The sequence below is a fragment of the Treponema sp. C6A8 genome (assembly GCF_000619925.1).
Classification (GTDB): Bacteria; Spirochaetota; Spirochaetia; order Treponematales; family Treponemataceae; genus Treponema_D.
Map to the genome: position 1 here is coordinate 113500 of NZ_JHVB01000005.1, position 56765 is coordinate 170264.

A 56765-nucleotide genomic window follows, 5' to 3' on the forward strand; every position below is an offset into this window, starting at 1 on the left:
CTTTGCATACTTCTACACTCAGGTAACACTGAACCCTACAGAAATTGCAAAAAATATTCGAGAAAATGGCGGATCTATTCCGGGTGTTCGTACCGACAAAACCGAAGAATATCTTACAAAAATATTGAATAGACTTGTATTGCCAGGTTCATTGTTCCTTGCATTGATTGCTATTATCCCAACAGTGATTCAGCACTTGTTTGGATTCCCACAGTCAATTTCAATGCTTATGGGTGGAACTTCATTAATCATTATGGTTGGTGTAGATCTTGATACAATGAGTCAGGTTGAAGCTCTTTTGAAGATGCATCATCACGAAGGTCTTACTAAAAAGGGCAAAATCAGATCACGAAGTCTCTAAAAGATTTATAGTAAACTTTTAAAAATTTCGTGAATTCCTAGTAGAACAGAAATGGGAATATGTGATATATTATCTTTTACCGAATTGCTCTCATTGCGAGGTGCTTAAGATTCGGTAAAAATATTCTCATGGGGGCTTTTATATGAAAGTACGAACCAGTGTAAAACCTATCTGTGATAAATGTAAGGTTATCAAAAGAAACGGTATCATCCGTATCATTTGTGATAATCCAAAACATAAGCAGAGACAGGGCTAAGGAGTAACAGATGGCTCGAATCGCGGGTGTAGATATCCCTAACAAACATTTAGGTACCGCATTGACTTACATTTACGGTATCGGCCGTTCAGCGGCAGCAAAAATTTGCGAAGAAGCTAAACTTGATCCAATGAAGATGGCAAATGACCTGACTCAGGAAGAGATTGGTAAAATTCGTGAAGTAATTGATAGAGACTATAAGGTAGAAGGTCGTCTTCGTTCTGAAATCGGTCTTAATTTGAAGCGTCTTATGGATATTGGATGCTATCGTGGTCTTCGTCATAAGAGAGGCTTGCCAGTACGTGGTCAGCGCACTAGAACTAACGCTCGTACTCGTAAGGGTAAGAAGAAGACTGTTGCTAATAAGAAGAAAGCATAGGAACGAGGATAAATAATGGCTACCGTTAAAAAGCGAAAGGAAAAGAAGAGCGTATTCGAAGGAAATATTTATATCCAGGCTACGTTCAATAACACTATCGTAACTGTAACTGACTTGAAGGGAAATGCTCTTTCTTGGGCATCTTCAGGCGGACTTGGTTTCCGTGGAGCTAAAAAATCAACTCCATTTGCCGCTCAGTCTGTTTGTGAAACTGCAGTACAGAAAGCAGCAAGTTATGGTTTGCGTGAAGTTCACGTATATGTAAAGGGTCCAGGAATGGGTCGTGAAAACGCTATCCGTTGCCTTGGTGCCTTGGGATTAAAAGTAAAATCAATCTCGGATGTTACTCCAATTCCTCATAACGGATGTCGTCCAAGAAAGACACGCCGTATGTAGGTTTATTTGCAATTTTTCTTATGAAAGATTGCAAATATTGAGTAATTATTCACTTAGGTAAGGAGTTCGGATGGCTCGCAAAAATTTGCTTAAAGGTTTTAAAAAGCCTAAAGGCATTTCATTTGAACACATCAGTACAAATCCAAATTACGGTAAGTTTACCGCATATCCTTTTGAGACAGGGTTTGGTACAACAGTAGGTAATACACTTCGCCGTGTATTGCTTTCGTCAATTCAGGGTTATGCTATTACTTCTATTCGTATTACAACTTATGATGAGAATGGAATTTCTCACGTAATTTCAAGCGAATTCGAAGCAATTCCACACGTTTCTGAGGATACTCTCGAAATTATCAATACCTTGAAAATGATTCGTCTTCGTTTGCCAAATGATGTTGAACAAGACACAATCAACTACGAATTCAAAGGACCTGGCGTTGTAAAGAGTGAAGATTTTGCAAAAGAAGGTCAGCTCGAAATCATGACTGAAGGCACAACTGTTTTCACAATGATGGAAGGTGCTCACTTGGATCTTGAAATTCAGGTTGATTTGGGAAGAGGATATGTTCCAGCCGAGACAAATGAACATTACATCGAAATTGTTGGTACAATCCCGATGGATGCAATTTTTACTCCGGTTCCAAAAGTAAAGTATTCTATTGAACCATGCCGCGTTGGTCAGCGTAATGACTACGATAAACTGGTTCTTGAAATCTGGACTGACGGAACTATCAATCCTGAGGATGCTTTGGCTGAAGCTGCTAAGATTGCTAAAGATCACTTTGCAATTTTCGTAAACTTCAACGATAAAGACGTAATCGGATCTGATGAGGGTGACGAAGGTGATGAAAGCATTCAGAAACTTTTGAACACTCCGGTTGAGGAACTTGAACTTTCCGTACGTTCATCAAATTGTTTGAGAAAAGAAAATATCCGTACAATTGGTGAATTGACTCGTAAGACAGAAGATGACATTGCCAAGACAAGAAACTTTGGTAAGAAATCACTCCAGGAAATTATTGAAAAACTCCAGGAATGGAATTTGACTCTTGGAATGACAGATTACAGTCATCTTAAGAATGCTGCTAATGTAAAGAAGCAGAAGGAAGAAAACGATGAATCATAGAAATGGTTTTAATCCGCTTTCACGAACAACAGCACACCGCCGTGCTATGTCAAGAAATATGGTAACTTCTCTCTTCAGATATGAGAGAATTACTACAACTAAATCTAAGGCTCTTGAAGTAAGAAAATCAGCTGAGAAACTCATCACAAGAGCAAAAGTAGATTCAGTTCATAATCGTCGTGAAGTAGCAAAGTTCATTCAGGATGAAAAAATCTTGAATAAACTTTTTACAGAAATTGGTCCACGCATGAAAGAGCGCAACGGTGGTTATACACGTGTTCTTAAACTCGGTTTCCGCCAGGGTGACGCTGCTGATGTTGTAATTCTTGAATTAGTTGACTACAAGCTCGATACAGAAGCTAAAGAAACTAAAGAAGAGAAGAAAGCTAAAAAAGCTGCTGATTCAGATGCTTCTAAAGCTAAAAAATCAGCTAAGGCAAAATCTGAAGCTGACGGTGAAGCAAAGGCAAAAAAAGCTCCTGCTAAAAAAGCTGCAGCTAAAAAAGAAGAGCCAAAAGCTGAGTAAGCTGAAGCTCATTAATTTAGGAGTTAGATATGTCAAAGAACCACCGCGGAGCAGGTATTCGATCATTGCCAGCTAAAGGAAAAGGAACTTGTGCAATCTGTGGAAAATCAGATATTAAAGTTCTTTACGAAAAAGACATTGATGGCAAAACAGTGAAAATCTGTAAATTCTGTAACGCTAATTTGAAGAATAAAGCTAAAGTAGAAGCTCGCAAAGCTAAACCAGCTGAAGAGACTCCTGCTGAAGCACCTGCTGAATCGGCAGAGTAATTATTCCTAGGGTTACGCAAATCCGTCCTTTATGATGGGGACGGATTTTTTTATTTTAAAATATAACTGTAAAATAGGCAGCAAAATACTCGCAAAATCACGATTTTATAGTTATAATATAAATAAGTTATAATTTAAAAGTCAGGGGTGCGGTTTTGTTACATTTACAGGTTAACAGATTCCAGGCAGGGGCATACATAATTGTTGAAGGAAAGGAAAATTCCGACCATTTTTATATTATTCAGAGTGGTACTGTAAGTTGCCAGAAAGGTGCTAATGGAATAAAAACTCGTCTTGGTGCCGGAGACTTTTTGGGTGTCGTTTCATGTTTTGCAAACCGTCCTCAGATTGAAACTATTATTGCAGAAACAGAAGTAATCGCTATTTCAGTTCAGAGAAGTCAGTATTCAGATTTGATTGTAAATAATACTCCGGTAGCTCTTAAAATCATTAAAACTTTTGCTGCACGAATGCGTCAGATGAATGAGCAGCTTACAAAGAAAACCTTAAACAAAATTGAAAATGATGATAATGAACATATTTTTCATATCGCGCAGTATTATGAAAAAATGCTCAAATATGATGTAGCTGTATTTGGCTATTATCAGTATCTTAAAACTCGTCCTACAGGTCCTAATCTGATTTCAGCTCAGAATAAATTCAAGGCCTTGAAACCTAAATCTCATGCAGTTTATTTTGAACCTACATCTGATATGACAAGAAATTACCCTGCGGACACTATGATTTTCTCTGAATCTGCGCCGGGTGCCGAAATGTTTATTATTCAGGGCGGCCAGGTTTCAATCACAAAAATCGTAAACGGTAACGAAGTAGTTCTTGCTGTTCTTGATAAGGGAGATATGTTTGGTGAGATGGCGCTTCTGGAAAATAAACCACGTTCTGCCAGTGCCATTGCAAAAACTGACTGTACTCTTATGGTTGTAAACCGCCAGAACTTTAATACAATGGTAAGTTCTCAGCCACAGCTGATTTCACGCCTTACAACAACATTGGGCGAGCGTTTGTGGTCTATGTACCGCCAGCTTGATAACGCTAATATTCAAAATCCTCTTGAGAAGATGATTGATATCCTCAGTCTTCAGCTTGAAAAACAGAGAACTGATTTTAATACTCTTGGTTCTAAACAGAAGCAGACTGATTTTACTGTAAAAGAACTTGCCACAATGTGCGGTATGGATGAAAGAAAAACATCTATCGGAATTTCAGAATTCCTTAACGACAAGCGCTTTAAAATTAACGAAGGAAAAATCTTTATTAAAGATATAACCGAAGTATACAAGGCTTCTTTGTATGCAAGAAAGCATATTAAAACTGCCGGAGCGCAGTCTTAAATTCTTCATAAACTTCTTGCTTGAAAGCTAAGCATAGGTTAAAATTAATTTATATATGGGCATTGAGAATACTAACAAGATTTCTAGATATTATGATTATTTTCGCGACAAGGAAGTTGTTTTTACAAAAGCAAATTTAAACTTTTTGCGAATGGATCCTCGCCAGATTTATCTTAAATGTAATGGCGGACAATGGCCTTGTATTATAAATTCAACATCACTCCAGATGGCAAAAGTTATTGTAGGTACATCGAGTGGTGCTTATGTAGAAATCAACAAGAAAAAAGAAACTCCAGTCAGCCTTAGATTTTGTTTTATTGATGAAGACGGCTCACCGATTTTCTTTTTTGTTAACTGTACTGTAACTGAAGTAAAACCATATCAGGGTTCTAATGAACTTGCAATTGTAACTCTTACATTCACTCAGCGTCCGCCTGATGACTTGATTGTCCGTGTAGGTGAATTTGTTGAAGTAAATGAAAATTTTAATATCCGCAAGGAAGAGCGTATCGGAATCAATAAAAATTCTATGCGCGAACTTGGTATTTTAAAAGAAGAGTCAGTTATTTTCATTGCAAACGTTCCTCGCCGCTGTATCTTAAAGGATGTTTCTTTTGGCGGCGCCCGTGTTATGCTTCTTGGTATTCCAAAATTCCTTCAGGATAAGATTGTTCAGTTAAGACTTCTCTTTTCTGATACTAACGAACAGGTTGCCCTTAACGGTTCTGTTGTAAACGCTGTCTTTATGGAAGGCCGCAAGGATATTTCAATTGTAAACATTCAGTTTAATGCAAATGAAATTCCGATGAGCTATAAATTCCATATCAACCGCTACATTACTTCTTACCAGAAGAAGATTATCGAAAATCAGATGAAGAATGCAGAGGCTGCTGCTAAGGCTGCTCAGGAAGAAGCTAAGAAGGCGGAGGAAGCAAAAGCTGCCCGTGAAAAGAAGATTGCAGAAAACATGGCAGCTGAAAAAGAGGAAGAAAAGAACGCAATTCTTGCTAAGGTTGCCGCTGCCAAAGCCGCTCAGAATGGTACAGAAGGCGCTGAAGGTCAGACAGAAGGAGAAAAGCCTGTTGAGGCCCAGACAGAAGCTACAGCAGCAGGAAATACAGCAGGTGAAAGCGCAAATGCAGAAGCCTCATCAGAAAATAAAGAAGCTTCGGCTGATTCTTCTGAGCCAAAAGCATCGGAAGGTTCTGATGAAATTATAGATACTGAAGGTCACGAGTTTATAAAGAGCGCAGCTGAAGAGAAGGCTGAAAGTTTTAAGAATAATCTTGATGATCAGCTTGAATCTGCAATTGAAAATGCAACAGATATTTCGAAATAAATTTGACCTTTCTCTTTAAAATAAGTATTTTTATTAGATAAATCTATCTAGTAAGGAAAATTTATGAATCCCTCAAATCCTTTGGAATCAGTATTTTATATCAGTATTCCAGAAAATTTTGTAGCTTCGGACGAAGCTTTTAAGATTGATACTAAAATTCAGCTTCCTGTTCAGAAAAAGCCTGACGAGGCTCCGGGAAGTTTTAATCCTTCAGAAATTACAACAGAGCAGATTCTTGCCGGTATTCTTACAGTTCTTGCATATGACAAAAAGAACGAGCACCTGGATTATTACCGCAGTATTATTAAAAAGGTAAAGCCAAATATTAAGAAGGAACTTTGCGAGGCAGCAATTCTTAAGACAAAGAATGAAGATTTTGACCTGGCAGAAGAAATCTTTCTGGCGTTGAATGGTCTTGATCCTGAAGATCCTGCAATCATCCTTAATCTGGCGCTTTTCCTTGACCAGCGTGCAGATTCTTACCGTAATTCAGGCTTGAATGACGACGCTGATGCTTATGATAATGATGCGGGTGAATATTACGCAAACGCAATGAATGCAGAGCCACCTCTGCCTGATGCTTTCTTTAATGCAGGCTTTTATTATATGAAGCAGCACAAATACCGCGAAGCTAAGGATGCCTTTGAAACATATCTGGCGCTCACTTGTGACGTAAAAGATGAGGAGCTTGGCGAAAACGGAATTTACAAAAAGGAACGCGCTCAGGAAATCCTTGATAATATCAAAAATCAGAATATGGATGATGAAGCCTTCCGCGCAGCCTACGATTTTATTTCTAAGGGACAGGAAGAAAAAGGTCTTGAAGAAATAAGACGCTTTTTGCAGAACAATCCTAAGGTTTGGAATGCATGGTTTATGCTGGGATGGGGACTTCGCCGTCTTGAGCGTTACAGCGACGCTAAAATGGCCTTCCTTGAAGCCCTTAAGTGCGGAGGGGACGCTAATTCCGACACTTACAATGAACTTTCCCTCTGCTATGTTCAGGAAAAAGATTTTGATGCTGCAAAGGATGCCCTTTTTAAGGCAATGGCAATTGAACCTGAAAGTACAAAGATTATTTCTAACTTAGGCTACCTTGCACTTGCACAGGGAAATAAGGAAGAAGCCCGCAAATATTTTACGACTGTTCTTGAATATGATTCAAATGACAGAATTGCGGCTGCTGAACTTATGAAACTTGAGCAGGAGTAAATCTAAGCCTAGAAATCAAGCGTGATAGTGTCCCCGGGGCGGATATTGTTTTTGGCAAACCAGCCCTGAGGAACTTCCAGCGCATAGCGGCATGAAACTGTACTTTCTACAGAAGAAAGGCTGAATGGCTTCATGTCGTAAATGTTACGGATTTTACCACGTGAGTCGATAAAGGCTATTGAAAGAGGATGAGGAGTATTCTTCATCCAGAAAGATAAAAGCTGTTCATGCTCAAAGATAAAAAGCATTCCTGTTCCATCGGGAATGTTTTTTCTGTTCATAAAGCCGTAGCTGCGTTCTTCAGGTTTTACGGCAAGTTCACAGTTACAGATTATGCTTGTGCCGTCCTGGCGGTTAATTGTAATGTCAGATTTTTTAAGGGCTTTTGAAAGGGCTGGCAGGCTGAAGGCACAGAAAAATACTATAGCGCCTGTAATTTTTCTAATCAAACTTTTTTTAATCATAATTTATCCAGAAACATCTGCTGTGAAATTTCACTTCCAGAAGGCAGAATATTAGAATTTGACTGAAGGCTTTTAAAAACTTCATTGTCAATATATTTAAGAGTTAGAGGTTTTTCAAGGGTCATTGTAACTGCATCACTTTTCCAGGTTGCCATCTGAGGAGTGATGTTGTCAGGCTCGCCGTATTTTTCTTTTAATGTTGTAAAAATGCTGTAATAATCGATGCGTTCGCGGTTCATATTGATTGTTATGATATAAAGCGAATCTTTTGAAAACTGGAACCAACAGCGGGTAAGGAAGTTGGAGCCAAGTCCACGTTCGGCATCTGTTTCAATTAATACGCGGTTTTCTCCGGGAAGCAGGGAAACGTCACGCTCTCCGTGATAGCCGAAGTCTGTATCTTTCATAAGGGCGTCTTTAGTTTCATCCACAGTCATGCCAAGGAGGATGTCTTTAAAACCGTTTGGCACCTTGTTCTGGGCAAAAAGGGGAAAAATACAAATTAAAACTGCAAGAAATCCTGTAGATTTTTTCATATTTTGATTATCGGAGGATAAAAAATATTTTTTACAGGAAAATGATTTCTGTTTCCAGCTGGAAGCCGAACTTTTCTTTTACTTTTTTCTGTGCAAGCTCTACCAGGGCTTTTACGTCTGAGGCGCGGGCATTTTCAACATTGATGATAAAGTTTCCGTGGAAAGGTGCAATCTGTGCTCCACCAATCTGAGTGCCTTTTAATCCGCATTGGTCAATCAGCTTGCCGCTAGGGGCTCCAAAGTCGTGATTGTTTTTAAATACTGAGCCGGCACTTGGATATTTAAAGTGGCCTTTTTCCAGGCGTTCCAAAGTGTATTTGCGGCTGTTTTTTGCAATCTGCATTTTGGCGTCGCCGTGAAGGCGTTTTAAGAGAAATGTTACTGTTGTTACAAAGCGGTTATTGTTCTGAAATGGTGATTTTTTATAATCCCAGTCAGCAGGATTTATTCGTTCATGATGAAGGGGAATGTCCGGGTCAGAGTAATCCATCCAGGTGTAGTAAAAAATAATGTCGGAAAGGGATTTTTCAAAACAGCGGGCATTCATAAAAGCAGCTCCGCCTACGGTTCCGGGAAGTCCTGCAAATTCTTCTGCACCGGTCAAATCATTTTTAATGCAGAAGTCTACAAGCTGAGCCATTGGAGTTCCTGCAAAGCAGGTAACGAGCACGTCATCCTTCTGGAAGTTGTATGCTTCAAAATCTTCAGGCAGGTCGCCTTTTGGAAAAATCATTGCGTCGCTGAAGTTTCTGGAAGAAAGAATTACGCCCTGGAAATCGTCATCCGGGAAAACAAGGTTAGAAGCGCCCCCTACAATGAAAAAGGGCAGCTTCTGAGCAAGAATGCGTCGTAGTGTAAGCTGGAAGGAATAATAATCTTCTGGGGCAACAAAAACGCGGGCATTAGCACCAATCTTAAAAGTAGATTTTTGGGCCAGAGCTTCGTTTTCTGTAATTGTACCCTTAAAATTGTCATGATTTTTTATGTAAGTGACAAAGCTTGAAAAATCTTCCATATAGTGAAGTTTAATGTAAAATCTAGTTTAATTGAATAAGATTTTTAAGTATAATAAAGAAAATTTTTATGAGGTTGTTTTATGAGTTTGAAATTGTTTAACACTATGGGACGCAAAATGGAAGAGTTCCACCCTATTACAGAAGGTCATGTAGGGTTTTACGGCTGCGGTCCGACAGTTTACAATTATGCTCACATTGGAAATCTTCGCGCTTACGTTTTTCTTGACGTTCTTGATAAGACTTTAAAGCTTCTTGGCTATGATATTAAGCATGTAATGAATATTACTGACGTTGGACATTTGACCGGTGACGGCGATGACGGCGAAGACAAAATGAAAAAATCTGCTGAAGAGCGCCATCAGTCAGTTCTTGAAGTTGCGCGTTTTTATACAGACGCTTTTATGAAGGATATCGACGCCCTTAATATCCGTCATCCTGACGTAATCTGTAAGGCAACTGAGCATATCCCAGAAATGATTGAACTGATTAAAAAGATTGAAGCAAACGGTCATACCTATATGGCTGGCGGTAACCTTTATTATGATATTTCTACTTACCCGGATTACGGAAAGCTTGCAAATCTTAATCTTGATGAACTTAAGGCTGGTGCCGGTAAACGTAAGGTTGTTGTAGTTGATGAAAATAAACGTAATCCTGGCGACTTTGTACTTTGGTTTACTAACTCAAAATTTGAAGATCAGGCTATGACTTGGGATTCTCCTTGGGGACGCGGATATCCTGGCTGGCATATTGAATGTTCTGCAATGAGCATGAAATATCTTGGAAAGCACATTGATATCCACACTGGTGGAATTGACCACGTGCCTGTTCATCATACTAACGAAATTGCTCAGAGTGAAGGAAGCTTTGACGAGGCTGAGCGTGCAAAAGGTCCCTGGGTAAAATACTGGCTTCATAACGAATTCCTTATTCTTGAAGGCGGAAAGATGAGTAAGTCCAGCGGACATTTTATTACTCTTCAGACTTCTCTTCCTGCTGAAAAGGGATTTTCTTTGAAGGATAAGGGCTATGAGCCTCTTGATTACCGCTTCTTCCTTCTTGGCGGTCATTACAGAAAGCAGCTGGTATTCAGCCTGGATGCCCTTGAAAGTGCTAAGAATGGTCGTGCAGCTTTGAACCAGCGTGTAGCAAAATTGATTGCCCGCGCAAATGATGAAGAAAAGCTTGGACTTACAAAAGAAAACTTTGCAGATATCCTTGGAAAAATTGATTACAAAAGCGAAAACTTTGAAAAATTTAAGCAGGGATTGGAAAACGACCTTGCAACTCCGGTTGCCATGGCTGCAATTCAGAAAGAGGCAGCTGGTAAGGGCGGCGTAAAGGCATCTGATGCTTTGAGCTCAATTCTTAAGATGGACGCTGTTTTGAGCCTTGATGTAATTAAGAATGCCTTTGACGTTCTTGATAAGCAGCAGAAGATTGCGGCTGTTCCTGCAGCTGATGATCACGCTGGTGACCCGGAAGCAGATGAAATTAATGCTCTGGTTGCTGAGAGAACAGCAGCTAAGAAAAATAAGGATTTTGCCCGCGCTGACGAGATTCGAAATCAGCTGGCTGCAAGAGGAATTACTATTGTGGACGGGCCGAACGGGGCAGTTTGGCACCGGTAAGAGAAGTAAATGCGCCGCTCGATGAATCTCGCGAGCGCGGTTTGCAGGTAAATCCTAAACGACAGTCACGACGGACTGTCGTTTTTAACGGATTTGCTATATTGCGCAAGCGATGTGAAGCCCCGAAGTACGAAGCAAGCGTAAGCTTGCGTAGTATGAGCGGTAGCGAAGGGCGTAACGTAGCGACCCGATAGGGATGCGCCCAAATTTGTAACCTTGTGAATGTTTTATTGGTTAATTATAAGCAGCGGTCGATGAATCGACCGAGATGATTTTCTTGATAAAGCTAAAAATTAGTCATCGACTAATTTTTTTAACGCTTTTTCGATTATCATCATGTAACTTTAGGGGATTTCCGTGTTTTATAATGCAGTAGAAAGTCAGACAGATAACATTCCGCTTAATGCCGGAAATCCTGTGGATTTTAAAAAGATTTATGATGCTTCGATGATGATGCTTTTTAAAATCTGCTATCGGATTGTGAATGACGAGGAAGTGGCCGAGGATTTGGCTCATGATTCTTTAATCAAGGCTAATGAAAAGGCAATTGTTTTTCCTTCGATTAATGACGCAAAATACTGGCTCATCAGGGTTTCAAAAAATGCGGCATTAAACTACGTCAAACGCAAGGAGCGCGAACGTAAGGCTTACGAAAAGGCTTTGTATGAAGACCACCGCAAGTCTGATTCTGGTGAAACTGATCTTTTGAAAAAAGAATCTGTTGATAAAGCAAGGGAGGCTTTGAAAAAGCTGCCGGAACACCTTCAGGAAGTTCTGATTTTGCGCGAATACACCGAGCTGAACTACAAGGAAATTGGGCGCGTACTTGGAATTACGGAAGGCAATGTAAAGGTAAGAATTTTCAGGGCCAGGGAGCAACTTATTAAATTAATAGGAGAAGATAATGTCTTTTTGCCCGAGTAAAGATATTCATTCTGTTTATTTAGATAACGAACTGCCTGAAATCTACAAGGCAGAGTATGAGTCTCATATTGCTTCTTGTCCAAAATGCAAGGCGGAGCTGGAAAGACTGCGCGGCTTGCGGGGGCTTTTGACTTCTGATTCGGCCTTTATTACGCCTGATGAAAATTTCCTTGATGAAAGCTATCAGCGGCTCATGATTAAAATGAGTTACGCTAAAAATACAGGCATTAAAGCTGAAAGAAAAATTAACTTCAGAACTATTACTTATGCGGCCAGCGGTATTGCGGCTGCGGCTATTCTTGCCCTTGTACTTCCTGTTCGGGCTGGTAAAGTGCCTGCCGGTGCTGCTGCTTCTGTTGCATCTGCTCAGATTTCAGCTTTGGGCCAGAATGCTTCTACGGCAACTTCCTTTACTCCGGCTGCCAACAATGTGTCTTTTAACAGTGGAAATGAAATGGTGATTTCGGGTAATATTAATGAGTCAGTTTTGTCGTCGCATAATCACGGCGGAAGAAACGCTCAGGCCCAGATTCAGAATGTAAGCGCAAATGCTAATCCTTGTAAGATAATGAAAGGTGTTGAGGTTCTTCGTCCTGATTTTGACGAAAACGAGACAATCACAATAAAAATTACTTTGCCGGGTATGAACTCTGTTCCTGTTACTGCAGAAATCCAGCTGCCTGCCGAAGTAATGTCGGGTAGATTTTAGTGGACTCTTCCAAAAAAACAAGTTATTTTCTGCGCAAATCTCCGCTGCTGCGTGTGCTGGTGGCGGCGCTTTTTATTTCTCTAGTACTTCTTTCGGTTTATTTTATCAGTTTTACAACAAGACGTATTCCTCAGATTGATTCTATTGTGCCGCCGGTTGGCTCTCCGGGTGACGTTATTGTTATCAACGGAAAGAATTTCGGTTCAACCCGTGACATGAGCTATGTTGAGATTGCTGGAACCCGCATTACTTCAAGTTCTTATATTTCCTGGACTGACAGCAGCATTAAGCTTGTGCTTCCTTCCAACGTAAAAGACGGCCTTGTTTATGTAGGAATTAAGGACATGCGTTCCAATCCTTCGCTTTTTGCAAACGAGGTGGATATTCCGGTTCCTGTTACAACTGTAAAGCAGATAAGCCGTCCTGTGATTTTGAAACTTTCGGCTATTAAGGTAAACGTGGGCGATGTGCTTACGATTTACGGAAACAATTTTGGTGACGCCCGCAATAATTCCCGCGTGCTTTTTACAATTGACTATAACCGCCGCCTTCGTGATTCGAGCGTAAAGAATATTTCTTATTTTACGGAAAACATGGTTTGCGCCAACGAAGACGAATTTGATTATATTTCCTGGTCTAATACGGAAATCAGCGTTGTCGTGCCGGACGGGGCTTTCAGCGGCGTTGTGATGGTTGATACTGGAAAGCAGCGTTCGGAGCCTATGGAGCTTACTATAAGCGAATCTGCGGGCTCTAAAACCTTTATCAATAAGAAGATTTATCTTTTGACTTATTCTGCTGATGTGGCTGACGTTGTTTGTGACGGACTTTCAACTTTGACTCTGCGGGCACCAATTCCTTTTGAGACTTCTGCCCAGCCAATGGTTGAAACAATTGAAGTTACGCCAGTTCCATCTTTGATGAAGTACCAGCACGACATCATCCATCAGATAACAAAGACAAAAACAAGCACAATCAAAAATGTGATGAATTATACTTTTGTACTTCCGGTTTATGAAATCAATACAAATGTTCTTGCTGACCGGGTAGGAAATTATTCTAAGCTGGAACCTCGGCCTCTTTATGAGCTGGCAACTTCTGCGGATTCCCTTATTCCTAGCAGAAATGCTGATGTTATTTCCCTTGCTAATCAGATTACGGGAAAAGAAAAGAATGCCTACAAAAAGGCAAAACTGATTTACGATTATATGATTACAAACTTCGCCCTTCTTAAAAAGATGAGAAAGGGTGGGGCAGATCCAAAAGAACTGATTTCCAAGAAACGCGGTGATGCTTATGATTTTGCCGTGATTTATACAGCCCTGCTTCGTGCCAGTGGAATTCCTTGCTTGATGGATGCGGGCATTTTAATCGGGCAGGATTTGTCTACTCAGCCTCACTGGTGGAGTGAATTCTATATAGAAAATTTCGGCTGGATTCCGGTTGATGTTTCGCTTGGGGCAGGGTTAGAATATAAGAGCTGGGGTGACATTGAGATTTTGCCTAAGGAATATTATTTTGGTAATCTTGATTCTCATCGTGTTCTTTTCAGCCGCGGTTTGAATGAGCTCAAGCCTTTCAGTGTGGATAATAAGATTGTTCAGCAGCCTAGAAGCTTTGCTTTGCAGACTATCTGGGAAGAAGCGAGCAGCAATGTAAGTAAATATAGTTCGTATTGGAGCACGCCGGTAGTTAGGGGTGTATACTAGGCGATAATCGAAGAACCGTTAAAAAACAAGCCGAAAGGGTTGTTTTAGGTTCATCGATAGAAAGCCTCAGAGGCAAGCTGTGCTTGCCGACTCATCATAATTATAAAGGAGTATGAAGAAATGACTAAAATTTTAAGTGTTGGTGGTTCTATTATTGTTCCGGATAAGCCGGATACTGAGTTTTTGGGAAAATTTATTTCTATGTGTACAGAATGGCTTAAGGAAGATAAGAGCCGCCGTTTGATTCTTGTTGCTGGTGGCGGAGCTCCTGCCCGTGTATATCAGAACGGCTACAAGGAAGTATGCGAAAAAACAGGTGCTTCTTTTGATGCTAACGCAGCTGACTGGATTGGAATTATGGCAACCCGCATCAATGCCCAGCTTTTGAAGGCAAGCTTTGGCGACTACTGCAAGAACGACGTTGTTTATAATCCTACTGAACCTGATTTGAAGTTTGACGGTCAGGTGCTTGTTGCAAGCGGCTGGAAACCAGGATTTTCTACAGATACTGACGCCGTTTATCTTGGTGAAAAATTTGATGCAAAGACAATCGTAAATCTTTCTAATATTGATAAGGTTTATACAGATGACCCTCGCAAAAATCCTGATGCTAAGCCTCTTGATACTATCAGCTGGGAAGAATTCCGCAAGATGGTAGGTGATGAATGGACTCCTGGAAAGAACTGTCCTTTTGACCCGATTGCATCAAAAAAAGCCAGCGAGCTTGGAATGAAGGTAATCTGTGCTGGCGGTAAAGACATTGAAAATATTAAAAAGATATTGAATGACAATGAATATTTCGGAACTACAATAGGATAAAAATATAGTTTAACAAAATTTGCTCCCGGTCGTGTGACGTGGTTCAAAACCGCGCGATATCGCGCTACACGCTGATTATTGCAAAGAAACTATAGAATTGACCGCTCACGCGGTCGCAATAATCAGAGTGTTTTTGAACCACGTTACACTCCCTTGTGCAAGTTTTGTTTAAAAATATTCTTATTGTCTTTCCAGTTCCTGCAGCAGTCGTTCGATTTTTGCTGCGTAGTTGGGGTCGGTTGCCCAGGTGCCGGTAAGACCGAAAATATCAGTAACGAGCTTGGTTTTGTGAACCCAGTTATAGCGGGGGTCAACAAGCTCGTTTTTTAATTTAACGTCTTCTGTTGTGGAATAGGCCTGAAGGTGCTGGATATGGGCGCGGACTCCAAGCTCCCGGGTGGCAAAGCGTTCGCCTGGCTGTTCAGGACCAAGGGCACCCAGTCCGCAGTAATTATGCCATTCCGGCTGAACGAGATTTCCGAATCGCAGAAATCCTGTTTCAAGGCACATCTGGGAAAAGGCTACATCAGAATTAATTCCTTCCATTGCAGCTTCATCAATGTAAAGCTGGGCAAAATCCTTTATCTGTTCGTAATCAATATCAGGGTTGTGGGCAATAAAAAGACGGGCAAGCTGGTCGGCTGTCATCTGGCCACGGTCATTTAAATTTCTTGAAAGTTCATAGTAAGGTCCCTGGTCAACAGGAATACTTTTACATGAATAAAAAAGAGCGAAAATCAGCGGGAAAGTAAAAAAAAGTAAAAATTTTGCATTTTTCATAATAAATTTTTCGGAATTTTTGTCAAAAACGTTAAATCTTGGAAAGTATATATATATGAAAATGATGGTAAAAAATAATCCTGACGTGCGGGAAAAAGCTTTGGAGCACGGAATGTCTTATCCCTATGATGAGGAACTTCTGATGCTGATTTTGGGAAGCGGCACTAAAGAGATGCCTGTGGAGATTATGGCTCATAAAATTCGGGAGGTTCTTGATGCAAGTAATCCTGACCAGGTGGTGAAAAATCTGATGGCTGTAAAGGGAATTGGCGCGGGGAAGGCACTGGCGGTGGCGGCGGCGCTGGAGCTTGGGAAGAGGCGGAACGGGCACCTTAAAAAGAAGATTGCCTGTCCAAGTGATATTGTGCCCTTTGTAAGAAATTATGCCGTCAGCAATAAAGAGCATTTTCTGATGATTACGCTGGACGGCGGCTATCAGATTATTCAGATTCACGTGGTAAGCGTGGGGACTATGAACCGCTCTTTAATTCATCCGCGGGAGATTTTTTCAGATGCAATAAAGGACAATGCAACGGCAATTATTCTCTGCCACAACCATCCTTCGGGGGATTGCACTCCTTCTGAAGATGACCTAAAGGCAACCCGCAGCCTTTTAAGGGCTTCGGAAATCATGGGAATTGAAATTCTGGATCATATTATTGTCAGCTGCGACAATTACTGTAGTTTTATGGAAGGTGATATCTTGTTTCATAGTGACTAGAGGGGTAAAATTAAAGCATGTTTTTTAAGCTTTTGAAAAAGTCGTATTTATTTCTCTTTGCCATTTTTATTCTTTCGGCTTTTTGCGGAGCAGCTTTGTCTGCTCAGGAGACTGTAGAGCCTGAGCGTATGTATGAAATTGAGGGCCATAAGACGGTTCTTGAGATTTTTGCAAACCAGCCTGATGTAAATGTTTTTCTGAACGGAACTTATCAGGGCCGGACAAATCTTACGATTTATGATTTGACTCCGGGCTTTTACCAACTCAGGCTCGAAAAAGAAGGTTGCGAAGGTCAGGAACATACGATTTTTGTAAAGGCGCATTACGGACAGTACTACTGGTTTGAAATAAAGTAAAAGATATAACTGCATTAGAAAAGATTTAGGAAAACTGGCGCGAGGGAGCGTAGCGTGGTACAAGAACACTCTGATTGTTGCGACCGCGTGAGCGGTCAATTCTATAGTTTCTTTGCAACAATCAGCGTGTAGCGCGATATCGCGCGGTCTTGTATCACGCTATGCGACCGGGAGCCAATTTTTAATTTGTTTTTAATTATAATACGGTTGCTTTATTCATTTCTATTTATTAAATTTATTCTATGAAATTATATTCGGGTTCACAGGTTATAAAATTCTGCGCTTTGACGGCGCTTGTTGTTTTTGGAGTTTCGACTTTTACCGGCAGAAAATCTTTTGCAAAAGATGAGGCAAGGGCTGCAGAAAGGAACGAGGCTGACGCTGTTAATGATAAGATAAATCCCGAAGGCCAGATTTCAAGTGCGAAATATGACGCGCAGGGTAATGAGCTGATTACAGGGCTGGAACAAAATCCGGCGGTAATCATACCTGTTTCTACGGGCAGCTCGAACTATACCCAGGATGAACAGCAGAATATCGGTGTTTACGCTGCATGTAACGAGGCGGTTGTGAACATTAATACAAAGGTGACCAGCTACGACTGGTTCCTTGAGCCTTATGTTCAGGACGGCGGTTCGGGGTCCGGCTCAATTATTGATAAACGCGGCTATATTTTGACCAACGTGCATGTAATTCAGGGGGCGACTAAGATTTATGTTTCGCTTTTTGACGGCACTCAGTATGAGGCGGAGGTGGTTGGTCAGGATCTGGACAGCGACCTTGCCGTTATTAAGTTTGACCCGCCGAGCGGAACGGAATTGAAGACGATTTCTTTTGGTGATTCGTCGGCTCTCAAGGTTGGACAGAAGGTGATTGCGATTGGTAACCCTTTTGGTATGGAAAGAACGATGACTACCGGAATTGTTTCGGGGCTTGGACGACCTATTCAGAATTCTAACAACAGAATTATCCGCAATATGATTCAGACGGATGCTTCGATTAACCCGGGAAACTCGGGTGGACCGCTGCTTGATACAAACGGCCACATGATTGGAATCAACACGATGATTATGTCGTCGTCGGGAAGTTCCAGCGGTGTTGGTTTTGCCGTGCCGTCTGAGACTGCTGTGCGCGTAGTTGCTGACCTTATCAAATACGGAAAGGTAAACCGCGGAACTATTGATGCCCGTCTTGTTCAGAACAGCCGAAGAATTGCTTCTTATGCAGGACTTGATATTGCAACCGGTATGCTGGTTTCGGAAGTTACAAAGGGCGGAAATGCAGAAGCTGCAGGATTGAAAGGGGGCACTGAAGCGGCCTACTACGGAAACCGAAGCAGTGTAATTTACCTGGGCGGCGACATCATCACAAAAATTGATAATATTGAAGTTAAGAGTCTGGCGGATTATTATTCGGCGCTGGAAAGTAAGAGACCAGGTGATATTGTTACAGTGGTTGTTCGCAGAAATAAAAAAGACCTTTCTTTACGAGTTACGTTATAATTAACAGGTTATAGGTTCAAGGTTTTAGGTGTTAGGATTTAAGCAGGCGTTGCGGGCGGCGATTGAGCCCGCAGGGTGGGTAGCGAGCAACGAAGTGCGAGCGTAGGGCGGGGCTCCGCCCTCCTGTCCTATAACCTGAAACCTTATTTGGAGGAAAAATGCGTCCATTTGAAGTTGTTTCTCCCTTTCAGCCAAGCGGCGACCAGGGGCAGGCGATTGAAAAGCTTGCTGAGGGATTTTTGCGGGGCGATAAGTATCAGACTCTTAAGGGGGTAACCGGTTCGGGAAAAACTTTTACCATGGCAAAAATTATTGAAAAGGTTCAGCGACCTACTTTGATTTTGAGCCACAATAAAACCTTGAGCGCCCAGCTTTACCGCGAGTTCAAATCATTTTTTCCTAATAACGCAGTTGAATATTTTGTTTCTTACTACGACTACTACCAGCCGGAAGCTTATGTAGCTGCCCGCGACCTTTATATCGAAAAAGACTGCGACATCAACAAGGAAATTGACCAGCTTCGTCTTAGTGCCACCTACAGCCTTATGGAGCGCCGGGATGTAATTGTAGTTGCAACCGTTTCCTGTATTTACGGTCTTGGTATGCCTGACTTGTACAAGGAAATGCGGGTTCATGTGGAAAAGGGGCAGGTGCTGAACGTAAAGAAATTTGCCGAGCAGCTGATTGCTCTGCAGTATTCGCGCAATGATGATGTGCTGGACAGGGGGAACTTCCGCATTAAAGGGGACGTTATAGAAGTCTTTCCGCCTTACATGGAAACTGAAGCCGCTTACCGTATTGAGCTTGACTGGGACGAAGTTGCAAAAATCCGCCGCTTTGATGTTCTCAACCGCAGCCTTCTTGAAGAACTTGATGAAACTGTTTTTTACCCGGCAAAGCACTTCGTTGTGCCTCATGATAAACTTCTTGAATCCTGCGACCGAATCCAGAAGGAAATGGAAGAGCGTGTTGAAGAGTTCCGTGCCGCCGGTAAAATGCTTGAAGCTGAGCGTCTTAAAACCCGCACGACTTACGATATTGAAATGCTTAAGGAAATGGGAACCTGCCCGGGAATTGAAAATTATTCGGGCCCGATTTCGGGGCGTAGCCGGGGACAGCCGCCTGCAACACTTTTGCATTACTTTCCGGATGATTTTTTGTGCATGATTGATGAGGCCCACGTTTCTGTTCCTCAGATTGGAGCAATGTACGAAGGCGACCGCAGCCGCAAGCAGAATCTTATTGATTTTGGTTTCCGTCTGCCGAGTGCCCTTGATAACCGCCCGCTTAAAAAAGAGGAGTTTGACGCAAAAATCAATCAGGTGATTTACGTTACGGCAACTCCCCGTCCTGATGAAATCAAGCAGAGTACCCAGGTTGTTGAGCAGCTTATCCGTCCGACTGGTCTTCTTGACCCGGAAATTGAAGTGCGCCCTAGCGAAGGTCAGATGGAAGACATTTACCGCGAAATTAAAGACCGTATTGCCCGCCAGGAGCGCAGTCTTGTCCTTACTTTGACTAAAAAGATGGCGGAGGATTTGACGGATTATCTTACCGAGCTGGACTTAAAGGTAAAATATATTCATTCGGAAATTGACACTTTTGAGCGCGTGGAGATTTTGAAATCCTTGCGCGAGGGCGAAATTGACGTTCTGATTGGAATTAACCTTTTGCGAGAGGGAATTGACCTTCCGGAAGTCAGCTTTATTGCCATCCTTGATGCAGATAAAATCGGATTTTTGCGCTCGGAAACTTCGCTGATTCAGATAATTGGGCGTGCGGCGCGAAATGCGGAAGGCAAGGTTGTGATGTATGCCGACCACAAAAGCCCTGCAATGGAAGCCGCAATCAAGGAGACTGCCCACCGCCGCGAAGTTCAGATGGCTTACAACAAGGAACACGGAATTACGCCTAAGACAATCAAAAAGGCCGTTCAGGATATTCTTGTTCACGAAAAAACTGATGCCGACGAAGATGCCCGTATGAATGTGGAGGTACTCAAAAAATCTGCCAACCTCTTTAATCCGGGCGAACGCAAAAAGCTGATTAAGGCCCTTACAAAGCAGATGAGCGACTGTGCCGACCGCATGGAATACGAGCAGGCAGCGGCTATACGCGACCAGATTAGAGAAATTGAAAATCAATATGGAAAATAGATATAAAAAGAGAGGAAAAAATGAAAAAAACTATTATCTTGCCCTTATTGGGGTTGTGGCGCTTCTTTTTACAGCTTGTGGAAATAAGGGTGAGTCTGAGGTTGTAAAAAGTAAAGAATCAAAAGAAGTGAATCCTGAGTATTTATATCAGCTGGAGCAGCTTGAAATTAAATTATGTGATGAAGAACACGAGCAGCTTGAGTATAAAAAAGAGTATGATATCAATGATCCGGAAAGCCTTCCTTGTATTACAGAATTTCTGTATTCAGAAATTCTGCCGCTTGGAGCAATTGTTACGGTAAAGGAAGAAATGGATTTTTATATCACTCCAAATGAATATTTTGATAAATATGACTTTAATCTTTTACCAGGCGACAAACTTTATGTTACATACTTTGGTATGAATAATGATTGTGAATTTCTTTATGGCCAAACAGCTGGGAAATATAGACCGGAAAACCTCTGGGTAAAAGTTTGTAATGAAAACGGAACAGAAGGCTGGACTCTTGCTAAAAATCTTTTTGTCGTGAAGACGCCGGAAGCAAAACCGTCTTTTCAAAAGCGTTTTTCAGTTTATGGTTATGATTCTGTTGCCTTTAGCCCGGACGGTAAAAGGGTTGGTATAAAAGAATGGGCGGCTCACAGTTTTGGTGACCTTTATGTTATTGATGTTGAGTCTGCAAAAGCAATAGGTACTGTTCTATATGAGCATGCCGATTCAAGTGACGATATCTGCTGTTTTTCTGCTGACGGTAATTCAGTTTTTTTTGTAAGTGACTTGAGTTTGAAAGCTTTGAATATAGAAAAAAGAACAGTAAAAGAGTATGGACGTCCATTCCCTGAGTATGCAACTTTAAGTGACTTGAGGCTTAGTAAAGACGGGAAAAAAATCTGCTATAGATTTGCAGCAAATAACAGATGGGATGTAGATGCTGTTGTTTATATTCTGGATTCAAGCTGGTGTAACAGGCTCACAAAATCAGAATGGCTGTATCATAAAAGGGATTTTTATAGCGAACTCGAAGAAGACATTATGAATAAACAAGGCGTCTGGCAAGTTTCAGCTGCCGATCATTATCACGGTTATGCAATTATTCCTGAAAAAGATTTAGTTTTATATTGTGTTTCAAGAGATGATAATATTCTTTCGGGTATTTATTTCTTCAGACTGTCAACAATGGAATTATTAAAAATTGAAAATCCGTTTTATTATAGCTGGGATAAAGAAGAGAAAATTTATAATGACGTCTTTAACTTCAGAGACATTGTTATAAGTGATGATAGAAGCAAGGCTGGAATTATTGCATATTCATATGACTCAAAGGTAACTTCCGCCACCGTATTTGTCTGTGATCTGAACATTGATGATGTGGCTGCATTACCGGGAAAAAGTTCAATATACGCAGAAGGTATTGATACTTACGAAAAAACAGCAGAAGAGAAGGCAAAACTTTATGTTAACTGTGAAGTTTTTTCAAGTTTAGATGTTTATTCTCTTAGTTTTTCTAATGATAATTATTATAGTGCAAGCCCTGGACGTCATGATGGCTCTTACCGTGGAACTTATTATATTACCTATAGTCCGGAAGGCTGCGTTCTTCATCTTTCAGATATTTTTACAAATGATCAGATGAATTATTATGAACGTGAATTTAATGACAGAATTTATCCAAAGATCTGTACAATTAAACCGGAAGAAGCGAATTTTAATAATATAGGCTTGCTTTATAACGAAAGATGTGATGATTATGATTATATGGGCTATTGGTCAAGAAAACCTAGTCCTGCCGGCCAGGTGTATACTTATGAGGGAGAGGATGTAATAAAATATCCTAAAGATCCTGATGACCTTGATGCTGAGTATTATACAACAGCAAATGTCAGAATGAGGTATTATCCTGATGTTGAAGCAGCTGAAGTAGCCATTTCTTTTTTGGATGATGATTTTCAGTCTTCAACAGAGCGTACTATAATTTACGAAGATACCAGAATCAATGCCTTTGCGGAAACTGTAAAGCAGGATACGATTGACGGCATAACTGCTCCATGGATTTTGACAGAGGTTCATGATCCTAGGGATGACTGGGGAGAGTGCTATATGGTATGGATTTTTGGCGGCTATTGCGAGAAGCGTTAGGAAAGGTATAAAATATTTATACAAAAAATTAGGAGAAAATTAGATGACACCTTTATTTAGTTTATGTATGGTTCTTGTTTTTCTAGTTCTTGTAATCTTTTTTATTTCATATAAGAAGGTTCCAAAGAATAGAATCGGTATCAGAGTTGGACCTTTTGGCTCAAAAACTGTAACTGGTAAGGCAATTTTTGTAGTTCCTTTCCTTCAGAGAATTGACTACATGACACTTGAAAATATTCAGGTTGATTTTGTTTCTAAGGATTCAATTCCGACTCAGGATGCCATCAACATTAAGGTTGATGCCGTAGCAAATATCGCGGTTTCTCAGGATCCTGAAACAATGAAAAAGGCTGCCGCTAAGTTTATCGGTTATTCGACAGCTGATATTGCTATGGTAGTAACTCCTGTTCTGGAAGGTAATATCCGTGAAATCATTTCTCAGATTAAGCTTAAGGATTTGATTCAGGGTGATAAAAAGGTTCTTTCTGAAAAGGTTGTTGAAAACGTTAAGCCAAATCTTTTTGACCTTGGTCTTGAACTTACAACTTTCAACATTCAGAACTTTAAGGATGATAACGGCGTAATCAATAATCTTGGTATTGAAAATACTGTTGCCATTTCTAAGGATGCCGCTAAGGCAAAGGCCGCTGCAGAAGCTGAAGTAAAAATTGCCCAGGCTCAGGCTGATAAGGATGCAAATGATGCCCGCGTTGCTGCTGAACTTGAAATTGCCCAGAAGCAGACTGACCTTGCTATTAAACGCGCTTCTTTACAGCTGCAGGCAGATACTGAAGCTGCAAAGGCTGAAGCTGCTAAAGGAATTGAAACTGAAAATCAGCGTAAGGTGCTTGAAATCAAAGCCGCTGATGCAAATATTGCCCGCCAGGAAAAGCAGATTGAAATTCAGGAGAAGGAAGTTTCCATTAAGGAAAAGGCTCTTGATGCTGAGGTAAAGAAAACTGCCGAGGCTGAAAAGTTTGCGGCACAGCAGAAGGCTGATGCTGAGCTTTATTCTCGCCAGAAAAAGGCTGAGGCTGAAGCATTTGAAATTCAGCGTCAGGCAGAAGCTGAAGCATTTACCCGCCAGAAAAAAGCAGAAGCTGAAAAAATCGCCATGGAAAACGAAGCTGCCGGTAAGAAGGCTCTTGCAGAGGCAATTCAGGCTCAGGGTGAAGCAGAGGCCGCCGCTGTAAAGGCAAAGCTTGTTGCTGAGGCTGACGGTATGCGCGAAAAGGCCGAGGCGCTTAAAGAGTACGGTGACGCCGCTAAGCAGCAGATGCAGCTGGATGCCCTTAAAGTTTACTTTGAGCAGCTTCCAAAGATTGCTGAGGCTTCCGGCATGGCTTATCAGAATGTTGATAAGATTTATATGTACGGCGGCGATTCGTCAAAGCTGACAAAAGATATTATGACAAATGTAACTCAGATTTCTGAAAGTCTTGGAGAAACTCTTGGAATTGATTTGAAGAATCTTCTGGGAAAATTTGTTGAAGGAAAGATTGAAAAGGGTAAGAAAAGCTCAAAAGATGAGGAGTAGAACCGGTCTTTTTGATAATAAAGATTTGGTCTATTGACTATATTTTTTAATTTCTATATAGTTTTTAAACTACTTTTTAATCTGAATTTCATTGTAAGGAAGGAAATAGATTATGTCTAGAATGTGTGATGTTTGCGGAAAAGGCGTTATGTCTGGAAATAAAGTAAGTAAATCTTATAACCATACACGCAGAACTTGGAGACCAAATCTTCATACTATCAGAGCTGACCTTGGAAACGGAACTGTGCGCACAATCAAAATCTGCATGAACTGCTTGAATGCTGGTTTTGTTACAAAGAAAGTAAGAGTTCCAAAAGAAGCTCAGGTAGAAAACAAATAGTTTGAATTTGTGTCTATTAAACGCTTGAAAGCCGTCCTGAATTAAGGGCGGTTTTTTTTATTTAACGGAGTGTCGTGGCTAAATCTCAATTTCCAGCCTGTCGTAAGCGGGAAGAACGGATTTGCAGTTTTTTAAGCCCGGCACGTTCGGAAGCTGTTCTTTTATATATTCAATAATTTCTTCGTGGCTGTTTTCGTGGGTAATATGGGTCATCCAGACGTGTTCAGCAGGGATTTTTGCAGCGCACTGCATGGCCTCTAAAATCGTAAAGTGGGTTGAATGCTCTTTTACTCGAAGTCCGTCTATTACAAGGTGAACGAGCTTTCCGCACTTTTCATTTATCAATTTAATGGAAGAATCTGAAATATAATTCAAATCTGTAAGATAGGCTATGGATTTTTTGCTGCCGTCGTTCTGGCTTTCTGAAAGCAGCCAGCCTGTAACGGGAAGGGAACCATGCATCATAGGAATTGGAGTGATTTGGGTATCTCCAATATTAAAGCTTGATTCCGGGGCAAAAAGTTGGATTTTTGCGACTCCGCCTCCCTGTTTGTGGGTACGGAAAACATAATCAAAGCGGACTTTCACATCCTTAAGCGTGTTCTGATTTGTGTAAATTGGAATAGGCGGCTTTTTCATCTGCTCGATGGCTTTTGGATTTGTGACTTTGTGTGAAAAAGCAGTTGAGAAAATGCGGAGGTCGTCGAGCCCGTGAAGATGGTCGGCGTGAGAGTGTGTCAGAAGAACAGCGTCAACTTCGCGGATATTATTTTCCAGGGCCTGCAGACGGAATTCCGGGCCACAGTCAATCAGAATGTGCTTGCTGTCGTTAGTTGTAACGTAAGCTGAGCATCTATAACGCCTGTCGTGCGGATCACTTGATTTGCAAACCTTGCAGTCGCAGCCGATAACCGGAATTCCATGACTTGTGCCTGTACCTAGGAAAATAAACTTCATATGTTAATTATAGGACTAAAAGTTTGAAAATGAAAGTGTCGCCTTCATATCTTCCAATAATATTTAAAAATACTTAATTACTTAATTGACACGAAAAACTGAATTTTATAAACTAAAATTATGAGCGGAAGGCGATGGTGTCCGATTTTGAACCAGGCATTCCGCATTTTTTTTGTAAAATCGTTTTTTTTAATGGAGGATAACGTTGGACGGAGCTAGTATGTTTTTACAGCAATTAATCAACGGATTATCACTTGGAAGTATTTATGCCCTGATTGCTTTGGGCTACACAATGGTTTATGGTATTGTAAAGCTTATCAACTTTGCACATGGTGATGTTATGATGCTTGGCGCTTATGCCGGCTATTTTGTTTTGCGTGCAATGGGAGCTAACGTGGCTGGTATGACCTGCGCATTCCTTGCGGCCATGATTTTCTGCGGACTTTTTTCTCTTGTTATTGAACGTTTTGCCTATCGTCCGCTTCGTAATGCGCCTCGCCTGAACTCACTTATTACTGCGATTGCGGTTGAACTTATTTTGCAGAACGTAATGCGAGTTCTTCCTTTTGTTGGACCTAACCCTCGCCAGTATCCTACAATGCCTCTTTTGAACTATTCACTTGGCGTGGTTTCTATTTCTAACCTTCAGCTGATTGTAATTATTTCTTCTGCCCTGCTGATGGTTGCCCTTAATATTCTTGTAAACTACACAAAAACCGGTAAGGCTATGCGCGCCGTTTCTTTTGATATGGGTGCTTCAAGCCTTATGGGTATCAGCGTTAATAAAACTATTGCGATTACTTTTGTTATCGGTTCGGTTCTGGCTGGTGCCGGCGGTGTTTTGTATGCAACTGCCTATCCTCAGATTGACCCTATGATGGGTTATATGCCTGGTCTTAAGGCCTTTGTTGCGGCTGTTCTTGGCGGTATCGGTTCTATTCCTGGTGCCATGGTCGGCGGTGTAATTCTGGGAATTGCAGAAACTTTGACTAAGGGATTTATTTCTTCTCAGTATGCTGATGCAATTTCTTTTGCAATTCTGATTGTTATTCTTCTTGTAAAACCAACCGGTTTGTTTGGTTCTAAGAGAACTGTAAAGGTGTAAGGGGGCGGGATATGAAAAATAAGTTTGTTAGAAGTACTATAATTCTTGCCTGCTTTGCACTTGCGGCGCTTTTTATTCCCTCTCTTTTGATTAAGTTTGAGATTATTGACGCTTATAAGGCTCAGATTATCAACCTTGCCGGCATTAATGCAATTATGGCTTTGAGCGTAAATATCATCTGCGGTATTACCGGTCAGCTTTCGCTTGGTCAGGCTGGTTTTATGGCTATCGGATGTTATTCTACTATTTTATTGAACGAAACTGCAGGGCTTCCCCTCAGCGTAAGCATTATCATTGCGGCTTTAATTACAGCCTTCTTTGGCTTCCTGATTGGTTTCCCTACTTTGAAGCTGGACGGCGACTATCTTGCAATTGTAACTCTGGGCTTTGGCGAGATTATCCGCGTAGTTTTAGTAAACCTTAAGGTTCTTACAGGCGGTCCAAACGGTAAGCAGTTTACAACTATGATGGCTTTTGATGCTAATCTTGCCTTTTTCTGCATTATTGGAACGCTGATTTTACTGATTGTTTTGATTCAGAACTTTATCCGTTCTACCTACGGCCGTGCAATTCTTGCTGTCCGTGATGATGAAATTGCGGCAAACAGCTCTGGTATTCCAATTTTCAAATATAAGATGATTGGATTTGTAATTGCTTCTTTTGTAGCAGGAATTGGCGGCGGCCTTTACGTTTCGCTCATTGGCTTTGTAAAACCTGAACAGGCTTCTTTTAACAACTCCATCAACTATCTGATTTACGTTGTTCTTGGCGGTATGGGGTCTACTACCGGTTCTGTTCTTGCAGCCTTTGTTTTGACTTACCTGCAGGAATTCCTCCGCTTCTTAAAGAACTTCAGGCTTTTGATTTATCCTGTAATTCTGATTATCGTAATGCTTTTCCGCCCTCAGGGCTTGCTCGGATTCAAAGAGTTCTCTTTTGTAGGCTTCTTTGACTGGCTTAAGGCTGGCGGACTTAAAAAAGTATTTTCAAAGCGTGCTGAGAAAGCTGCTGTAGAGGGAGGCAAATAATGAGTGAAGAAAGAAAATCGGTTCTCCAGGCGGCAGACATTTCTATTGTTTTTGGCGGACTTACTGCGGTTGCTAATTTTTCCTGCGACCTTAAAGAAGGAGAATTAATTGGTTTGATTGGTCCTAACGGAGCCGGTAAAACTACTGTATTTAATATGCTGAGCGGAGTTTATACTCCAACCAGCGGACAGATTACTTTCTGGGACAGAAACAATAAGGTTCGTGTTACAAATAAAAAATCTCCGGCTCAGTTGAATAAGCTGGGAGTTGCCCGAACTTTCCAGAACATCCGTCTCTTTAATTCTCAGACTGTTGCTGATAATGTTCGCATTGCCCTTCATAATCAGAGAATTGTAAATCCTATTGATGTTCTGCTTCGCCTGCCTAAGTTCCGCCGTGATGAGCAGCTTATGGACCAGAAGGTTGATCAGCTGCTTGCAATTTTGAAGCTTTCTTCTAAGAAAAATGAGCTTGCAAAGAACCTGCCTTACGGTGAGCAGAGAAAGCTTGAAATTGCCCGTGCCCTTGCTTCAAATCCTAAACTTCTTTTGCTGGATGAGCCTGCTGCTGGAATGAACCCTCAGGAAACTGAAGAGCTCCGCCAGATGATTGAGCTTATCCGCAGGGAATTTAATCTGACTGTTCTTTTGATTGAGCACGACATGAAGTTTGTAATGAATATCTGCGAGCGAATTATGGTTTTGAACTACGGCCGTATTATTGCGGAAGGTACTCCGGATGAGATTAAGAAAAATCCTGATGTAATTAAAGCTTATTTGGGAAGTGAGGCTGGAGCATGTTAAAAGTAGAAAACTTAAGTGTAAATTACGGTTCAATTCGAGCCCTGAAAAATATTTCTTTTAATGTAGAAAAGGGCGAAATCATCACCCTGATTGGAAGTAACGGTGCCGGTAAAACTACAACCCTTCATTCTATTTCCAACCTGATTAAAAAGCAGAGTGGAACAATTACTTTTAACGGCGAAGACATTACAAATCTTGCTGCCGATAAAATCGTAACCCGTAATCTTATTCAGGTGCCAGAGGGACGCCGCATTTTCTTAAATCTTTCTGTAAAAGAAAACCTTGAACTTGGCGCTTTTTTGCGTAACGACAAAGAGCAGATTGTCCGCGATCAGGAAATGGTTTTTGAATACTTCCCTCGTCTTAAGGAACGTATCCGCCAGAGCGCAGGTACTTTGTCCGGTGGTGAACTTCAGATGCTGGCAATGGGACGCGCCCTTATGGCTCAGCCTCAGCTTTTGCTTCTGGACGAGCCTAGTATGGGGCTTGCTCCGATTTTTGTTGATGAAATCTTTAATATTGTGCAGAAAATCAATCAGGCTGGCACAACTATTCTTTTAGTTGAACAGAATGCATTTAAAGCTTTGTCAATTGCGAATAGAGGGTATATACTAGAAACAGGAGAAATTACAAAAAGCGGTAATGCTCAGGATTTGATTTCTGACCCTGCCGTTAAGTCTGCATACCTGGGCGGATAGCCCCTGCGTCAATTAGGAGGCCTGATATGATTATCAAAGACGTGATGACAAAAAATCCTGTTTATGTTGAAGAAAGTACACCGATTACTGAAGCAAAACAGCTGATGGTGAAACACAACTTTGGAAAACTTCCTGTTCTGAACAGTTCAAAACGACTGGTTGGAATTATCACTAAAAATGATATTGCAAAGGCTTCCCCTTCGGATGCTACAACTCTTGATATGTACGAAATCAGCTATCTGCTTTCTAAATTGACTTGCGGAAAGTGCATGACTAAAAAAGTACTTACCGTAAGCGAAAATGAAGTTGTAGAAGAAGCTGCAAGGCTGATGATTGATAACGAAATCGGTTGTGTGCCCGTTGTTGAAAATGATGTAGTCGTTGGAATTGTTACTGAAAGTGACCTCTTCCAGCTCTTTACAAATATGTTCGGCGCCCGCTACAAGGGTGTCCGCGCCAATTTCTATATGCAGGATAAACCTGGCGAGCTTGCATGTTTTGCGGCAAAGGTTGCAGAAGCAAAAGGAAACGTAATCGCAATCGTTACCCGCGAATCAGAAAAGCAGGGAACCCGACGTGTAACTGTAAAGGCTACTGATATTTCTATCGATGCCATGAAATCTATTCTGGCTGAATCAAACGCAGAACTGATTGACGTTCGCGTAATTTAGTCAGCAAATTTTTTGTGTGTAATTGTTATAAATCCGTTTGCCTTGTATAATACTCCGCGACAATGATTGATTTTAATTACACACAAGTTATAAATTCTTATCTCTGTTCTCAGTGTGATGTTTTTACTGTTGACGATTTTTATCATTATTTAAAATCAAATGGCATAAAGGCGACAAAAACAGAAATTCATACACTGCTTCATTCTTCAGATTTAGTTTTTCCTCTTATAAACAATCAGTATGTAACCCGCGCAGGCGTTTTTGAAGGCCGCTGGTTCAGTTTTAAGCCAAGTAAAGAAGAAATCGAAAAGGGACAGATTATTCTGGGCCACCGCTGCATGCCTTTTGTAAATCCTGAAATTCCGCCGGATGAAATTCAGGTTTATGTAAACTCAAAAATTATCGAAAAGGGAAGCGCCACTTTTACAATGAACTTTGCACTTGATACCTTTGCCCTTTATGGTGAAGGCTACGTAATTCCATACGTTGTGAATGACAAGGCAAATAAGGAAGTTTCACTTTCTTCTGTTCAGTTTTCCCTGCCGACTGAAGTTACCCTTACTTCCTGGCCGCTTGAAAAAATTGCGGGCGAAAAAGGGATAAAATTCGGTGACAGAATTCTTTGCCGCGTAATAGACTGGGCAGAATGCATTGTTGAAATGTCGGTTTTGCCGGGCTCTCAGGATGAAATGATTATTTCCAGCGCTTCAATAGAGCGTGAAAACTGGTACACTGATTTTGAAAACGGACTTTTGCAGAGTTTTGATAAAAACGGCCCTGCAGGTTCAATAGAAGAACAGCTTGCTTTCTTGTATCTGGAGCATCAGGAAGAGCTTTGCATTAAAAACTGCGGTTCCTCTGAAGAATTTTTGAAGCATACTACAAAAATCGGATTTTCACCTTACGGGGTGGAAACCCGAATCTGGCGTACGGGAGAGGATGTTCCTTACATCGGTAAATGGAATCAGTCTTTTTCCAGCGACCTTCTGCTTTCTGAGATGAGCATAACTTTTACTCCTCAGGTAATAGATGCCTATCTGGAAGATTTTATCTGGGATAACCTTAAGGCAAAGAAAAAACGGGAACTTTCGGAACTTGTTTCTGTGGTTTTCCCGGGCAGTCTTCATCTCAATTCTGAAGAGAGAAATCTGCTCATGTTGAACATGGAAAAACGCCATGATATAATAGAAAAAGATTATAACCAGTTTTCGGATTTTGGAATTGCGCCAATCCGAAAGCGGATGCTTAAGCTTTTTTCAAACGTAAATGAGCTTGTCTGTGATATTGCAGGTTCAAATGTTTCTGTATCGGATTTCCCCCAGCAGGAACTTGTAATTTTATCGCAGCTTTTCAGTCATGTGGTTCATTTATTAGAAGATGTTGAAAATCTTGTCTTGCGCGAACAATTTCCAATTGATGATGTTGCACTTTCTCTTAGCGGTATGGAAGAAACGTTTGAGGATATTGTATATACGCTGAAGGCGGCGCTGGAAAGTAATAAATATAAAGGATTCGGATTAGTAGAGTAGGAGAAAAGTATGGGTGCAGCTGTTGATATTGCAGACATGATTCACCGTGGTGGAGTTTTTGAGCTTGAAGGTAAAAATCCACAGGAAGTTTATTCAAAGGTTACTAAGCTTGTAAAACTTCCGGCGGGAACTGACCCTGAAGTAGTTTATAAGTCGCTTTGTGAACGTGAACAGGTTTTAACTACTGCTGTAGGAAACGGAATTGCACTTCCTCACACAAGAACCCCTGTTTTGAATTCTGAAGATTCCGAAGCAATCTGTGTTGTTTATCTTAAAAATCCTATTGATATGAAGGCTATTGACGGAAGACCTGTTTCTGTAATGTTTGTTCTGCTTGCATCAAGTACACAGACTCATCTTTCTGTGCTTTCAAAACTTGCAGGGCTTTTTAATAATTCTAAATTTAAGCTTGCGCTGGAAAGAAAAACCGGCGAAGAAAGACTTGCGGCAATTATCCGCGGAGTGGCTTAGGCAATAATTTTAATCGGCATTTTTTTAGAGGTGATATATGGACAAAAAAACTATTGAAGCTGTGGCAACATCAATCCGCAGCTTGTCTATGGACGCAATTCAGAAGGCTAATTCTGGACATCCAGGACTTCCACTTGGAGCTGCAGAACTTGCAGCTGTATTGTATGGCGAAGTTTTGAAGCACAACCCTGCTGATTCAAAATGGGCTGACCGCGACCGCTTTGTATTGTCAGCTGGTCATGGTTCTATGCTTCTTTACAGCATTCTTCATCTTGCAGGCTACAAGGTAAGCATGGATGATATCAAGAACTTCCGTCAGGTTGGTTCTAAATGTCCTGGACACCCTGAATTTGGTGATACAGACGGTGTTGAGTGTACTGGTGGTCCTCTTGGACAGGGCGTTTCTATGGCTGTTGGTATGGCAGTTGCAGAAAGCATGCTGGCTGCTAAGTTCAACACAGCAAAGCACACAATCGTTGACCACTACACATACTCACTGGTAGGTGAAGGCTGTCTGCAGGAAGGTGTTGCATCTGAAGCATGTTCACTTGCCGGAAACCTTAAACTTGGTAAACTCATCGTATTCTACGATCAGAATAAGATTTCTATTGACGGTAATACAGACATTACTTTTACTGATGATATTGCAAAACGCTACGAAGCTTACGGCTGGCAGGTTTTGAAAGGCGACATGTATGATGTAGAAGGCATTGCAAAGCTTGTTGCTGAAGCTAAAAAATGCTCAGACAAGCCTTCTTTGATTATGCTTAAGTCTGTAATCGGAAAGAGTGCTCCAAAACAGGGAACAGCTGATGTTCACGGAGCACCTCTTGGAGCTGAAGGAATTATTGAAGCAAAGAAAACTCTTGGTCTTCCAACAGACAAAGACTTCTACGTTCTTCCTGAAGCTTATAAATATTTTGAAGATAAAAAAGCAGCATTTGCTAAGGCTGAAGCTGACTGGAATGCTGAATTTGATGCATGGGCAAAAGAAAATCCTGAACTTAAAAAGCTCTGGGATGCTTACCATTCAGACAGCGTAACAGATGCATCTGTAAAAGATGTTGAATATAAGGTTGGAGACGCATGCGCTACTCGCGATGCTTCTGGAAAAGCATTGAACGTAATTGCTGCACGTTTTGCAAACCTTGTTGGTGGTTCTGCTGACCTTATGGGACCAAACAAGACTGCATTCAAGGCAACTGACAATGGTACATTCAGCCCTGCTAACCGCGCCGGCCGCACAATTGAATACGGTATCCGCGAGTTTGCAATGTCTGCTGTTTGTGCTGGTATTTCTCTGCACGGTGGTCTTCGCCCATTCTGTGCTACATTCCTTGTATTCGCAGATTACCTCCGCCCGTCACTCCGTGTTGTTTCTTTGATGAAGCAGCCTGTAATTTACGTATTTACACACGATTCAATTTACGTTGGAGAAGACGGTCCTACACATCAGCCAATCGAAACAATGACTTCTCTGCGCGCTATTCCTGGTGTTCAGGCAATCCGCCCTGGTGACCCTGAAGAATCTATGGAAGCATGGAAGATTGCTTACGCTTCTAAAGATCATCCGGTTTGTATGGCATTTACCCGCCAGGCTCTTGCAGTTTACGAAAAAGCTGATAAGGACTGGAAGAAGAACATGGCAGAAAAGGGTGCTTACGTTGTACAGGAAGGTTCAGCTAGTCCTGACATCACAATCCTTGCAAGCGGTTCTGAAGTAAATATGGCTCTGGATGCTGCAAAGCTTGTAAGCGGAAAGGCTATCCGTGTAGTTTCTGTTCCAGACTTGAAGAAGTTCGAAGGTCTTTCTAAGGCTGAACAGGACAAGATTATGGGAAATCCAAAACGCGTTGTTTGTACAGAAGCCGGCATTTCTATGGAATGGCTCCAGTTCACTTCTAAAGAAAACTGCTTCTGTCTTGATAACTTTGGTACTTCTGGTCCTGCCAAGAAAGTTGCTGAATATTTCCACTTTACAGCAGAAGATCTGGCTAAATTACTGAATAAATAGATAATTTTGTAAGATGAATAATGAGGCTGTTCTCCAGCTTGGGAGGGCAGCCTTTTTAATTTTAAATGGCATAACGCCCGAGCGTAGAGGGTGGCGAAGCCAGTCTTGTAGACAATGGTATTATAAAGTTGAAGGTGAAATTTGCGCAAGGGAGCGAAGCGTGGTTCAAAAACACTCTGATTGTTGTGACCGCGAAAGCGGTCAGTATTATAGTTTCTTTGCAACAATCAGCGTGTAGCGCGATATCGCGCGGTTTTGAACCATGCTTCGTGACCGGGAGCAATTTTTAATTAATATATTTATAATACCATTGTTTGTAAGACCGAACGTAGTGGAGCCCGGAAGGCGAGTAGGTGTTAGGACTGGCGTAAATGTTGTAAAAAACCGCAAGATTTGGTATAGTTTTCCTATCTAAATATAAAAGGGGTCTTGAAATGCCTTATTCGGAACCAACAAGTCTTGCGATTGTTGCCTGTCCTGGTGGCGAAGCTTTCGCCGATGAAGTCATAACGCACCTCAAACACATGTATAAACACCGCTTCACTTTGAAGAACGATGTTATATCTAAGCGTTATGAGCTAACTAAAGAAGAGCTTGTGAGCAATATCAACCTGCATAACGATGTGCAGACAAGTGATTTGTGCATAAGAGGAGCTACAGATAAGTACCGTCCGCCTGTATTCAAGGTAAATGCTCGGTTTACTTATTTTGCAAATGGTGAGTTCAAGACTGAACTTCTTGAAACTATCCGTGGTAAAGATGTATTTATCTTCCAGGATGTTGAAAATCATGAAGTTCTGACACTCAATGGCGGTAAAAACAAGGTTTCACTTTCTGTGAATGACCATGTAATGTCTCTCCTTGTTACAATTGACGCAGTACGTCAGGCAGGAGCTGAAAAAATCACTCTTGTTGTACCTTCTTATCCTTACAGCCGTCAGCATAAGAAGAAGGGCCGCGAAGGTCTTACTGCATCTATGCTTGGTCACATGTATGAGCTTCTGGGTGTTTCCCGCATTATTACTCTCGACATTCACTCTCGCGAAATTGTAAACGCATTCTCAAAAATCAATCTTGAAAACCTTCATGCAAGTTATCAGATTATCCGCGAACTTGGAAAAATCGTTGACTTGAGCGGTAAAAAAGATGATCTGGTTATCGTTTCGCCTGATACCGGTGCTATTGACCGAAATAAATTCTACGCTTCTGGATTGAAATTGCCTCTGGCTATGATTTACAAGGAGCGCGATTATTCTATCGTAACTCAGAACGCTAACGAAACAAACATCAAGTCTGTTAAGCTTTTGGGTGACGTAAAAGGTAAGGTTGCCTTCCTTGCTGATGATATGCTTGGAACTGGTGGTACTTTGCTTAAAGCTATGGGATTCTTGAAAGAGCAGGGAGCTACAAAGGTTATCTGTGCAATTTCTCTTCCATTCTTTACTGGTGATGCAATTCACCTCTTTGATGAAGCTTATGAAAAGGGACTTTTCTACAGAATCATCGGTACAAACGCTGTTTACCACGAAGAGCTTTTGAAACGTGAATGGTTCATCAACACAAATGTAAGCGGACTTTTTGCAAACGTAATTACACGCGTTCACTACAATCAGTCGCTCAGCGATTTGCTTGATAACCGCAATATTATAGAAAAACTCGTAAAGCTGCAGAATACTCCTGCGTCAGAAAAAGCTGACAAAAAGGATGAAAAGAAGGATGACGCTAAGGCTGAGTAATCTGCCCTTAAATCCATGAAAACTGTACTTTGCGCAGACATCGGAACGACTTCGCTTAAAGCAGGACTTTTTACTGCGGACGGCGAAGCCGTTTTTTTATGCCGTAAGAGCTTTGCAGAGCCGGATGACAGATATGTTGCGCTGGCTTGGATGGGAGCGCTTGCGGCGACTGTGGGAAAACTGAGTGAGGAAGAAAAGGCTTCTGTTGCTGGACTTTGTATTTCCGGCGCGGGCCCTACTGTCGTGCTTGATGACGGGCTGACTTTCCGCTGGAATGAGAAATTGGGAGGGGAGTCTGGCGAAGTAAAAGTGCCGTCTGCCGCCGCCCGCTCTCTCTTCCTGCCCCGCATTCTGGAACTTAAAAATCGCTTTCCCAAAGAATACGCTTCTTCTTCCCGCGTTTTTTCCGGCCCTGAATATTTTATTTACCAGCTGACGGGAACTGCCCTTACGATTTTGCCGGAAGCTCGTTTTGAGCAGGCTTACTGGAATGATGAAGCCGCACTTGCGTGCGGAATAGATTCAGGAAAACTCCCAGGTTTTGCTGCCCCTGGAGAGCGGGCAGGGGAACTTTCCCAGGCTGCAGCCACTGCCCTGGGACTTGCAGCAGGTCTTCCCGTTTTCTGCGGTGCCCCTGACTTTGTAGTTGCCCTTATCGGGACAAACACCCTGCAGGCTGGCCGTCTTTGTGACCGAGCAGGCTCCAGCGAAGGCTTTAATTTCTGTACTGACCGCCAGGTTTTCACGCCTGCTACCCGTACTTTACCTTCTGTAATTCCGGGTCTCTGGAACATTTCTGTTTTGAGTACGGAAAGCGGCCGTATTTTTGTAGAATATAAACACCGGCTTGAAAAAGAGCGCGGTTCAACAATAGATTATCCCCAGCTTGTGGATGCTGCCTTAAAAAATTCCCGGAGCGAGGGCGGAAAAATTATCCGCCAGATTATAGAGCAGGTTAAGGCTTCGGTAGGGCAGCTGAAAAATGCCCTGGCTGAAAACGGAATTGAATTTCCAGCCAGCATGACGGTTACCGGCGGACAGGCTAAGAACGACAGCTGGATGCAGATGAAGGCTGACGCCCTTGGAATGGCGCTTGAAATCTGCAACTGCCCGGACAGCGAGCTTACGGGAGACGCATGCGCGGCCTGGTTTGGTTTGGGTGTTTACGGGGGGCTGCATGACGCGGCTAATCACATTGTAAAAGTTACTAAGAGGTTTAGTCCCAATGAAAATTTATAAAATCCCGGAAGATTTAAAGACAATCATCTTTGACATAGATTCAACTCTTTATACAAATGCTGCCTACGCTTTTGAACAGGTGGACTGTCAGGTACGTGAGTACGCCCGCATTACCGGAATGACAGCCGATGAAGCCCGCGAAAAAGTTTTGAATTATAGAAAAGATTTTGCCGCAAAAAACGATGGAAAAAAAGTCAGCCTGGGAAACACCCTTTTATCTTTTGGAATTCCAATCGAACAGAGCGTAGAATGGCGAAAAACTTTGCTTGAGCCTAAGAACTTTCTTTCCCGCGATAAAAAACTGATAGAAACGATGAAACAGCTTGAAAAAAAATACAAGCTTATTTGCGTTACAAATAATCCTGTTCTGCCGGCAAGAAAAACTCTTGATGCTCTTGGAGTCAGTTCTTTCTTCCCGGAAATCGTGGGACTTGATACCTGCTTTAAGTCTAAACCGGCGCTTGAACCTTTTCAGAGGGCCTGCGAAATCACAAAAACTCAGCCTTCAAAGTGTCTTGCAATCGGCGACCGCTACGATATGGATATTGCCCTTCCTCTGGAAATGGGTATGGGCGGAATCCTGGTAACAGGGGTTGAAGAGGTTTACAGTCTGCCTGTCTAAGGAAATTATTTTTATATAACATCCTTTTTTTTCTTGTGTCTTTAGTTATCCGTGATAAAATAATAATTGGATATTTGTCTAAGGATGATATGGCTGGAAAAAGCATAACTTATTACGGATACGACAAGGAAACTTACAAAGAATGTCTTGGAATGATTAAGACCTCAAATCGTAATCATATTATGGTTATGAATTTGTGTTTTCTTGGCGTTGTTTCTCTGTATTTTATTGCTTCATTTTTAAATTTTTTTAATTTAAGCCGTGAAAATATTTTTATTTACGGAGGCTATGTTTTATCTTCTATAACAATGGCTCTTGTAATCGGTCTTTGCCCTAAATTTTCTGTAAAGCATAGTTTTAAATTCCTTGTAATAAACGTTATCATGATGTATTCCTACGGAATTTGTGTGTCGGCATTCCGTCCTTACATCCCGGGAACTTTCTATCTTATTGTTTTGATTCTTACGACACTGAGTTATACAGACAATATTCTGCGAATGGTTCTGGTAACCGGAGCTTTGAGTGCCATTTACCTATGGTCTAGTTATAGTTTTAAGACTTTTTCAATTGCTCACATTGATACTTTTAATCTTCTTCTGGTTCAGGCGCTGGCAATAGGAATGCACTTTATGTTCCACAGAATGAGAATCCAGCAGTATCTGCTTTATATGAAAAATATTCAGATTACGAAGGAGCTGGAAGTAAAATCCTCTTTTGATACTTTGACTGGTCTTTTGAACCGCGGACGATTTTTCTCTGTTGCAGATCAGATTTTAAAGCTTAATGACGGCTCTCATATCTGGATTGCCCTTTTTGACCTTGATGAATTTAAGGAAATTAATGACAGCATGGGCCATCAGATGGGTGATAAGGTTATTCAGATTGTCGGACGTACTATAATCGATGTTCTGGGAATTGAGGAACATTATAAAAAATCTATTTCTGAATGGAATTTGAATAATGTTGAAGGTTTAGCCGGTCGTCTTGGCGGTGATGAATTTATAGTTTTGTACAGAACTAAGGCTGATGATAAGACTTCAAATGCAGTTCTTTCTGAAATTTTGAAGAAACTTAATATTGCAAATTATGATGGCTCTGGCAAGGGAATAAAGAGTTCAATTGGTTATACAGAGCTTAACGTAAATGATGATGATCTTGATCTTGCTTATAAACATGCTGACGACGCTTTGTACGAGGCAAAAAAGGCCGGCAAAAATCAGATTCGTTTTTACGCCACTGAAGAAATAAACGAAAAGAGAGGTTAATAATGTTTAATCTTTCTATCTATCTTATAATTCTTGAATTCTGTCTGATGTTTGCAAATGTGATGCTCTGCATTTATTTTTTGATCTGGAAAAGGACAGTTTTTCTTAAAAACGACTGTTTAAGATTCCTAATTATATTTTTTGTCATCTTTCTGATGATTGGAATCGTGATAATGCATTATCTAATTTTTTCACGAATTATTCCTGAGTCAAAAATTGCAATCCTTCTTTATTGCGGTGAACTTGTTTTCAGTTTTACACTTTTCCTTTTTTTCATTCAGTTTATGAGGGCAGAAGAGTATGGAACTCAGATTCTTGAAACTGTAATTGGTTTTGTAGAAGCCTGGGATCCTAATCTTGAAGGCCATACAATAAATGTTAGAAATCTGACCCTCCTGCTTTATGATGAACTGCCACTGCGGTATAGAATCCGCCTGAACCCTAAACGGCTTGCCTGTGCGGCTCTTCTTCTTGATTTTGGAAAGCTTGGCGTTCCTTACGATATCATTATAAAAAGAGGAAAACTGGAGGATGGTGAAAAGGCTATTTTAAGACAGCATCCGGAAATTGCCGCAAGAATTTTAAACCAGATTCCTTCGTTTGAAAAAATTGCAGAATGGATAAAATATCATCACGAGCGGGTAGATGGAAAAGGATACTATCACTTTGAAGGTTCTGAAATCCCGCTTGAATCGCGCATTCTTGCTGTTGCTGATACTTTTTCTGCTTTGACAATGGAAAGAAATTACAAATCATCTTTGACCTACACAGAGGCAATTGCAGAGTTGAAACTTGTTTCAGGTAAGCAGCTTGATGCTGAAATAGTTGAATATTTTTGTCAGATTCCGCTGAGGAAAATTGAAGAAAGCCTTGGTGCTGTAAAAAAGACCATGAAATTCTACCTGACTGAAAATCGAGAGGTTATTTATGAAGAAGAAACTAAGAATTAACCTGATAATTTGCCTTTTAGCTGGATTATTGACATCCTGCGGAAATAAAAAATCTAAGGTTGCTGATGTAAATGCCAGCCTGACTCTTGCCTTGCGTTCTGGTGTTTATGCAGATGTTATAAAGGCACAGGTAAAAGATTTTGAAAACGAAAATAATGTTTCCTGTACAATTCTTGAACTTGGTGAAGATGAACTGCACCAGAGGATTGCTTCTGATGCGGGAATTGTTGCAGGTTCCTATGATTTGTGTATGGTTGACGGCTCCTGGGTCGCAGAATATGCCTCAAAGGGACTTCTTGCAGACCTTACGCAGATGGGCTATGACCTTGATAATGATGTAATTCCTGCAACTAAGACAATCTGTTATCAGAATGGAAAGCTTTATCTTGTTCCTTATTATGGAAACGTAACTGTCCTTTTGTATAACAGACTTTTTGTAAAGGAAGCAGGCTACACTCCGGATCAGATTGATTCTCTTGATGATATTATGAAGATTTGTGAAATTACAAAAAAACGCCACAATCTGGGATTTATGTTCCGCGGCGATACAGCGAATAATATTGTTGTCGATTTTCTTCCTATACTGCGTTCATTTGGTGGCTGGGTGGTTAATGAAAATAATCAGCCTACAGTGAATACTCCGGTTTTTAAGCAGGCAATGAAATTTTATCTTGATTTGATTGAAACCGGACGTGGTGCTAAAAAGAATGATTTGATAGCGGCTATTGCAAATAAATCTGCTGCCATAGGAATCGGCTGGCCTGGCTGGTACACACCTACAAACAATTCTTCTATGGATTATATAGCCTTGAGCGGAAAAAAAGATGCTGATAGTCCTGCATATAATGCGAATGTTTACGGAATATGGACTCTTGGAATTCCTTCAAACAGTCAGAATAAGGAGTATGCAATAAAACTGCTTTCTTATTTAATGGAGCCTGAGAGACAGAAGGATTCTGTAAATATTGGAGGCGTTCCCTGTCGTTATTCCAGCTTGCGTGACAGCGGTGTTCTTGCAAAATTTCCTCAGTATGAAGCAGTAGGTCGTGCTCTGGAAAGCGGAGTTTATCGTCCTGTTATGACACAGTGGACAAGTTTTTACACTGTTCTGGGAAAAGAAATGGATTTGATAATTAAAGGCGAAAAATCAATTGATGAAGGTCTGGATGATGCCCAGATTCAGATTAAGAGCATGCTTTCTGTTTCGTCTGAAAGATGATGTAGAAAATAATAAATTAATATAAAATAGCAGTCTGTGTAAGACTTTTACAGGGAAGCACAGACTGCTTTTTTTTATGATTTTTGTTTCAGATTTTTATAAGAAGATTTTTTCTCAGAAAGTTTACAAAATTGCCCTTGATGCAGGCTGCACTTGTCCCAACCGTGACGGAACCTTGGGGCGGGGCGGCTGTATTTTTTGCAGTCAGAATGGCAGTGGCGATTTTATTCCGGGGCGGAATCTTGCGATTGAAGAACAGATAGAAAAGGCAAAGGCTCTTGTAGAGAGTAAGTTTTCCCGTGCGGCAGCTCGCGGAGAAAAGGTTTCTAAAAAATTTATAGTTTACTTTCAGAATTTTACCAATACTTACGCCGGTGCGGACGGTGATGAAGGGCGGCTCTTTGCTTTGTTTGAAAAGGCAGTGTCTGCGCCGGATGTTGTGGGAATTGCAATTGGAACACGGCCTGACTGTTTGAGCGAGGGGATGCTGGCCTTTTTAGGGGAACTTAGTGAGCGGACTTTTGTTCAGATTGAACTTGGTTTACAGACTGCAAATGAAAAGACGGCAGACTATTGCAGACGGGGATTTAAGAATGAAGTTTATACGAACGCTGTTGACAGACTGCATAAGGCTGCTGAGAATGCGGGCGGTAGAATTCATGTAGTTACGCACGTGATATTCGGGCTGCCGGGAGATGGTACTGACGATATGATGGAGACGGTGAAGCTGGCGGTGGCTGGCGGCACTGATGGAATAAAAATCACGGTCTTGTACGTGGTAGAAGGCACTGACCTTGCCAAAGAATATCGCGCCGGAAAATTCAAGGCGCTGGAAAAAGAAGAATATTATGACTTACTGCGAAAGGCTCTTCCTTTATTGCCGAAAGATATGGTTGTTCACCGTCTTACCGGTGACCCGCCAAAACGTATCTTAATTGCCCCGGAGTGGACTGCAGATAAAAAGCGGGTTATGAATGAGATTCGCGGGATATCAGGATTAATGTGATGTCGTGTAGTAAGCCAAAAAAGCAATAAGAATAGCTGTAAAAATGGCAAAGAACCATTTTATGGTGTAGCTGAAAGTATCAAAAAATGGATCTAAAATTAAGACTTTAATAATGCCAAAGATAGCAGGAAAGCCAAATACGACAAGAAAAGCCATAAGGACATCACCTTTTCTAACTTTTATCTTTATTCCAAATAAAATATCCAGCAAAAGATAAATACACCAGACAAATATAATTCCAACATAAAAATGAAAGGCTTTAATTCTTCCCGCCATATAGGCATTAGAATTGTTTTCGAAATCATGTTTCAGGTCATTCTTAAATTTGCCGTAAGTATCTTTTTTAGGAGAGATTTTCCCAAAAAGGCCTTTCTTATAAATCATAGCTAAGCGAATTATAACGAAAGAGAGTTTTTACGCCAATATTTCCGAATTTTCCTGCTTCTTGCAAAATCTTCTTCAGAATTCTATTATATATCAGCGAACTTAGACTTTTTCAAAGCTGAGATTCGGATTCTACATTCATATTCTTAAAATAAAGTTGTAAGCGATGTTTGCGAAGCAAACTCGTAACTTTGTAAAACTGAAAGTTTTGCAAAGTGGGCATGATCCAATGGAGGACAGGTACTATGACAACTCTTGATTTCCCAAAGTGGAAAAGTGAAAATCGTAAAATTTCTATGGTCACTTGTTATGATTCGACATTTGCGCGGATTATTAACGATTCGGACATTGACTGCATTTTGATTGGCGACAGTGCTTCTATGGTAATGCACGGCGAAAAAACTACTGTTCCTGCAAAAATGGAATGGATGGTTGAGCATACCCGCAGTGTTCGTAATGGTGCGCCTGATAAATATATTGTTGCTGACATGCCATTTTTGACAACCCGCAAGGGCATTGAGCATGCAACTGACTGTGCAGGTCAGCTTTTAGTGGCGGGCGCTAACTCTGTAAAAATTGAAGGTATGTTCGGGCAGGAAGATATTGTTGCTCATCTTGTTCAGAGCGGAATTCCTGTTATGGCTCATCTTGGATTGACTCCGCAGTTTTATAACGCATTCGGCGGTCACAAGATGCAGGGAAAAACTGACGAAGCCGCTGAAAAAATAATTGAAGAAGCAAAAATCGCAGAAAAGCTTGGTTGTTTTGCAATCGTTCTGGAATGTATTCCGGCGGCACTTGCGACAAAAATCACTAAGGCAGTTTCAATCCCAACTATTGGAATTGGCGCTGGCGTTGAGTGTGACGGTCAGGTTCTTGTTTTGTTTGATATGCTTGGCATGAGCGGATTTAAGATTCGTTTTGTTCGCCAGTATTTGAACGGACTTGAATTGATTAAGGGCGCGCTGAATCAGTACAGTGCGGATGTACACAATGCAGCCTTCCCGGCTGGTAATGAGATAAAATAGAATTGCAGCAACTTCCGCTTGCGGAAGTTAAGCAAAGGTTAGAAGAACTGCAAGATTGTAGATAAAATTACAACCTTTGCAGAAGTAGGAGTAGAAAAATGAAAGTTATAAAGACTGTTGAAGAATTTAAAGAGATTAGAAAAACTTTTGGTGATAAGAGCGTTGGTTTTGTGCCTACTATGGGCGGCCTGCATAACGGTCACCTTTCTTTGATGAAGCGTGCGATTGCAGAAAACGATATCAGCGTGGCAAGTGTTTATCTGAACCCTACTCAGTTTAACGACAAGAAGGATTTGGAAACTTACCCTGCAAATTTTGATGACGACTGCGCTCTTTTGGAAAAGGCTGGCATTGATTATCTTTTTGCACCAACTTACCCGGTTATGTACCCGGATGACTACAAATATATGCTGACAGAAAAGGACTTCAGCAAGGAGCTTTGCGGAGCTAAGAGACCTGGTCACTTTGACGGTGTTCTGACTGTTGTAATGAAGCTTTTGAATATTGTAAAGCCGACACGCGCTTATTTTGGTGAAAAGGACTTCCAGCAGTATAAACTTTTGGACGGAATGGTTAAGGCTTTCTTTATGGATGTTCAGCTTGTGCCATGTCCGATAGTTCGCGAAGAAAACGGTCTTGCAATTTCAAGCCGTAACAGAAAATTGAGCCCTGCTGGACTTGCTCTTGCTCCAAAATTTCACGAGATTATGGCAGCCGGCGGTTCGGAAGAAGAAATTGCGAAGAAGCTGGAAGCTGCAGGATTTAAAGTAGATTACGTTACTAAGAAGGATGGCCGTTTGTATGCGGCAGTGTTCTTAGAGGAAGTTAGATTAATAGATAATATTGCAATTTAAGCTATAAGGCAAAAAAAATGCGCGAGGGAGTGTTGCGTGATTCAAAAACACTCTGGTTGTTGTGACCGCGAAAGCGGTCAGTATTATAGTTTCTTTGCAACAACCAGCGTGTAGCGCCTTATGGCGCGGTTTTGAATCATGCTATACGACCGGGAGCTTTTTTTTTGCCTTGGAAGGTAGATTAATATGGGTAAAAATATATTATTGCATGTAACTGGTTCAATCAGCTGCTACAAAGCCTGCGCGCTTACAAGCCTGCTTACAAAAAACGGCTACAATGTGCGTGTAATTGCCAGCGAAGATGCTCTTAAATTTGTTGGGGCTGCCAGCTTTGAAGGCTTGAGCCACAATAAGCTTGAAACTTCTATGTTTGGTAACGACGACCCTATTCCGCACATTCATCTTGCGCAGAACTGGGCAGATTTGATTATTTCTTACCCTTGCAGCGCAAATACAATCAACCGCCTTGCATGCGGGCTTGCAGACGATCTTTTTGGCGCTGTTTGCCTTGCCAATAATTTTGAAAAGCCGCTTTTGATTGCACCTGCAATGAATACAAATATGTTCCGTCATCCAAGCGTTCAGGAAAGCCTTAAAAAGCTTAAAGGCTGGGGCGCTCAGATTCTTCCTTGCGGGGAAGGCGAACTTGCCTGCGGCACTACCGGTGTGGGAAGACTCTTGGAGCCTGCGGAAGCATTAGAATTTATCGAAAAAGCGCTTTCTTAAAAAGAAGGGGAAAAGTATAAAAAGGCGGGAGGGAGCAGGGCGTTTTGCAAAAACACTCTGGTTGTTGTGACCGCGTGAGCGGTCAGTATTATAGTTTCTTTGCAACAACCAGCGTGTAGCGCCTTATGGCGCGGTTTTGCAAAATGCCCTGTGACCGGAAGCCTTTTTTAGGTGAACTCGTTTATTAATGAGGTTTTATGAAGATTTTAATTACCGGTGGTGGCTCAGAAGAGCCTATTGATAACGTACGTGCAGTCTGCAATTTTTCTACAGGCCGTACTTCTGCTTTTCTTGCGGATTATTTTGCGGGGCAGGGGCACGAGGTTTGTGAAATTGTTTCTGAACGTGCGGTAAAGGCAGAAAAAGCCCGCCTTTTGACATACAAAACTTTTGCCCAGCTGGCTGTCTGTCTTGAAAACGAATGCCGCATAGGTGCTTATGATTTGATAGTTCATGCGGCTGCCGTAAGTGACTACTCGCCTTATGAGCTTGTAGTTGACGGAAAAACTTATGCTTGTGGAGAAGTAAGTAAAGTGCCGGCAGGAGCGGAGCTTTGGGTACGGATGAAGAAGAACCCAAAACTTGTGGACAGTCTGAAACTTTGGGCGGGAGATAAGACCTGTGTGTTTGCATTTAAACTCACAAGTAACGCGAGTCCAGAAGCCAGAAAACTGGCGGTGGAGAAGATACTTTCATCCCATCAGAATAAAAATCTTGTGCCTGACTTTGTTGTTTCAAATGATTTGAGCGAGATAAAGGGTGCCCTTCATAAGTTTAAGATTTTGAACCGTTCTCTGGAAGTTGCAAAAGAAGGCGAAAGTTTGAGCGGGCTTGCCCAGGCAATTTTGGGGCTCGCAAGCGAGGGAAAATGACACTAACAGTTGATGTTGGAAATACACAGATTACGGGCGGACTTTTTGAGGACGGAAAGCTTGTGCTTCAGTTCCGCCAGACAACCAGCGCGCGTACGACTTCTGATGAAATCGGGCTGTTTTTTCGCTCGGTGATTCGCGAAAACGGCTTCCGCTGGCAGAAGGTTGAACAGATTGGCGTGTGCAGCGTTGTGCCTTCAATTAATTATTCGCTTTCCAGCGCATTTGCAAAATATTTTTACCAGAAGGCGCTTTTTATTCAGGCGGGAATTAAGACCGGTCTCAAACTCAAATATGCCAACCCTAAGGAAATCGGTGCCGACCGTATTGCCGCTGCTATTGGAGCTATGTCTCTGCATCCTGGTAAAAATCTGATTGTAATTGATATGGGCACGGCTACCACAATCGACGTTGTTACTGCGGAAAAGGAATATCTTGGCGGTGCAATCATGCCGGGCATGAAAATCAGTGTGGAAGCGCTTGCGAGCGGAACAGCTAAACTTCCGATTGTAGAAATCGCTAAGCCTGACAGAAGCTGCGGAACTTCAACAATTGAAGCGATTCAGTCTGGACTTTACTGGGGAAATCTTGGTGCCGTTAAGGAGCTTACACATCAGTTTGAGCAGACTGTTTTCAAAGGTGAAAAACCTTATATAATTGGAACAGGTGGTTTTTCGCGCATTTTTGGTGATGATGACCTGTTTGACGAAATGTGCCCTGAGCTTGTGCTCCTTGGAATTAAAAAGGCACTGGAATTAAATTTGGAGAAATAAGATGGATATTACAGTTTTAAAAGCAAAACTTCACAGAGCGACTGTTACAGACGCTAATTTGAATTATGAGGGTTCGATAAGTATTGATACAGAATTGTGCAAGGCAGCCGGCATGCACAACTGGGAAAAAGTCGACATTCTCAACGTCAACAATGGCGAACGCTTTTCAACTTACATCATTCCCGGCAAAAAAGGCGAAATCTGCCTGAACGGTGCCGCTGCCCGCAAAGCCTGCGTGGGCGACAAAGTTATTATCGTAACTTATACCACAATCGACGAAGCCAAAGCCGACGACTGGCAGCCAAAGGTTGTTTTGCTTGATGAGGGAAATGCAATTAAGGGAATAAAAGGCTAAATATGAGTGTTGAATCAACAAACAAATACCTGCGTGCAAATGACGCTTACAATGAACTCTTTGATGCTTTTGAAGCCCTGAATGTGGATGCAGAATTGAAAATGCCTCTTAATGCGGCTTTAGTTACCCTGAGCAATATTCTTGATTACTGGAAAGAAAATAACGACGTTCATACTAAGCCGCGAGTAAGCGAAGAAAAGCCAGAGCCTAAAAAGAATGATAATCATGGCTTTTCGCTGGTGGAATAAATTAAACTTCTTATAAACTTATCTTACCACCGTTCTTATGCTTCCCATCTTCATTCGCTTCTCACGGGTGTCTTCCAGAAGAGCCTTGAGAGTTTCGGCGTCTTCGGTCTGGATGGCGGTGCGGAACTCGGTCATCATTTTCTGGAAGTTGTCTATGTGCTGGACTAATTTTTCCTTGTTGCTGATGAAAAGTTCTGTCCAGAGTGGGGCGTTTATCATGGCGATGCGGGTGAGGTCTTCAAAGCTGCCGCCGCCGAATGCGGTGATGCCTTCGTCCTGGGCGCTTTCTACCAGGGCGCTTGCGATTACATGGCAGAGCTGGCTTGTGAAGCCGATTTTGTAGTCGTGGATGTCGCAGGTGGTTTCGGTGATTCTTGTAAAGCCCATCAGGGTGATGAGGTTTCTCATTACATCGAGATTTTCGGGTTTGTTGTAGCTCTGGGGTATCAAAATATAATTATGATTTACGAAAAACTGTGCTGATGAATGGGCGTAGCCTTCTTTTTCGCCGCCTGCCATCGGGTGTCCTATGATGAAATCTACGTCGGGGCGGAGAATTTCAGGCATGGATTTTTCAAAAATGCCTTTTACACCACTGATGTCGGTGATAATTGAACCTGATTTGAAATATTCCTTATTATCGCGGATAAAATCCAGGGTGGCGTGTGGGTAAAGGCAGATGAAAAGCACGTCGCAGAGGGGAAGCATGTCCTGAACTTCATCGGAGGTGTAGATGCCGTCAACAATGCCTTCGGCGGTTGCCTGAGAAAGGCAGGCTGTACTTCGGTTGCAGGCGAGAATCTGGCCTTTTGAGCCGTTCTGCCAGAGTATGTTCTGGCGGATGGCCTTGGCGATTGAACCGCCCATAATACCGAGTCCGACAATTCCGTATGTAAGTGTGTTTAAGTTTTTCATAAGTTCTCCTGGGGGCGTTGCGGGGGTGTCCCCCGCTAGAAGGGGTAGCGAGCAACGAAGTGCGAGCGAGGGGAAGGCTTTCCCCATCCCCTGATTTTATATTGTTCGTCCTTCCACTGCGGCATACTTCTTAAGCTTGTCGCAGAGTTCTTCGAACTGTGGAGGGGTCAGCTGCTGGCTGGCGTCGCTCAGGGCTTTTTCAGGGTTGCAGTGAACTTCGATTTCGAGGCCGTCTGCACCGGCTGCAACTGAAGAGCAGGCGAGGGCTCCTACCATCCAGCGGATTCCACAGGCGTGGCTAGGATCGAGAACAACCGGGAGGTGAGTGTATTTGTGAAGGTATGGAACGGCGCTAACGTCCAGGCAGTTGCGGGTGTAGCCGTCAAAGGTACGGATTCCGCGTTCGCACAAAATTACGTTTTCGTTACCGTTTGCCATGATGTATTCTGCGCTCATCAAAAGCTCCTGGATTGTGCCGGAAAGTCCGCGTTTAAGGAGAACCGGTTTGTGAGTTTTGCCGACTTCCTTAAGAAGGTCAAAGTTCTGGAAGTTGCGGGCACCAATCTGAATCATATCGATGTTTTCAAAGTATTTGAGTTCGCTTGCGCTCATGAGTTCTGTACAGATTGGGAGTCCTGTTTCTGCTTTTGCTTTTTCAAGGAGTTTGATTCCTTCTGCGCCCAGGCCCTGGAAGCTGTAAGGAGAAGTGCGTGGCTTGTAAGCGCCGCCGCGAAGAATGCGTGCCCCTGCTTTTTTTACAGCGCGGGCTGCATCCATAATCTGTTCTTCGCTTTCTACCGAACAGGGACCTGCGATAATCACAACTGATTTTCCGTCGCCGATTGTGCAAGGAGTTACGCCAGCCTGACCGCCGCCTACTTCGATTACGGTGTTATGTGGGTGGAAGGCACGGCTTGCCATTTTATAAGGTGCCGATACGCGTTCAGCTTTTTCTACAATGTCCATGCCCAGAAAGTCGTCAGGATCAACCTTGGAAGTGTCGCCCAGCAAGCCCAGAATGGTCATGCTTTCGCCTTTTGAAACGTGAACACCAAAGCCTTTTTCCTTGAGGTTGGCAATAAGTCCTTCTGTCTGCGCCTGTGTGGCTCCTTTTTTCAATGTAATAATCATTTTTGTTACTCCTTACAGTGCGATAGGCTGCCATGGGGGCGCCCGCGTATATACGCTTGGTCAAGGCACGCTTCGCTTAAAGCCTTGACACAATCGTTTTGCAGGTTGATATAAGATTATCAACCTGCAATAAAAAAAGGGAACTCTTTTTAGAGTTCCCTTGTATTTACCTTAATTTAATGAAGTTTCATTTACATTAACGGCACATACCAAAGAACCCAGAAGAGAAGAAATAATACCAGTAATAGTAAAAGTAAGCCAACTTTGTACCGTATTTCTGAGAAGTTTGAGATGTGAAGTTTAAGTTTGCCTTCATAATTTTAATATAACTTAAGTCTGAAAAATTTGCAAGTGTTTCTATGCATAAAAACAAAAAAAAGTTGCTCCCTCGCGCTAATTTTTTTGATTACTTATTTTTTCCAGATAACCCTGCCATTTTTGTAAATGTTTTTTCTATATATTGAGCCTCGCTTTCTGAAAGAGCGGCGCGGGCTAAAAGACTTCTCCAGAAGCGTTCCATATCGGGGCGGCCAGCCAGTTTGAAAAAGCCGATTTTCTGAAGGTTGTCGGTGATGTTTGTAACAGTTTTGTCCAGGCGTTCCAGGGTGAGCGGGGTGTAGCCTGCGTCGGTTTTACCGCTGGATTTCATATTCTGGCGGAAAAGATGATAGCAGATAATCTGAACGGCGTGGGAAAGATTGAGGGAGCCGAATTCCCTGGAAGAAGGAATTGCAACGCCCAGGGTACACATATCAAGCTGGTCGTCGGTCAGGCCGGTACGCTCGTTGCCGAAGATTACGGCGACCTTGCCGCCGGCAGATGACGCTGACTCCTTGTCAGCTGCATTTTCTCGTCCAGTAATCTCATCAGCTAATTCTGCAAATTCCTCGGGCAGCAAAAGCTTTCCTTTTCGGTTTTTACCACGACGGCGGGTTGTTCCGGCACTCAAAGAACAGTCGGCGGTGGCGGCATTTATATCTTCATAAAAAGTTGCATTATCAAAAATGTAGGCGGCATGAATTGCAAGAACGTGAACTTTTTCAGCATCATAATCTTCGCGTTTTCCGACAATGCGAAGTTCCTTAATATCATTATTTGCCATAGCCCGGCATGCAGAACCGATGTTTCTGGCTTCATCAGGATGATCCAAAATTATTACAATATTTTTCAAATTCATACGATAATTTTATCGTTTTATTTAAAAAATGTGTTAAAATATATTGCCAAAATGTTGTTTAATTTGATAAACCAGGAAAAATTATCTACTCCTCACGGTCGTTCAGAACTGATTGCGTTTTTTACGACTTTTTTTGCCCTTATTTACCATATTGCGGTTCTGATTATTTTTGGAGTTCTTCATGTTTATCCAATGTTTTTCTTCAATATTTTCAGCGTCAGTCTTTTTACTGTTCTTTTGATTCTGATTCCAAAACACCAGTCCTATGTCCTTCTTTATCTGATTGCCTCAGTTGAGGTTACGATTCATCAGATTTTTGCGGAATACTGCCTGGGCTCTTACACAAGTTTTAAATTTTTTATCTTTTTGATAGGAACCCTTCCTTATCTTATTTTTGAGAAAGATTTTAAGATTTCGGCTGTTTTTACTGCGATTACGACTCTTATTTTCTTCACCCTCTGCTTTGTTCACTTTCAGACAAGATATATTCAGCATCCTAATGTTCTGCTTTCCTTCCGCATGGTGAATGTCATTCTAAGTCTTACAATGATCATCGTTGTAATTTTGCTTTATACCTACGTCGTCCATACGGTGGAAGAGGAATTAAAAAAGCACGGCGATAATCTTGAAAAGGAAATTCGTCTTGCGGCTTTTATTCAGCAGAACTTTTACAGGCATGATAATGTAGAAATTGAAGGCTGGGAAATTGCTTATTATAACCGTCCTCTGGCTGGTGTAAGCGGCGACCTTTACGATTTTTATGAAACAAATGACGGCGTAAAAGGCCTTGGTATTTTTGATGTTTCCGGTCACGGAATTTCCAGTGGTCTTGTTACAATGCTTGTAAAAAACATCATTCAGCAGGAATTCAACAATCTGAAGGATCTGGAACTCTGGGAAGTAATGAATACCATCAATGACAGGGTAATTGCAGAAAAGGGAAAGATTCAGAATTATCTGACTGGAATTTTAATCCGCATAAAAGGCAATCAGCTGGAAATTGTAAATGCGGGCCATCCTTATCCTATTGTTTACAGAAAGCAGAACGAAAAAGCCTCCTTTATAGAAAAGGCTGGTGAATATCCTGGCGGCTCAATTGGTATTGCGGGCTTCCCGGTTTATTATTATTCTCAGTTTGTGACTTTTGCAAGGGGCGATGAAATCGTTCTTTATACAGATGGAATTTCTGATTCTGAAAACCATGAGGGCGAGCGTTTTATTACCAGGGCTTTTATGGAACAGATTGATGCAACCGCCCTGCTTCCGGTCAATGAGCAGGTAAAGGCAATCAACCGTTATTTGAAGCAGTTCCGTTCCGGTAAGGAAATCAATGACGACATGACTATGATTATTATGAGGAAGAAATAGATTATCGGGTCAAGCCCGATAATGACAGGGTGTCAGCAGTATGATGACAGGATGTCGGCAGGATTATGACAGGAAGTCAGTTCAATAATGACATCAGTTTTTTCCCAGCAGGGTGAAGTCGTGGGCCTTGCTGCAGAAAATAATTCCGCTGCCAGCCTTCTGCATGCATGGAAGGTCTTTTATAGCCTGGACGATATTGTCGGCGTTTTCTGACGGCACGACAATCATCAATAGGTCTTTTTCCGGCACAATCTCCATTCCAAGGAATTTAGCGTCGCCTTCTTTTGCAGTTCCGCGCGCGCTCAAAATCGTGCCGCCACCAGCGCCAGCCTTTCTTGCTGCTGCCATTGCGTCGTCTGCATAGCCTTTATTTACGATTACGTTTACAACAGTGTATTTCATTTCTTCACCTTCCTTGTCCTTGCTGACAGCCTTTTCTGCCCCGGTAAAATCCCCGGTACTTCCTGCCTTGATAAAATCGCCTATATTTATGCTGAACAATACGCCGAAGCTTTTTTTCTTATTTTCCGTGCCCGCAATTATTTCCTTGCGGACATCTTCATAAATTGAGTCGTCTACAATTACGTAAGCAATATCTTTAGAAGTATCACCAAGTCCCAGAAGCTGAATGATATTGCTCTGCGCCGTGCCGCGGGCCATCATAATCGTGCCGCCGCCAGCTCCTTTTGCCGCCGCCGCGCTGGTAATCAGCTCGCCGCAGTCATGGGGAACAATGCTTACAATCAGTTTAAACATTCTGAACCACTCCTTCTGTACGTTTTTGCTTCATTTTAAATACAATTCCCATAATCTGAATTGCAATCAAAGGCATCATGGCAACCAGGGCAATCACCCCGAAAGATTCACTTTCGCCCGAACCGCCGTTGGCCGCTCCAATCGTAAAGGAAAGCACAAAAGTGGAAGTAAGCGGTCCCGACGCAACTCCACCCGAGTCAAAGGCAATGCCGGAAAACATAGTCGGGCAGAAAATCATCAAAAGCATGGCAAGGGCGTAACCCGGAATAAGCACCGTCTTCAAACTGAATCCGTTTACGGCCCGCCAGAGGGCAATTCCAATCGCAATCGCAGTTCCCACCGAAAGAAAAACAAGCAGCATCTTTCGTTTAATTGTACCGCCCGAAACCTGCTCAACCTGCTCGCTTAAAACCCAGACTGCCGGCTCAGCGCAAACGATAATTGCCCCAAGAATAAGGCCCGTTACAATCAAAAGTACGTACCAGCCGCCGCCAAAGTTCATCGCGTTCTGTCCCAAAATCCTGCCAAGTTCCGCCCCAGCCTGTGAGAATCCGCCGTGGACACCATGCAGAAAAATTATCAGCCCGGCAAAAGAGTAAATAAAACCAATCACGATTCTTGTCACCTGCCGCGCCGTCATTTTCAAAAGCCAGAGCTGGAAAATTACAAAAAGCGCAAATATCGGCAGAATAGAAAGCAGGGCCTCGTGAAAGATTTCTCTAAACAAAGATGAAACGGTGGCGGCCGCAAACTGAGCTGCCACGCCGTCCCCCACAATCTCCCCGCCGCTTTCTGCAAGGTAAGCAGCCGCCCCCGCTGCAGTCTCCCAGCCTGAGGAAGAATTTAAGCTTATAATTCCATAAATCAAAACGGCCAGTACAGGTCCAATGCTTGCAATTCCTGTAAGTCCAAAGCTTGAGTTTTCGTCTTTAGAAGTCATAACGCGGGCAACACCAATTCCCAGTGACATGATAAAAGGCACCGTCATAGGGCCGGTTGTCGCTCCCCCAGAATCAAAGGCGATTCCGATAAAAGCGTTTGGAACAAAAAATGAAACCGCAAAAAGCATTATGTAGGAAATTAAAAGCGTAATTTTAAGTGAAAGCTTTAAAACCGTGCGCAAAAGGCCAATCATAATGAAAATGCCCACGCCGATTGCAATTGAAAAAGTGAAAATATTTTTGTTTACAAAGGAAAAAACGCCTTTTACCTGGTCACTGAAAACCTGAATGTCAGGTTCAGCCGCCGTTACAATAAAACCGATTACAAAGGCTGTTATCAAAAGAAGGGGCAGGCTCTTTTTTGCCGTCAGCGCTGCGCCCGAACGTTCGCCCATGGGCTGAATGCTAAGGTCAACGCCGAGCAAAAAGAGGGTAAGCCCGAAAATCAAAAGCAGGCCGCTTATCACAAAGCGGACAAGAAAAAGTTTTTCAAGCGGAGCAACTGTGAGTCCCAGAGCCAGTACAATCAGAATGACCGGCAGAACTGAGACCGCTGTTTCTTTGAATTTCGCAAGAATATTCATCTATATTATTAGAGAAGTTTTATAAGCTCCAGTACAAGCTGAGCGCTGCATTCAGCGGCAGAATCTTCATTGAAGTTGTAAGTATTTTCTCCGGCATCATCTGCCATATCGCTCATACAGCGGAGAATAAGGAAAGGCACTTTGTTTAATGTGCAGGCGTGGGCAATTGCAGCGCCTTCCATTTCTACACAAAGAGGATTGAAAACTTCCTTAATCTTATTTTTTACGCCTGTATCAGAAATAAACTGGTCGCCGGAAGCAATTCTTCCTTTAAGGATTTTATGCTCGCCTGCAAATTTTGTGTTTGCAAAAGCTTTTACAGCAGCATCTGCCATTGCAGGGTCTGCCTTGAATTCCGGTTCCATGCCCGGAACCTGGCCTGGCTTATAGCCGAAGAATTCAATGTTCATATCGTGGTAAACAGCTTCTGTAGATGCAACAAAGTCGAATACTTTAAGTCCGCCGCCTGTTGCGCCGGCAATACCTGTGTTGATGATTTTGTCAGTGCCGAATTTAAGTGCCAGTGCCTGAGCGCAAAGTGCTGCATTTACCTTACCAACACCGCTGCGTACAATTACAAGATTTTTGCCGTTAATTGTACCTTCATAAAATGTAAGTCCTGCATAATCTGTGCTTACAGGATTTTCAAGTTTTGAACGGAGCATTTTTACTTCTGTTTCCATTGCTCCAATGATGCCTATTTTTGCCATTATTTCTTCCTCTTAATAAATTTGTAGTGTTCAATAGTAGTATCTAGCAGTTTTCCGCTTAAATCAAATTTTGTTACGATAAATTTCATTGTGTATTTGTAGGCGAAAAATCCGAGAACCAGGCCTACAAAAAACAAAATGAAGAAAGAAAGCTGAAGGATTGTTGGGCCGCTTTCATTATCAATTTTAATGACCTTAAACATAATCATAAGGTCTGACCAGAGAAGAATACAAAGAATAATCAGAGTTTCTACTATCTGAATCAAAGTTGAAGCAAGTACAAAAATATTTGAAGCGCGCTGCTTTTTGCGGTATTCAATTTTGTCGTGCTTGCGGCGTTCAAGTTCTTCCGGTGAAAAATCAGCATTTTCTATCATTATTTACCTTCCTTTTTTGTAAAAACAAATGATGCAAAAAGTAATATTCCGCATACTACAACTGCGGCATCTGCAACGTTGAAAGTCGGCCAGCGCTGCAAGCCGAAAAGTCCGTAGAATTTTACGTCAATAAAATCAATTACGCCTTCTGAGCGGAAAATGCGGTCAATAATGTTGCCGAGTCCTCCGCCTGCAATTCCCATGATTGTCCAGCGCTGAAGCTGGGTAAAATCCTTGTTGCGGAAGTAAACGCGGATAACAATTATTACAACCAAAAGCGGCATCAAAGAAAATACAATCTGACGCAGGCTCTGTCCCCAGCCGGCTCCAAGACTGAAGGCTACACCCTTATTTGCTACGTGAATTATGCGGAGAAAATCTCCAAAAAACTGTGCTCCGATTGTGTAAGGCGGAATGTTTGCAACAATCAACGCCTTTGTAATCTGATCTAAAATAATTACAAGCAGGGCAAGTGAAAGCGGTATAAGTTTATTTTTTAATTCTTTTGTCATAGTGTAAATATAACCTCTTTTTGCTTTACTTTAAAGTTTTGTCGGCAAGTCGATGAAGATACATTCAATGCCGGTCTCTTTTTCAAGCTTTTCCTTTACAAGATTTACGCCAAGTGTTTCTGTCTGATAGTGGCCGCCGGAAATCATATTGATTCCGCACTCTTCAACATAGTGGTAAAGCTCATGACTTGTTTCTCCGGTGATGTAGGCATCAAGACCAAGTTCGATGGCCGCTTCTACATCTTCGGTGGCGCCGCCAGAGCAGACTCCGACCGTGCGGATTTCCTTTTTACCAAAGGGAAGTATTGCAAGCGGCTTTTCGCCAGGAGCAAGAACCTTTTCTGCCAGCTCTTCTACTGTAAGGGGCGCCGGCAATTCTCCCCAAAGTCCAATTTCCATCCCGCGCCATTCAGCGAACCTCTGAACCTTATCAAGGTTCAGTCCGATACGCGCCGCAAGGCCAGCGTTGTTTCCGTAAGGAATGTTGGCATCCAGCGGAATGTGATAGCCGATAAGGGCTAAATCATTCTTTATAAAGGTTGAAATCCGCTTGTAAAAACTTCCTGTGATTGTCTGGCAGCCGCCCCAGAAAAGTCCGTGGTGAACAAAAAGAACGTCTGCTCCGGCTTCTGCGGCAAGGCGGGCAGTTGCTTCGCAGGCGTCTACTGCAAAGGCAACCTTTTTTATTTCTTTTTTATCCGGTTCGCTGTTTTGAATCTGAATTCCGTTGAGCGAAATATCCCGGCTGAAATCTTCTTTTTTAAGGAATGAATTAAAATAATCATTCAGCTGGTTTAAGGTCATTAAGTTTCTCCTTTGTAAGAATTGCAGCTCGCTTTGAGTTTTCGCCTTTTTTGTCGCGGTCAACTTCAAAAATTGCTGCCAGAAGAGGATCTGTGTAGTCTACAAAACCGTAGCCCGGTGTCTTGTAAACGGAAGAATCAAGTTCATTCATATAGAAAAGACCTGCAACCTGTTCAGGGTGGGTTTTCTGGAAATCCTGAATTGCAGTGTTTGCAAGAAAATCGCTGGCAAGAATGTATTTTGTGTCAGCAGGAAATTTCTGGCTCAAAAGCTTAAAAACGGCATTGCATTCAAGGGAATAATTGTAGGTGTAAAATTCTGTCTGTGAGTTGAATTTGAATTTATCGTGCAGGCTTGAAGCTACCATTCCAAAGCGGCGGAAGC

At 42.0% G+C, this 56765-nt stretch carries 61 protein-coding genes (2 of these 61 only partly in view); 45 read left to right on the plus strand and 16 right to left on the minus strand.

Annotated elements, in window-relative coordinates:
- From secY to T530_RS0105490, 10 genes are all read left to right on the plus strand, one after another.
- Positions 1-361 carry the final stretch of a preprotein translocase subunit SecY gene (gene secY / locus T530_RS0105450; RefSeq protein ID WP_009103842.1) on the plus strand. The gene continues 974 nt to the left of window position 1, outside the view, so 361 of the gene's 1335 nt are visible here — the last part of the coding sequence; the start codon falls outside the window, past its left edge; its stop codon occupies positions 359-361.
- A 142-nt stretch (positions 362-503) separates the two neighbouring features.
- A complete protein-coding gene (gene rpmJ, locus T530_RS14960) occupies positions 504-617 on the plus strand; it encodes a 50S ribosomal protein L36 (protein WP_009103844.1) in 114 nt (37 codons plus the stop codon).
- A gap of 10 nt (positions 618-627) precedes the next feature.
- Positions 628-996, plus strand: coding sequence for a 30S ribosomal protein S13 (gene rpsM / locus T530_RS0105455; RefSeq protein ID WP_009103846.1), 369 nt, complete (start codon positions 628-630; stop codon positions 994-996).
- 15 nt (positions 997-1011) lie between these two features.
- On the plus strand, positions 1012-1392 hold the full coding sequence (gene rpsK / locus T530_RS0105460) for a 30S ribosomal protein S11 (RefSeq protein ID WP_009103848.1): 381 nt from the start codon (positions 1012-1014) through the stop codon (positions 1390-1392).
- Positions 1393-1462: 70 nt separating this feature from the next.
- The gene (locus T530_RS0105465; RefSeq protein WP_009103850.1) at positions 1463-2518 is read left to right on the plus strand and encodes a DNA-directed RNA polymerase subunit alpha; all 1056 of its coding nucleotides are present in this window, start codon (positions 1463-1465) and stop codon (positions 2516-2518) included.
- A complete protein-coding gene (gene rplQ / locus T530_RS0105470) occupies positions 2508-3044 on the plus strand; it encodes a 50S ribosomal protein L17 (protein WP_009103852.1) in 537 nt (178 codons plus the stop codon). Before T530_RS0105465 ends, rplQ begins: the two co-directional genes overlap by 11 nt.
- Positions 3045-3073: 29 nt before the next feature.
- Complete coding sequence (locus T530_RS0105475) at positions 3074-3313, plus strand: hypothetical protein (RefSeq protein ID WP_027728143.1); 240 nt, start codon at positions 3074-3076, stop codon at positions 3311-3313.
- 155 nt (positions 3314-3468) lie between these two features.
- Positions 3469-4665, plus strand: coding sequence for a Crp/Fnr family transcriptional regulator (locus T530_RS0105480; protein WP_027728144.1), 1197 nt, complete (start codon positions 3469-3471; stop codon positions 4663-4665).
- Positions 4666-4720: 55 nt separating this feature from the next.
- Positions 4721-6004 (plus strand): PilZ domain-containing protein, encoded by a 1284-nt coding sequence (locus T530_RS13615; protein ID WP_051537843.1) that lies wholly within the window; start codon positions 4721-4723, stop codon positions 6002-6004.
- A 63-nt stretch (positions 6005-6067) separates the two neighbouring features.
- Positions 6068-7216 carry a tetratricopeptide repeat protein gene (locus T530_RS0105490; RefSeq protein WP_027728145.1) on the plus strand — a complete coding sequence of 383 codons (1149 nt, stop codon included), beginning with the start codon at positions 6068-6070 and terminating at the stop codon, positions 7214-7216.
- Positions 7217-7224: 8 nt separating this feature from the next.
- Here the strand turns inward: T530_RS0105490 and T530_RS0105495 are convergent, their stop codons facing one another.
- The 3 genes from T530_RS0105495 to murB are packed head-to-tail and all read right to left on the minus strand — an operon-like array spanning position 7225 to position 9231.
- Positions 7225-7680, minus strand: coding sequence for a DUF192 domain-containing protein (locus T530_RS0105495; protein WP_027728146.1), 456 nt, complete (start codon positions 7678-7680; stop codon positions 7225-7227).
- Entirely contained in the window at positions 7677-8216 is a 540-nt protein-coding gene (locus T530_RS0105500) for a hypothetical protein (protein ID WP_027728147.1), read from the minus strand. Before T530_RS0105500 ends, T530_RS0105495 begins: the two co-directional genes overlap by 4 nt.
- Before the next feature lie 31 nt (positions 8217-8247).
- The gene (gene murB, locus T530_RS0105505) at positions 8248-9231 is read right to left on the minus strand and encodes a UDP-N-acetylmuramate dehydrogenase (RefSeq protein ID WP_051537844.1); all 984 of its coding nucleotides are present in this window, start codon (positions 9229-9231) and stop codon (positions 8248-8250) included.
- Positions 9232-9312: 81 nt separating this feature from the next.
- Between murB and cysS the strand changes: the two genes are divergently transcribed.
- The 5 genes from cysS (at position 9313) to pyrH (ending at position 15024) form a co-directional block, all read left to right on the plus strand.
- Complete coding sequence (cysS, locus tag T530_RS0105510; protein ID WP_027728149.1) at positions 9313-10863, plus strand: cysteine--tRNA ligase; 1551 nt, start codon at positions 9313-9315, stop codon at positions 10861-10863.
- A gap of 357 nt (positions 10864-11220) precedes the next feature.
- Positions 11221-11787, plus strand: coding sequence for an RNA polymerase sigma factor (locus T530_RS0105515; RefSeq protein ID WP_027728150.1), 567 nt, complete (start codon positions 11221-11223; stop codon positions 11785-11787).
- Positions 11768-12496 (plus strand): anti-sigma factor, encoded by a 729-nt coding sequence (locus T530_RS0105520; RefSeq protein WP_027728151.1) that lies wholly within the window; start codon positions 11768-11770, stop codon positions 12494-12496. Before T530_RS0105515 ends, T530_RS0105520 begins: the two co-directional genes overlap by 20 nt.
- Positions 12496-14205 carry a transglutaminase domain-containing protein gene (locus T530_RS0105525; protein ID WP_027728152.1) on the plus strand — a complete coding sequence of 570 codons (1710 nt, stop codon included), beginning with the start codon at positions 12496-12498 and terminating at the stop codon, positions 14203-14205. Before T530_RS0105520 ends, T530_RS0105525 begins: the two co-directional genes overlap by 1 nt.
- A gap of 120 nt (positions 14206-14325) precedes the next feature.
- Entirely contained in the window at positions 14326-15024 is a 699-nt protein-coding gene (pyrH, locus tag T530_RS0105530) for a UMP kinase (protein ID WP_027728153.1), read from the plus strand.
- A gap of 180 nt (positions 15025-15204) precedes the next feature.
- Here pyrH and T530_RS0105535 read toward each other — a convergent pair whose 3' ends face one another.
- Positions 15205-15804, minus strand: a complete 600-nt coding sequence (locus T530_RS0105535; protein WP_027728154.1) for a glucosaminidase domain-containing protein — start codon at positions 15802-15804, stop codon at positions 15205-15207.
- Between the two features lie 55 nt (positions 15805-15859).
- Here T530_RS0105535 and radC point away from each other — a divergent pair, with 55 nt between their 5' ends.
- The 7 genes from radC to rpmB all read left to right on the plus strand — a co-directional run bounded on the left by radC (position 15860) and on the right by rpmB (position 24553).
- Positions 15860-16525 (plus strand): DNA repair protein RadC, encoded by a 666-nt coding sequence (gene radC / locus T530_RS0105540; RefSeq protein ID WP_027728155.1) that lies wholly within the window; start codon positions 15860-15862, stop codon positions 16523-16525.
- Positions 16526-16542: 17 nt separating this feature from the next.
- On the plus strand, positions 16543-16881 hold the full coding sequence (locus tag T530_RS0105545) for a PEGA domain-containing protein (protein ID WP_027728156.1): 339 nt from the start codon (positions 16543-16545) through the stop codon (positions 16879-16881).
- 242 nt (positions 16882-17123) lie between these two features.
- Positions 17124-18383: a S1C family serine protease gene (locus tag T530_RS0105550; RefSeq protein ID WP_027728157.1), complete on the plus strand. Its 1260-nt coding sequence runs from the start codon at positions 17124-17126 to the stop codon at positions 18381-18383.
- 158 nt (positions 18384-18541) lie between these two features.
- Positions 18542-20539 (plus strand): excinuclease ABC subunit UvrB, encoded by a 1998-nt coding sequence (gene uvrB, locus T530_RS0105555; RefSeq protein WP_027728158.1) that lies wholly within the window; start codon positions 18542-18544, stop codon positions 20537-20539.
- Positions 20529-22676, plus strand: a complete 2148-nt coding sequence (locus T530_RS0105560) for a hypothetical protein (RefSeq protein ID WP_027728159.1) — start codon at positions 20529-20531, stop codon at positions 22674-22676. Before uvrB ends, T530_RS0105560 begins: the two co-directional genes overlap by 11 nt.
- Before the next feature lie 43 nt (positions 22677-22719).
- The gene (locus T530_RS13620) at positions 22720-24213 is read left to right on the plus strand and encodes a flotillin family protein (RefSeq protein ID WP_051537845.1); all 1494 of its coding nucleotides are present in this window, start codon (positions 22720-22722) and stop codon (positions 24211-24213) included.
- A gap of 112 nt (positions 24214-24325) precedes the next feature.
- Complete coding sequence (gene rpmB, locus T530_RS0105570) at positions 24326-24553, plus strand: 50S ribosomal protein L28 (protein ID WP_009103891.1); 228 nt, start codon at positions 24326-24328, stop codon at positions 24551-24553.
- Positions 24554-24631: 78 nt separating this feature from the next.
- Here the strand turns inward: rpmB and T530_RS13625 are convergent, their stop codons facing one another.
- Positions 24632-25510, minus strand: coding sequence for an MBL fold metallo-hydrolase (locus T530_RS13625; protein WP_038073806.1), 879 nt, complete (start codon positions 25508-25510; stop codon positions 24632-24634).
- A 220-nt stretch (positions 25511-25730) separates the two neighbouring features.
- On the opposite strand from T530_RS13625, the gene T530_RS0105580 reads away from it, so the two are divergent.
- The 15 genes from T530_RS0105580 to T530_RS0105650 all read left to right on the plus strand — a co-directional run bounded on the left by T530_RS0105580 (position 25731) and on the right by T530_RS0105650 (position 41866).
- Positions 25731-26615, plus strand: a complete 885-nt coding sequence (locus T530_RS0105580) for a branched-chain amino acid ABC transporter permease (RefSeq protein WP_038073810.1) — start codon at positions 25731-25733, stop codon at positions 26613-26615.
- A gap of 11 nt (positions 26616-26626) precedes the next feature.
- The gene (locus T530_RS13630) at positions 26627-27643 is read left to right on the plus strand and encodes a branched-chain amino acid ABC transporter permease (RefSeq protein WP_038073813.1); all 1017 of its coding nucleotides are present in this window, start codon (positions 26627-26629) and stop codon (positions 27641-27643) included.
- Positions 27643-28446 carry an ABC transporter ATP-binding protein gene (locus tag T530_RS0105590; RefSeq protein ID WP_027728161.1) on the plus strand — a complete coding sequence of 268 codons (804 nt, stop codon included), beginning with the start codon at positions 27643-27645 and terminating at the stop codon, positions 28444-28446. The genes T530_RS13630 and T530_RS0105590 overlap by 1 nt, the downstream gene beginning before the upstream one ends.
- Entirely contained in the window at positions 28440-29144 is a 705-nt protein-coding gene (locus tag T530_RS0105595; RefSeq protein WP_027728162.1) for an ABC transporter ATP-binding protein, read from the plus strand. The genes T530_RS0105590 and T530_RS0105595 overlap by 7 nt, the downstream gene beginning before the upstream one ends.
- 26 nt (positions 29145-29170) lie before the next feature.
- Entirely contained in the window at positions 29171-29815 is a 645-nt protein-coding gene (locus tag T530_RS0105600; RefSeq protein WP_027728163.1) for a CBS domain-containing protein, read from the plus strand.
- Positions 29816-29877: 62 nt separating this feature from the next.
- Complete coding sequence (locus tag T530_RS0105605) at positions 29878-31344, plus strand: hypothetical protein (RefSeq protein ID WP_027728164.1); 1467 nt, start codon at positions 29878-29880, stop codon at positions 31342-31344.
- Between the two features lie 9 nt (positions 31345-31353).
- Positions 31354-31815 (plus strand): PTS sugar transporter subunit IIA, encoded by a 462-nt coding sequence (locus tag T530_RS13635; RefSeq protein ID WP_051537846.1) that lies wholly within the window; start codon positions 31354-31356, stop codon positions 31813-31815.
- Between the two features lie 37 nt (positions 31816-31852).
- Positions 31853-33829 carry a transketolase gene (gene tkt, locus T530_RS0105615; RefSeq protein ID WP_027728165.1) on the plus strand — a complete coding sequence of 659 codons (1977 nt, stop codon included), beginning with the start codon at positions 31853-31855 and terminating at the stop codon, positions 33827-33829.
- A 434-nt stretch (positions 33830-34263) separates the two neighbouring features.
- Positions 34264-35565 (plus strand): ribose-phosphate diphosphokinase, encoded by a 1302-nt coding sequence (gene prs, locus T530_RS0105620; protein ID WP_027728166.1) that lies wholly within the window; start codon positions 34264-34266, stop codon positions 35563-35565.
- A gap of 15 nt (positions 35566-35580) precedes the next feature.
- The gene (locus T530_RS0105625) at positions 35581-36804 is read left to right on the plus strand and encodes an FGGY-family carbohydrate kinase (protein WP_027728167.1); all 1224 of its coding nucleotides are present in this window, start codon (positions 35581-35583) and stop codon (positions 36802-36804) included.
- Complete coding sequence (locus tag T530_RS0105630; protein ID WP_027728168.1) at positions 36791-37426, plus strand: HAD family hydrolase; 636 nt, start codon at positions 36791-36793, stop codon at positions 37424-37426. Before T530_RS0105625 ends, T530_RS0105630 begins: the two co-directional genes overlap by 14 nt.
- Before the next feature lie 74 nt (positions 37427-37500).
- The gene (locus T530_RS0105635; RefSeq protein ID WP_156011548.1) at positions 37501-38691 is read left to right on the plus strand and encodes a GGDEF domain-containing protein; all 1191 of its coding nucleotides are present in this window, start codon (positions 37501-37503) and stop codon (positions 38689-38691) included.
- A gap of 173 nt (positions 38692-38864) precedes the next feature.
- Positions 38865-39641 carry an HD-GYP domain-containing protein gene (locus T530_RS13640; RefSeq protein ID WP_197018247.1) on the plus strand — a complete coding sequence of 259 codons (777 nt, stop codon included), beginning with the start codon at positions 38865-38867 and terminating at the stop codon, positions 39639-39641.
- Entirely contained in the window at positions 39619-40860 is a 1242-nt protein-coding gene (locus tag T530_RS0105645; RefSeq protein WP_038073816.1) for an extracellular solute-binding protein, read from the plus strand. The genes T530_RS13640 and T530_RS0105645 overlap by 23 nt, the downstream gene beginning before the upstream one ends.
- A 76-nt stretch (positions 40861-40936) precedes the next feature.
- A complete protein-coding gene (locus T530_RS0105650; RefSeq protein WP_027728171.1) occupies positions 40937-41866 on the plus strand; it encodes a TIGR01212 family radical SAM protein in 930 nt (309 codons plus the stop codon).
- Here the strand turns inward: T530_RS0105650 and T530_RS0105655 are convergent.
- Complete coding sequence (locus tag T530_RS0105655) at positions 41858-42250, minus strand: hypothetical protein (RefSeq protein WP_027728172.1); 393 nt, start codon at positions 42248-42250, stop codon at positions 41858-41860. The genes T530_RS0105650 and T530_RS0105655 overlap by 9 nt on opposite strands.
- Before the next feature lie 245 nt (positions 42251-42495).
- Between T530_RS0105655 and panB the strand changes: the two genes are divergently transcribed.
- The 7 genes from panB (at position 42496) to T530_RS0105690 (ending at position 47106) form a co-directional block, all read left to right on the plus strand.
- Positions 42496-43278 carry a 3-methyl-2-oxobutanoate hydroxymethyltransferase gene (panB, locus tag T530_RS0105660; protein ID WP_027728173.1) on the plus strand — a complete coding sequence of 261 codons (783 nt, stop codon included), beginning with the start codon at positions 42496-42498 and terminating at the stop codon, positions 43276-43278.
- A 98-nt stretch (positions 43279-43376) separates the two neighbouring features.
- Positions 43377-44132: a pantoate--beta-alanine ligase gene (gene panC, locus T530_RS0105665; RefSeq protein ID WP_027728174.1), complete on the plus strand. Its 756-nt coding sequence runs from the start codon at positions 43377-43379 to the stop codon at positions 44130-44132.
- 186 nt (positions 44133-44318) lie between these two features.
- Entirely contained in the window at positions 44319-44858 is a 540-nt protein-coding gene (locus T530_RS0105670) for a flavoprotein (RefSeq protein ID WP_027728175.1), read from the plus strand.
- Positions 44859-45055: 197 nt separating this feature from the next.
- Complete coding sequence (locus T530_RS14685) at positions 45056-45730, plus strand: phosphopantothenoylcysteine decarboxylase (RefSeq protein WP_051537848.1); 675 nt, start codon at positions 45056-45058, stop codon at positions 45728-45730.
- Complete coding sequence (locus T530_RS0105680; RefSeq protein WP_027728176.1) at positions 45727-46503, plus strand: type III pantothenate kinase; 777 nt, start codon at positions 45727-45729, stop codon at positions 46501-46503. The genes T530_RS14685 and T530_RS0105680 overlap by 4 nt, the downstream gene beginning before the upstream one ends.
- A gap of 1 nt (position 46504) precedes the next feature.
- Positions 46505-46858, plus strand: a complete 354-nt coding sequence (panD, locus tag T530_RS0105685; RefSeq protein ID WP_027728177.1) for an aspartate 1-decarboxylase — start codon at positions 46505-46507, stop codon at positions 46856-46858.
- Between the two features lie 2 nt (positions 46859-46860).
- Positions 46861-47106 (plus strand): hypothetical protein, encoded by a 246-nt coding sequence (locus T530_RS0105690; protein WP_027728178.1) that lies wholly within the window; start codon positions 46861-46863, stop codon positions 47104-47106.
- A gap of 18 nt (positions 47107-47124) precedes the next feature.
- Here T530_RS0105690 and T530_RS0105695 read toward each other — a convergent pair whose 3' ends face one another.
- The 3 genes from T530_RS0105695 to T530_RS0105705 form a co-directional block, all read right to left on the minus strand.
- A complete protein-coding gene (locus T530_RS0105695) occupies positions 47125-48021 on the minus strand; it encodes a prephenate dehydrogenase (RefSeq protein ID WP_027728179.1) in 897 nt (298 codons plus the stop codon).
- A gap of 96 nt (positions 48022-48117) precedes the next feature.
- Entirely contained in the window at positions 48118-49152 is a 1035-nt protein-coding gene (aroF, locus tag T530_RS0105700; protein ID WP_027728180.1) for a 3-deoxy-7-phosphoheptulonate synthase, read from the minus strand.
- Between the two features lie 406 nt (positions 49153-49558).
- Positions 49559-50329: an RNA methyltransferase gene (locus T530_RS0105705; protein ID WP_027728181.1), complete on the minus strand. Its 771-nt coding sequence runs from the start codon at positions 50327-50329 to the stop codon at positions 49559-49561.
- A 51-nt stretch (positions 50330-50380) separates the two neighbouring features.
- Between T530_RS0105705 and T530_RS0105710 the strand changes: the two genes are divergently transcribed.
- Positions 50381-51697 carry a PP2C family protein-serine/threonine phosphatase gene (locus T530_RS0105710; RefSeq protein WP_027728182.1) on the plus strand — a complete coding sequence of 439 codons (1317 nt, stop codon included), beginning with the start codon at positions 50381-50383 and terminating at the stop codon, positions 51695-51697.
- A gap of 93 nt (positions 51698-51790) precedes the next feature.
- Here the strand turns inward: T530_RS0105710 and T530_RS0105715 are convergent, their stop codons facing one another.
- The 7 genes in view from T530_RS0105715 to T530_RS0105745 are tightly spaced (at most 30 nt apart) and all read right to left on the minus strand, a layout consistent with a single transcriptional unit that may run on beyond the window.
- Positions 51791-52453, minus strand: a complete 663-nt coding sequence (locus tag T530_RS0105715; protein WP_027728183.1) for a P-II family nitrogen regulator — start codon at positions 52451-52453, stop codon at positions 51791-51793.
- Positions 52446-53978, minus strand: a complete 1533-nt coding sequence (locus tag T530_RS0105720; protein ID WP_027728184.1) for a DUF1538 domain-containing protein — start codon at positions 53976-53978, stop codon at positions 52446-52448. Before T530_RS0105720 ends, T530_RS0105715 begins: the two co-directional genes overlap by 8 nt.
- 8 nt (positions 53979-53986) lie before the next feature.
- Positions 53987-54688 (minus strand): 5'-methylthioadenosine/adenosylhomocysteine nucleosidase, encoded by a 702-nt coding sequence (locus T530_RS0105725; RefSeq protein ID WP_027728185.1) that lies wholly within the window; start codon positions 54686-54688, stop codon positions 53987-53989.
- Entirely contained in the window at positions 54688-55065 is a 378-nt protein-coding gene (locus tag T530_RS0105730; RefSeq protein ID WP_027728186.1) for a hypothetical protein, read from the minus strand. The genes T530_RS0105725 and T530_RS0105730 overlap by 1 nt, the downstream gene beginning before the upstream one ends.
- A complete protein-coding gene (gene lspA, locus T530_RS0105735) occupies positions 55065-55577 on the minus strand; it encodes a signal peptidase II (RefSeq protein WP_027728187.1) in 513 nt (170 codons plus the stop codon). Before lspA ends, T530_RS0105730 begins: the two co-directional genes overlap by 1 nt.
- 30 nt (positions 55578-55607) lie before the next feature.
- On the minus strand, positions 55608-56381 hold the full coding sequence (locus T530_RS0105740; RefSeq protein ID WP_027728188.1) for a Nif3-like dinuclear metal center hexameric protein: 774 nt from the start codon (positions 56379-56381) through the stop codon (positions 55608-55610).
- Positions 56359-56765, minus strand: partial view of a hypothetical protein gene (locus tag T530_RS0105745; RefSeq protein ID WP_156011550.1) — the 3' end only. It continues 697 nt past the right edge of the window; only the last 407 of its 1104 coding nucleotides appear in the window; its start codon lies off the right edge, out of view; the stop codon is at positions 56359-56361. The genes T530_RS0105740 and T530_RS0105745 overlap by 23 nt, the downstream gene beginning before the upstream one ends.

Excerpts from the sequence above, each read along its gene's own strand:
- rpmJ (WP_009103844.1), top strand. The coding sequence starts at position 504 with ATGAAAGTACGAACCAGTGTAAAACCTATCTGTGATAAATGTAAGGTT.
- rpsM (WP_009103846.1), top strand. The coding sequence starts at position 628 with ATGGCTCGAATCGCGGGTGTAGATATCCCTAACAAACATTTAGGTACC.
- rpsK (WP_009103848.1), top strand. The coding sequence starts at position 1,012 with ATGGCTACCGTTAAAAAGCGAAAGGAAAAGAAGAGCGTATTCGAAGGA.
- T530_RS0105465 (WP_009103850.1), top strand. The coding sequence starts at position 1,463 with ATGGCTCGCAAAAATTTGCTTAAAGGTTTTAAAAAGCCTAAAGGCATT.
- rplQ (WP_009103852.1), top strand. The coding sequence starts at position 2,508 with ATGAATCATAGAAATGGTTTTAATCCGCTTTCACGAACAACAGCACAC.
- T530_RS0105475 (WP_027728143.1), top strand. The coding sequence starts at position 3,074 with ATGTCAAAGAACCACCGCGGAGCAGGTATTCGATCATTGCCAGCTAAA.
- T530_RS13615 (WP_051537843.1), top strand. The coding sequence starts at position 4,721 with ATGGGCATTGAGAATACTAACAAGATTTCTAGATATTATGATTATTTT.
- T530_RS0105490 (WP_027728145.1), top strand. The coding sequence starts at position 6,068 with ATGAATCCCTCAAATCCTTTGGAATCAGTATTTTATATCAGTATTCCA.
- T530_RS0105495 (WP_027728146.1), bottom strand. The coding sequence starts at position 7,680 with ATGATTAAAAAAAGTTTGATTAGAAAAATTACAGGCGCTATAGTATTT.
- T530_RS0105500 (WP_027728147.1), bottom strand. The coding sequence starts at position 8,216 with ATGAAAAAATCTACAGGATTTCTTGCAGTTTTAATTTGTATTTTTCCC.
- murB (WP_051537844.1), bottom strand. The coding sequence starts at position 9,231 with ATGGAAGATTTTTCAAGCTTTGTCACTTACATAAAAAATCATGACAAT.
- cysS (WP_027728149.1), top strand. The coding sequence starts at position 9,313 with ATGAGTTTGAAATTGTTTAACACTATGGGACGCAAAATGGAAGAGTTC.
- T530_RS0105520 (WP_027728151.1), top strand. The coding sequence starts at position 11,768 with ATGTCTTTTTGCCCGAGTAAAGATATTCATTCTGTTTATTTAGATAAC.
- pyrH (WP_027728153.1), top strand. The coding sequence starts at position 14,326 with ATGACTAAAATTTTAAGTGTTGGTGGTTCTATTATTGTTCCGGATAAG.
- T530_RS0105535 (WP_027728154.1), bottom strand. The coding sequence starts at position 15,804 with ATGAAAAATGCAAAATTTTTACTTTTTTTTACTTTCCCGCTGATTTTC.
- radC (WP_027728155.1), top strand. The coding sequence starts at position 15,860 with ATGAAAATGATGGTAAAAAATAATCCTGACGTGCGGGAAAAAGCTTTG.
- T530_RS0105545 (WP_027728156.1), top strand. The coding sequence starts at position 16,543 with ATGTTTTTTAAGCTTTTGAAAAAGTCGTATTTATTTCTCTTTGCCATT.
- T530_RS0105550 (WP_027728157.1), top strand. The coding sequence starts at position 17,124 with ATGAAATTATATTCGGGTTCACAGGTTATAAAATTCTGCGCTTTGACG.
- uvrB (WP_027728158.1), top strand. The coding sequence starts at position 18,542 with ATGCGTCCATTTGAAGTTGTTTCTCCCTTTCAGCCAAGCGGCGACCAG.
- T530_RS0105560 (WP_027728159.1), top strand. The coding sequence starts at position 20,529 with ATGGAAAATAGATATAAAAAGAGAGGAAAAAATGAAAAAAACTATTAT.
- T530_RS13620 (WP_051537845.1), top strand. The coding sequence starts at position 22,720 with ATGACACCTTTATTTAGTTTATGTATGGTTCTTGTTTTTCTAGTTCTT.
- rpmB (WP_009103891.1), top strand. The coding sequence starts at position 24,326 with ATGTCTAGAATGTGTGATGTTTGCGGAAAAGGCGTTATGTCTGGAAAT.
- T530_RS13625 (WP_038073806.1), bottom strand. The coding sequence starts at position 25,510 with ATGAAGTTTATTTTCCTAGGTACAGGCACAAGTCATGGAATTCCGGTT.
- T530_RS0105580 (WP_038073810.1), top strand. The coding sequence starts at position 25,731 with ATGTTTTTACAGCAATTAATCAACGGATTATCACTTGGAAGTATTTAT.
- T530_RS13630 (WP_038073813.1), top strand. The coding sequence starts at position 26,627 with ATGAAAAATAAGTTTGTTAGAAGTACTATAATTCTTGCCTGCTTTGCA.
- T530_RS0105590 (WP_027728161.1), top strand. The coding sequence starts at position 27,643 with ATGAGTGAAGAAAGAAAATCGGTTCTCCAGGCGGCAGACATTTCTATT.
- T530_RS0105595 (WP_027728162.1), top strand. The coding sequence starts at position 28,440 with ATGTTAAAAGTAGAAAACTTAAGTGTAAATTACGGTTCAATTCGAGCC.
- T530_RS0105600 (WP_027728163.1), top strand. The coding sequence starts at position 29,171 with ATGATTATCAAAGACGTGATGACAAAAAATCCTGTTTATGTTGAAGAA.
- T530_RS0105605 (WP_027728164.1), top strand. The coding sequence starts at position 29,878 with ATGATTGATTTTAATTACACACAAGTTATAAATTCTTATCTCTGTTCT.
- T530_RS13635 (WP_051537846.1), top strand. The coding sequence starts at position 31,354 with ATGGGTGCAGCTGTTGATATTGCAGACATGATTCACCGTGGTGGAGTT.
- tkt (WP_027728165.1), top strand. The coding sequence starts at position 31,853 with ATGGACAAAAAAACTATTGAAGCTGTGGCAACATCAATCCGCAGCTTG.
- prs (WP_027728166.1), top strand. The coding sequence starts at position 34,264 with ATGCCTTATTCGGAACCAACAAGTCTTGCGATTGTTGCCTGTCCTGGT.
- T530_RS0105625 (WP_027728167.1), top strand. The coding sequence starts at position 35,581 with ATGAAAACTGTACTTTGCGCAGACATCGGAACGACTTCGCTTAAAGCA.
- T530_RS0105630 (WP_027728168.1), top strand. The coding sequence starts at position 36,791 with ATGAAAATTTATAAAATCCCGGAAGATTTAAAGACAATCATCTTTGAC.
- T530_RS13640 (WP_197018247.1), top strand. The coding sequence starts at position 38,865 with ATGCATTATCTAATTTTTTCACGAATTATTCCTGAGTCAAAAATTGCA.
- T530_RS0105645 (WP_038073816.1), top strand. The coding sequence starts at position 39,619 with ATGAAGAAGAAACTAAGAATTAACCTGATAATTTGCCTTTTAGCTGGA.
- T530_RS0105650 (WP_027728171.1), top strand. The coding sequence starts at position 40,937 with ATGATTTTTGTTTCAGATTTTTATAAGAAGATTTTTTCTCAGAAAGTT.
- T530_RS0105655 (WP_027728172.1), bottom strand. The coding sequence starts at position 42,250 with ATGATTTATAAGAAAGGCCTTTTTGGGAAAATCTCTCCTAAAAAAGAT.
- panB (WP_027728173.1), top strand. The coding sequence starts at position 42,496 with ATGACAACTCTTGATTTCCCAAAGTGGAAAAGTGAAAATCGTAAAATT.
- panC (WP_027728174.1), top strand. The coding sequence starts at position 43,377 with ATGAAAGTTATAAAGACTGTTGAAGAATTTAAAGAGATTAGAAAAACT.
- T530_RS0105670 (WP_027728175.1), top strand. The coding sequence starts at position 44,319 with ATGGGTAAAAATATATTATTGCATGTAACTGGTTCAATCAGCTGCTAC.
- T530_RS14685 (WP_051537848.1), top strand. The coding sequence starts at position 45,056 with ATGAAGATTTTAATTACCGGTGGTGGCTCAGAAGAGCCTATTGATAAC.
- T530_RS0105680 (WP_027728176.1), top strand. The coding sequence starts at position 45,727 with ATGACACTAACAGTTGATGTTGGAAATACACAGATTACGGGCGGACTT.
- panD (WP_027728177.1), top strand. The coding sequence starts at position 46,505 with ATGGATATTACAGTTTTAAAAGCAAAACTTCACAGAGCGACTGTTACA.
- T530_RS0105690 (WP_027728178.1), top strand. The coding sequence starts at position 46,861 with ATGAGTGTTGAATCAACAAACAAATACCTGCGTGCAAATGACGCTTAC.
- T530_RS0105695 (WP_027728179.1), bottom strand. The coding sequence starts at position 48,021 with ATGAAAAACTTAAACACACTTACATACGGAATTGTCGGACTCGGTATT.
- aroF (WP_027728180.1), bottom strand. The coding sequence starts at position 49,152 with ATGATTATTACATTGAAAAAAGGAGCCACACAGGCGCAGACAGAAGGA.
- T530_RS0105705 (WP_027728181.1), bottom strand. The coding sequence starts at position 50,329 with ATGAATTTGAAAAATATTGTAATAATTTTGGATCATCCTGATGAAGCC.
- T530_RS0105710 (WP_027728182.1), top strand. The coding sequence starts at position 50,381 with ATGTTGTTTAATTTGATAAACCAGGAAAAATTATCTACTCCTCACGGT.
- T530_RS0105715 (WP_027728183.1), bottom strand. The coding sequence starts at position 52,453 with ATGTTTAAACTGATTGTAAGCATTGTTCCCCATGACTGCGGCGAGCTG.
- T530_RS0105720 (WP_027728184.1), bottom strand. The coding sequence starts at position 53,978 with ATGAATATTCTTGCGAAATTCAAAGAAACAGCGGTCTCAGTTCTGCCG.
- T530_RS0105725 (WP_027728185.1), bottom strand. The coding sequence starts at position 54,688 with ATGGCAAAAATAGGCATCATTGGAGCAATGGAAACAGAAGTAAAAATG.
- T530_RS0105730 (WP_027728186.1), bottom strand. The coding sequence starts at position 55,065 with ATGATAGAAAATGCTGATTTTTCACCGGAAGAACTTGAACGCCGCAAG.
- lspA (WP_027728187.1), bottom strand. The coding sequence starts at position 55,577 with ATGACAAAAGAATTAAAAAATAAACTTATACCGCTTTCACTTGCCCTG.
- T530_RS0105740 (WP_027728188.1), bottom strand. The coding sequence starts at position 56,381 with ATGACCTTAAACCAGCTGAATGATTATTTTAATTCATTCCTTAAAAAA.